General features: G+C 33.3%; 64 protein-coding genes, 4 tRNA genes and 1 pseudogene (1 of these 69 running past the window's edge). 8 read left to right on the top strand and 61 right to left on the bottom strand.

Features of this window, described 5'->3' with window-relative positions; translation table 11 throughout:
• The 50 genes and pseudogenes from rpoC to rpsL all read right to left on the bottom strand — a co-directional run.
• On the bottom strand, positions 1-1380 hold the 5' portion of the coding sequence (rpoC, locus tag RMN92_RS01470; protein ID WP_309607686.1) for a DNA-directed RNA polymerase subunit beta'. The gene continues 2949 nt to the left of window position 1, outside the view; only the first 1380 of its 4329 coding nucleotides appear in the window; it begins with the start codon at positions 1378-1380; the stop codon falls past the left edge of the window.
• A gap of 415 nt (positions 1381-1795) precedes the next feature.
• A complete protein-coding gene (gene rpoB, locus RMN92_RS01465) occupies positions 1796-5608 on the bottom strand; it encodes a DNA-directed RNA polymerase subunit beta (protein WP_309607685.1) in 3813 nt (1270 codons plus the stop codon).
• A 241-nt stretch (positions 5609-5849) separates the two neighbouring features.
• Entirely contained in the window at positions 5850-6221 is a 372-nt protein-coding gene (rplL, locus tag RMN92_RS01460; protein ID WP_309607684.1) for a 50S ribosomal protein L7/L12, read from the bottom strand.
• A gap of 55 nt (positions 6222-6276) precedes the next feature.
• The gene (gene rplJ / locus RMN92_RS01455; protein ID WP_309607683.1) at positions 6277-6777 is read right to left on the bottom strand and encodes a 50S ribosomal protein L10; all 501 of its coding nucleotides are present in this window, start codon (positions 6775-6777) and stop codon (positions 6277-6279) included.
• Positions 6778-6782: 5 nt separating this feature from the next.
• A complete protein-coding gene (rplA, locus tag RMN92_RS01450; protein WP_309607682.1) occupies positions 6783-7472 on the bottom strand; it encodes a 50S ribosomal protein L1 in 690 nt (229 codons plus the stop codon).
• Positions 7473-7474: 2 nt separating this feature from the next.
• Positions 7475-7918: a 50S ribosomal protein L11 gene (gene rplK / locus RMN92_RS01445; protein ID WP_309607681.1), complete on the bottom strand. Its 444-nt coding sequence runs from the start codon at positions 7916-7918 to the stop codon at positions 7475-7477.
• A 116-nt stretch (positions 7919-8034) separates the two neighbouring features.
• Complete coding sequence (gene nusG / locus RMN92_RS01440) at positions 8035-8586, bottom strand: transcription termination/antitermination protein NusG (RefSeq protein WP_309607680.1); 552 nt, start codon at positions 8584-8586, stop codon at positions 8035-8037.
• A 10-nt stretch (positions 8587-8596) separates the two neighbouring features.
• Positions 8597-8794, bottom strand: a complete 198-nt coding sequence (gene secE, locus RMN92_RS01435; protein ID WP_309607679.1) for a preprotein translocase subunit SecE — start codon at positions 8792-8794, stop codon at positions 8597-8599.
• 15 nt (positions 8795-8809) lie between these two features.
• Positions 8810-8880: transfer RNA gene (locus RMN92_RS01430), tRNA-Trp, on the bottom strand.
• Positions 8881-8940: 60 nt separating this feature from the next.
• Positions 8941-10128 carry an elongation factor Tu gene (gene tuf, locus RMN92_RS01425; RefSeq protein ID WP_309607678.1) on the bottom strand — a complete coding sequence of 396 codons (1188 nt, stop codon included), beginning with the start codon at positions 10126-10128 and terminating at the stop codon, positions 8941-8943.
• A 54-nt stretch (positions 10129-10182) separates the two neighbouring features.
• Positions 10183-10254, bottom strand: a tRNA-Thr gene (locus RMN92_RS01420).
• A gap of 75 nt (positions 10255-10329) precedes the next feature.
• Positions 10330-10410 (bottom strand) — tRNA-Tyr (locus RMN92_RS01415).
• Positions 10411-10537: 127 nt separating this feature from the next.
• A tRNA-Thr gene (locus tag RMN92_RS01410) sits at positions 10538-10611 on the bottom strand.
• An 88-nt stretch (positions 10612-10699) separates the two neighbouring features.
• Entirely contained in the window at positions 10700-11002 is a 303-nt protein-coding gene (gene hpf, locus RMN92_RS01405) for a ribosome hibernation-promoting factor, HPF/YfiA family (protein WP_309607677.1), read from the bottom strand.
• Positions 11003-11036: 34 nt separating this feature from the next.
• Positions 11037-11927 (bottom strand): tyrosine-type recombinase/integrase, encoded by an 891-nt coding sequence (locus RMN92_RS01400; RefSeq protein ID WP_309607676.1) that lies wholly within the window; start codon positions 11925-11927, stop codon positions 11037-11039.
• A gap of 116 nt (positions 11928-12043) precedes the next feature.
• Positions 12044-12238 carry a 30S ribosomal protein S21 gene (gene rpsU / locus RMN92_RS01395; RefSeq protein WP_309607675.1) on the bottom strand — a complete coding sequence of 65 codons (195 nt, stop codon included), beginning with the start codon at positions 12236-12238 and terminating at the stop codon, positions 12044-12046.
• Between the two features lie 305 nt (positions 12239-12543).
• Positions 12544-13836: a phosphopyruvate hydratase gene (eno, locus tag RMN92_RS01390; RefSeq protein ID WP_309607674.1), complete on the bottom strand. Its 1293-nt coding sequence runs from the start codon at positions 13834-13836 to the stop codon at positions 12544-12546.
• A gap of 102 nt (positions 13837-13938) precedes the next feature.
• On the bottom strand, positions 13939-15048 hold the full coding sequence (gene carA, locus RMN92_RS01385; RefSeq protein ID WP_309607673.1) for a glutamine-hydrolyzing carbamoyl-phosphate synthase small subunit: 1110 nt from the start codon (positions 15046-15048) through the stop codon (positions 13939-13941).
• A 289-nt stretch (positions 15049-15337) separates the two neighbouring features.
• Positions 15338-15847 (bottom strand): 50S ribosomal protein L17, encoded by a 510-nt coding sequence (gene rplQ, locus RMN92_RS01380; RefSeq protein ID WP_309607672.1) that lies wholly within the window; start codon positions 15845-15847, stop codon positions 15338-15340.
• A 63-nt stretch (positions 15848-15910) separates the two neighbouring features.
• Positions 15911-16903, bottom strand: a complete 993-nt coding sequence (locus tag RMN92_RS01375) for a DNA-directed RNA polymerase subunit alpha (RefSeq protein WP_309607671.1) — start codon at positions 16901-16903, stop codon at positions 15911-15913.
• A gap of 24 nt (positions 16904-16927) precedes the next feature.
• On the bottom strand, positions 16928-17533 hold the full coding sequence (rpsD, locus tag RMN92_RS01370) for a 30S ribosomal protein S4 (RefSeq protein ID WP_309607670.1): 606 nt from the start codon (positions 17531-17533) through the stop codon (positions 16928-16930).
• A 91-nt stretch (positions 17534-17624) separates the two neighbouring features.
• Positions 17625-18008: a 30S ribosomal protein S11 gene (gene rpsK / locus RMN92_RS01365; protein WP_091476829.1), complete on the bottom strand. Its 384-nt coding sequence runs from the start codon at positions 18006-18008 to the stop codon at positions 17625-17627.
• Positions 18009-18016: 8 nt separating this feature from the next.
• Positions 18017-18391, bottom strand: a complete 375-nt coding sequence (gene rpsM, locus RMN92_RS01360) for a 30S ribosomal protein S13 (RefSeq protein ID WP_309607669.1) — start codon at positions 18389-18391, stop codon at positions 18017-18019.
• A 2-nt stretch (positions 18392-18393) separates the two neighbouring features.
• Positions 18394-18510 (bottom strand): type B 50S ribosomal protein L36, encoded by a 117-nt coding sequence (gene ykgO / locus RMN92_RS01355; protein WP_002987490.1) that lies wholly within the window; start codon positions 18508-18510, stop codon positions 18394-18396.
• A 4-nt stretch (positions 18511-18514) separates the two neighbouring features.
• Positions 18515-18730: a translation initiation factor IF-1 gene (gene infA / locus RMN92_RS01350; RefSeq protein ID WP_007136545.1), complete on the bottom strand. Its 216-nt coding sequence runs from the start codon at positions 18728-18730 to the stop codon at positions 18515-18517.
• 1 nt (position 18731) lies between these two features.
• A complete protein-coding gene (secY, locus tag RMN92_RS01345; protein ID WP_309607665.1) occupies positions 18732-20078 on the bottom strand; it encodes a preprotein translocase subunit SecY in 1347 nt (448 codons plus the stop codon).
• 11 nt (positions 20079-20089) lie between these two features.
• On the bottom strand, positions 20090-20542 hold the full coding sequence (gene rplO / locus RMN92_RS01340; protein WP_309607664.1) for a 50S ribosomal protein L15: 453 nt from the start codon (positions 20540-20542) through the stop codon (positions 20090-20092).
• A 12-nt stretch (positions 20543-20554) separates the two neighbouring features.
• Positions 20555-20737: a 50S ribosomal protein L30 gene (rpmD, locus tag RMN92_RS01335; protein ID WP_309607663.1), complete on the bottom strand. Its 183-nt coding sequence runs from the start codon at positions 20735-20737 to the stop codon at positions 20555-20557.
• A 12-nt stretch (positions 20738-20749) separates the two neighbouring features.
• A complete protein-coding gene (gene rpsE / locus RMN92_RS01330) occupies positions 20750-21274 on the bottom strand; it encodes a 30S ribosomal protein S5 (protein ID WP_309607662.1) in 525 nt (174 codons plus the stop codon).
• A 6-nt stretch (positions 21275-21280) separates the two neighbouring features.
• Positions 21281-21631, bottom strand: coding sequence for a 50S ribosomal protein L18 (gene rplR / locus RMN92_RS01325; protein WP_309607661.1), 351 nt, complete (start codon positions 21629-21631; stop codon positions 21281-21283).
• Positions 21632-21642: 11 nt separating this feature from the next.
• On the bottom strand, positions 21643-22188 hold the full coding sequence (gene rplF / locus RMN92_RS01320; RefSeq protein WP_309607660.1) for a 50S ribosomal protein L6: 546 nt from the start codon (positions 22186-22188) through the stop codon (positions 21643-21645).
• A 17-nt stretch (positions 22189-22205) separates the two neighbouring features.
• Complete coding sequence (rpsH, locus tag RMN92_RS01315; protein WP_309607658.1) at positions 22206-22604, bottom strand: 30S ribosomal protein S8; 399 nt, start codon at positions 22602-22604, stop codon at positions 22206-22208.
• A gap of 102 nt (positions 22605-22706) precedes the next feature.
• Positions 22707-22976: a 30S ribosomal protein S14 gene (gene rpsN, locus RMN92_RS01310; protein WP_309607656.1), complete on the bottom strand. Its 270-nt coding sequence runs from the start codon at positions 22974-22976 to the stop codon at positions 22707-22709.
• A gap of 3 nt (positions 22977-22979) precedes the next feature.
• The gene (gene rplE, locus RMN92_RS01305; protein WP_309607655.1) at positions 22980-23531 is read right to left on the bottom strand and encodes a 50S ribosomal protein L5; all 552 of its coding nucleotides are present in this window, start codon (positions 23529-23531) and stop codon (positions 22980-22982) included.
• A gap of 2 nt (positions 23532-23533) precedes the next feature.
• Complete coding sequence (rplX, locus tag RMN92_RS01300; RefSeq protein WP_309607654.1) at positions 23534-23848, bottom strand: 50S ribosomal protein L24; 315 nt, start codon at positions 23846-23848, stop codon at positions 23534-23536.
• 12 nt (positions 23849-23860) lie between these two features.
• The gene (gene rplN, locus RMN92_RS01295; protein ID WP_309607653.1) at positions 23861-24229 is read right to left on the bottom strand and encodes a 50S ribosomal protein L14; all 369 of its coding nucleotides are present in this window, start codon (positions 24227-24229) and stop codon (positions 23861-23863) included.
• 2 nt (positions 24230-24231) lie between these two features.
• Entirely contained in the window at positions 24232-24492 is a 261-nt protein-coding gene (rpsQ, locus tag RMN92_RS01290) for a 30S ribosomal protein S17 (RefSeq protein ID WP_309607652.1), read from the bottom strand.
• Positions 24493-24509: 17 nt separating this feature from the next.
• A complete protein-coding gene (gene rpmC, locus RMN92_RS01285) occupies positions 24510-24701 on the bottom strand; it encodes a 50S ribosomal protein L29 (RefSeq protein WP_309607651.1) in 192 nt (63 codons plus the stop codon).
• Between the two features lie 11 nt (positions 24702-24712).
• Positions 24713-25138: a 50S ribosomal protein L16 gene (gene rplP, locus RMN92_RS01280; RefSeq protein ID WP_309607650.1), complete on the bottom strand. Its 426-nt coding sequence runs from the start codon at positions 25136-25138 to the stop codon at positions 24713-24715.
• A gap of 21 nt (positions 25139-25159) precedes the next feature.
• Positions 25160-25921: a 30S ribosomal protein S3 gene (rpsC, locus tag RMN92_RS01275; RefSeq protein WP_116725063.1), complete on the bottom strand. Its 762-nt coding sequence runs from the start codon at positions 25919-25921 to the stop codon at positions 25160-25162.
• A gap of 5 nt (positions 25922-25926) precedes the next feature.
• On the bottom strand, positions 25927-26340 hold the full coding sequence (gene rplV, locus RMN92_RS01270; RefSeq protein ID WP_151107575.1) for a 50S ribosomal protein L22: 414 nt from the start codon (positions 26338-26340) through the stop codon (positions 25927-25929).
• 6 nt (positions 26341-26346) lie between these two features.
• Positions 26347-26625 (bottom strand): 30S ribosomal protein S19, encoded by a 279-nt coding sequence (gene rpsS / locus RMN92_RS01265; protein WP_007136562.1) that lies wholly within the window; start codon positions 26623-26625, stop codon positions 26347-26349.
• Between the two features lie 6 nt (positions 26626-26631).
• Complete coding sequence (gene rplB / locus RMN92_RS01260) at positions 26632-27456, bottom strand: 50S ribosomal protein L2 (RefSeq protein ID WP_309607649.1); 825 nt, start codon at positions 27454-27456, stop codon at positions 26632-26634.
• Between the two features lie 9 nt (positions 27457-27465).
• Positions 27466-27756: a 50S ribosomal protein L23 gene (rplW, locus tag RMN92_RS01255; protein ID WP_309607648.1), complete on the bottom strand. Its 291-nt coding sequence runs from the start codon at positions 27754-27756 to the stop codon at positions 27466-27468.
• A 6-nt stretch (positions 27757-27762) separates the two neighbouring features.
• Positions 27763-28392, bottom strand: coding sequence for a 50S ribosomal protein L4 (rplD, locus tag RMN92_RS01250; RefSeq protein WP_309607647.1), 630 nt, complete (start codon positions 28390-28392; stop codon positions 27763-27765).
• Complete coding sequence (gene rplC / locus RMN92_RS01245) at positions 28392-29009, bottom strand: 50S ribosomal protein L3 (RefSeq protein ID WP_309607646.1); 618 nt, start codon at positions 29007-29009, stop codon at positions 28392-28394. The genes rplD and rplC overlap by 1 nt, the downstream gene beginning before the upstream one ends.
• 105 nt (positions 29010-29114) lie before the next feature.
• Positions 29115-29420: a 30S ribosomal protein S10 gene (rpsJ, locus tag RMN92_RS01240; RefSeq protein ID WP_040473603.1), complete on the bottom strand. Its 306-nt coding sequence runs from the start codon at positions 29418-29420 to the stop codon at positions 29115-29117.
• Between the two features lie 11 nt (positions 29421-29431).
• A pseudogene (gene fusA, locus RMN92_RS01235) lies at positions 29432-31588 on the bottom strand (elongation factor G).
• A gap of 10 nt (positions 31589-31598) precedes the next feature.
• Positions 31599-32075 (bottom strand): 30S ribosomal protein S7, encoded by a 477-nt coding sequence (rpsG, locus tag RMN92_RS01230; protein ID WP_309607645.1) that lies wholly within the window; start codon positions 32073-32075, stop codon positions 31599-31601.
• Positions 32076-32172: 97 nt separating this feature from the next.
• Entirely contained in the window at positions 32173-32556 is a 384-nt protein-coding gene (gene rpsL / locus RMN92_RS01225; protein WP_011963473.1) for a 30S ribosomal protein S12, read from the bottom strand.
• Positions 32557-33081: 525 nt separating this feature from the next.
• Here rpsL and RMN92_RS01220 point away from each other — a divergent pair.
• From RMN92_RS01220 to rlmB, 7 genes are all read left to right on the top strand, one after another.
• A complete protein-coding gene (locus RMN92_RS01220; RefSeq protein WP_309607641.1) occupies positions 33082-34683 on the top strand; it encodes a hypothetical protein in 1602 nt (533 codons plus the stop codon).
• 369 nt (positions 34684-35052) lie between these two features.
• Positions 35053-38202, top strand: a complete 3150-nt coding sequence (locus tag RMN92_RS01215) for a SusC/RagA family TonB-linked outer membrane protein (protein ID WP_309607640.1) — start codon at positions 35053-35055, stop codon at positions 38200-38202.
• A 10-nt stretch (positions 38203-38212) separates the two neighbouring features.
• Entirely contained in the window at positions 38213-39943 is a 1731-nt protein-coding gene (locus RMN92_RS01210) for a SusD/RagB family nutrient-binding outer membrane lipoprotein (RefSeq protein WP_309607639.1), read from the top strand.
• 15 nt (positions 39944-39958) lie between these two features.
• Positions 39959-40870, top strand: a complete 912-nt coding sequence (locus RMN92_RS01205) for a hypothetical protein (RefSeq protein WP_309607638.1) — start codon at positions 39959-39961, stop codon at positions 40868-40870.
• Positions 40871-41381: 511 nt separating this feature from the next.
• Positions 41382-44582: a SusC/RagA family TonB-linked outer membrane protein gene (locus RMN92_RS01200; RefSeq protein WP_309607637.1), complete on the top strand. Its 3201-nt coding sequence runs from the start codon at positions 41382-41384 to the stop codon at positions 44580-44582.
• 10 nt (positions 44583-44592) lie between these two features.
• Entirely contained in the window at positions 44593-46191 is a 1599-nt protein-coding gene (locus tag RMN92_RS01195; protein WP_309607636.1) for a SusD/RagB family nutrient-binding outer membrane lipoprotein, read from the top strand.
• Between the two features lie 67 nt (positions 46192-46258).
• On the top strand, positions 46259-46993 hold the full coding sequence (gene rlmB, locus RMN92_RS01190; RefSeq protein ID WP_309607635.1) for a 23S rRNA (guanosine(2251)-2'-O)-methyltransferase RlmB: 735 nt from the start codon (positions 46259-46261) through the stop codon (positions 46991-46993).
• A 317-nt stretch (positions 46994-47310) separates the two neighbouring features.
• Here rlmB and RMN92_RS01185 read toward each other — a convergent pair whose 3' ends face one another.
• Positions 47311-48126 carry a rhomboid family intramembrane serine protease gene (locus tag RMN92_RS01185; RefSeq protein ID WP_409024841.1) on the bottom strand — a complete coding sequence of 272 codons (816 nt, stop codon included), beginning with the start codon at positions 48124-48126 and terminating at the stop codon, positions 47311-47313.
• A gap of 112 nt (positions 48127-48238) precedes the next feature.
• Between RMN92_RS01185 and RMN92_RS01180 the strand changes: the two genes are divergently transcribed.
• Positions 48239-49516, top strand: a complete 1278-nt coding sequence (locus RMN92_RS01180; protein ID WP_309607634.1) for a replication-associated recombination protein A — start codon at positions 48239-48241, stop codon at positions 49514-49516.
• A gap of 68 nt (positions 49517-49584) precedes the next feature.
• Here RMN92_RS01180 and RMN92_RS01175 read toward each other — a convergent pair whose 3' ends face one another.
• The 10 genes from RMN92_RS01175 to RMN92_RS01130 all read right to left on the bottom strand — a co-directional run.
• Entirely contained in the window at positions 49585-50298 is a 714-nt protein-coding gene (locus tag RMN92_RS01175) for a hypothetical protein (protein WP_309607633.1), read from the bottom strand.
• 1 nt (position 50299) lies between these two features.
• Positions 50300-50986 carry a YjjG family noncanonical pyrimidine nucleotidase gene (locus tag RMN92_RS01170; protein WP_309607632.1) on the bottom strand — a complete coding sequence of 229 codons (687 nt, stop codon included), beginning with the start codon at positions 50984-50986 and terminating at the stop codon, positions 50300-50302.
• Between the two features lies 1 nt (position 50987).
• Positions 50988-51470 carry a hypothetical protein gene (locus RMN92_RS01165; RefSeq protein ID WP_309607631.1) on the bottom strand — a complete coding sequence of 161 codons (483 nt, stop codon included), beginning with the start codon at positions 51468-51470 and terminating at the stop codon, positions 50988-50990.
• Entirely contained in the window at positions 51463-52659 is a 1197-nt protein-coding gene (locus tag RMN92_RS01160) for an FtsX-like permease family protein (RefSeq protein WP_309607630.1), read from the bottom strand. The genes RMN92_RS01165 and RMN92_RS01160 overlap by 8 nt, the downstream gene beginning before the upstream one ends.
• A 5-nt stretch (positions 52660-52664) precedes the next feature.
• Positions 52665-53294 (bottom strand): ATP-binding cassette domain-containing protein, encoded by a 630-nt coding sequence (locus RMN92_RS01155; RefSeq protein WP_309607629.1) that lies wholly within the window; start codon positions 53292-53294, stop codon positions 52665-52667.
• Between the two features lie 237 nt (positions 53295-53531).
• The gene (locus RMN92_RS01150; protein ID WP_309607628.1) at positions 53532-53990 is read right to left on the bottom strand and encodes an RES family NAD+ phosphorylase; all 459 of its coding nucleotides are present in this window, start codon (positions 53988-53990) and stop codon (positions 53532-53534) included.
• Positions 53990-54493, bottom strand: coding sequence for an antitoxin Xre-like helix-turn-helix domain-containing protein (locus RMN92_RS01145; RefSeq protein ID WP_309607627.1), 504 nt, complete (start codon positions 54491-54493; stop codon positions 53990-53992). Before RMN92_RS01145 ends, RMN92_RS01150 begins: the two co-directional genes overlap by 1 nt.
• A gap of 54 nt (positions 54494-54547) precedes the next feature.
• Positions 54548-55237 carry a RadC family protein gene (gene radC / locus RMN92_RS01140; RefSeq protein ID WP_309607626.1) on the bottom strand — a complete coding sequence of 230 codons (690 nt, stop codon included), beginning with the start codon at positions 55235-55237 and terminating at the stop codon, positions 54548-54550.
• Between the two features lie 4 nt (positions 55238-55241).
• Positions 55242-56912: a hypothetical protein gene (locus tag RMN92_RS01135; protein WP_309607625.1), complete on the bottom strand. Its 1671-nt coding sequence runs from the start codon at positions 56910-56912 to the stop codon at positions 55242-55244.
• Positions 56913-56922: 10 nt separating this feature from the next.
• Positions 56923-57671: glutamate ligase domain-containing protein (locus RMN92_RS01130; protein ID WP_309607624.1), on the bottom strand; the 749-nt coding region annotated here is incomplete at its 5' end.

Genomic DNA, 57671 nt, shown 5'->3' with positions numbered 1-57671 from the left:
TCCTAATCTGTGTAATGTAGGCGCACGATTCAGTAATACAGGGTGACCTTTAATTACATTTTCAAGAATATCCCAAACAACTGGTTCTTTTTTATCTATAATTTTCTTTGCAGATTTTACAGTTTTTACAATTCCACGTTCTATCAATTTACGGATAACGAATGGTTTGTAAAGTTCGGCTGCCATATCTTTTGGGATACCACATTCGAATAATTTCAATTCAGGTCCAACAACAATAACCGAACGAGCAGAATAATCTACACGTTTTCCAAGTAAATTTTGACGGAAACGTCCTTGTTTTCCTTTTAATGAATCAGATAAAGATTTTAATGGTCTGTTTGATTCAGTTTTAACTGCAGAAGCTTTTCTTGTATTATCGAAAAGTGAATCTACAGACTCTTGTAACATACGTTTTTCGTTTCTTAAGATAACTTCTGGAGCTTTAATTTCCATTAATCTCTTCAAACGATTGTTACGGATGATTACACGACGGTATAAGTCATTTAAATCTGAAGTTGCAAAACGACCTCCATCAAGCGGCACAAGGGGACGCAATTCTGGTGGGATAACTGGAACCACTTTCATGATCATCCATTCCGGACGATTTTCGCGGTTCAAGTTAGATTCACGGAAAGACTCAACAACTTGAAGTCTTTTTAAAGCTTCCGTTTTACGTTGTTTTGATGTTTCGTTGTTTGCATTGTGACGCAGTTCGTAAGAAAGTGCATCAAGGTCAATACGAGCCAATAAGTCCATAATACACTCTGCTCCCATTTTGGCAACAAATTTATTAGGATCAAAATCATCCAAATATTGGTTGTCTGCTGGTAAAGTATCAAGAATATTTAAGTATTCTTCTTCGGTCAAGAAGTCTAATCTTTTTACGGATTCACCTTCAGGATTTTGAGCAATACCTGCTTGAATTACTACATAACGTTCGTAGTAAATAATCATATCTAATTTCTTAGATGGCAAACCTAATATATAACCAATTTTGTTTGGCAATGAACGGAAATACCAGATATGAGCAATAGGCACAACCAAGTTGATATGTCCAACTCTGTCTCTACGTACTTTTTTCTCTGTAACTTCTACACCACAACGGTCACAAACGATTCCTTTGTATCGGATTCTTTTGTATTTTCCACAAGCACATTCAAAATCTTTTACTGGTCCGAAAATTCGTTCGCAGAAAAGACCATCACGTTCTGGTTTGTGTGTTCTGTAGTTGATAGTTTCTGGTTTCAAAACTTCGCCTCTTGACTCTGCCAAGATAGATTCTGGTGAAGCTAAACCTATCGAGATTTTGTTGAATCTTTTTACAGGATTCTTATCTCTATTATTGTTATTATTGCTGTTATTATTTCTATTATTCATCATAGTTTTTACTATTGATTTATGTACAATTAAAAAAAATTCAGATGGAAGATTACTAATTTAATTTCAGAAATATAATACTGAATTAAAATGTTGGTCTTTTTAGCCCCGATAGTAGCGGAAATCCTTTTTTAATGAGCCTTTTCGGCGAATGAAAAAAGATTGAAGCGGATAGCGGGATTGGCTCCTGAAAAAACATTATTTTAAATTATTTACCTCGGGTTACTTCTCTAAACTTCAAATCAAATACTTGAAGTGCTAATTACGTAAAGACGTTACACTGTAACGTGTTTGATTGTAAAAAATCGGAACGTTTTACGGGTCTAAATCTTAAAAACTTTATAAAAAAATATTTGCAAAACCGTTGTAAAAAAATATTTGCAAAACCGTTGCAGTGCAACGGTTCTACAGATAATAATTATTCTTCTAAACGAATGTCTAAACCTAAACCTTTCAATTCGTGCATTAATACGTTGAACGATTCTGGCAATCCAGGTTCTGGCATTGATTCACCTTTTACGATTGCTTCGTAAGTTTTGGCTCTACCAATAACATCATCAGATTTTACTGTTAAAATTTCTCTCAAAGTAGAAGATGCTCCATAAGCTTCCAGTGCCCAAACTTCCATCTCTCCAAAACGTTGACCTCCAAATTGTGCTTTACCACCCAATGGTTGTTGCGTAATTAATGAGTACGGACCGATTGAACGTGCGTGCATTTTATCATCGACCATATGCCCAAGTTTCAACATGTAGATTACTCCAACAGTTGCTGCTTGGTGGAAACGTTCTCCTGTACCACCATCATAAAGATAGGTGTGACCGAAACGTGGTACTCCAGCTTCATCGGTAATTTCGTTGATTTGATCTAATGATGCTCCGTCAAAAATTGGTGTTGCATATTTGCGTCCCAAGTTTTGTCCAGCCCATCCAAGAACAGTTTCATAAATTTGACCAATGTTCATACGGGAAGGTACTCCAAGTGGATTCAATACGATATCTACAGGTGTTCCGTCTTCAAGGAAAGGCATGTCTTCGTGACGTACAATACGTGCAACGATTCCTTTGTTTCCGTGACGTCCCGCCATTTTATCACCCACTTTTAACTTACGTTTTTTGGCAATATATACTTTGGCAAGTTTCAAAATTCCAGCTGGTAACTCATCACCAACAGTAATTGTAAATTTCTCACGACGTAATGATCCTTGAAGATCGTTTAACTTAATTTTATAGTTGTGAATTAAATCATTCACCATATTATTAGTTTCATCGTCTGCAACCCATTGTCCTTTAGACAAGTGTGCAAAATCTTCAACAGCATACAACATTTTTTGAGTATACTTTTTACCTTTTGGCAACACTTCTTCACCCAAATCGTTCATAACACCTTGCGATGTTTTCCCGTTTACAATGGCGAATAATTTTTCAACCAATTTGTCTTTCAATTCAACAAATTTAGTTTCAAATTCAGTTTCCAATTCAGTTAAAGCATCTTTATCTTGCGTACGTTTTCGCTTATCTTTTACTGCTCTTGCGAACAATTTTTTATCTAAAACAACACCGTGAAGTGATGGTGATGCCTTTAATGAAGCATCTTTCACATCACCAGCTTTATCTCCAAAGATTGCACGTAAAAGTTTCTCTTCAGGAGTTGGATCTGATTCTCCTTTTGGTGTAATTTTTCCGATTAGAATATCGCCAGGTTTAACTTCGGCACCAATTCTAATCATTCCGTTTTCATCCAAATCTTTGGTAGCTTCTTCAGAAACGTTCGGAATATCATTAGTCAACTCTTCGTTTCCTAATTTTGTATCTCTCACTTCCAATGAATAATCATCTACGTGAATAGAGGTGAAAATATCATCACGAACTACTTTTTCAGAAATTACAATTGCATCCTCGAAGTTATACCCTTTCCAAGGCATAAAAGCTACTTTTAGGTTACGACCTAATGCTAACTCTCCGTTTTGCGTTGCATATCCTTCACAAAGTACTTGTCCTTTTATTACTTTGTCACCTTTTCTTACGATAGGTTTTAAGTTGATAGACGTACTTTGATTCGTTTTTCTAAATTTAATTAATTGGTATGATTTCTCATCAGATTCAAAACTTACCGCTCTTTCGGCATCAGTTCTGTCGTATTTAATGGTAATCATATTGGCATCAACATATTCTACCACTCCAGTTCCTTCCGCATTAATCAATACTCTAGAATCTGAAGCTACTTGGCGCTCCAATCCTGTACCAACAATTGGTGCTTCTGGACGTAATAATGGAACGGCTTGACGCATCATGTTGGATCCCATCAACGCTCTATTCGCATCATCATGTTCCAAGAAAGGAATAAGTGAAGCAGAAATTGAAGCAATTTGATTTGGAGCGACATCAGTATAATGAACAGCTGATGGATCAACTACTGGGAAATCGCCTTCTTGACGGGCAATAACATTTTCAGCAGTAATTTTTCCAGAAGCATCCATTTTAATGTTTGCTTGTGCAATTAATTGACCTTCTTCCTCTTCTGCGCTTAAATAAACTGGAGTAGAAGTTAAATCTACAACACCATTGGTTACTTTTCGGTAAGGAGTTTCGATGAAACCCATTCCGTTTACTTTTGCGTAAACACCAAGAGATGAAATCAATCCAATATTTGGTCCTTCAGGAGTTTCAATCGGACAAAGTCTTCCGTAGTGTGTATAGTGAACGTCACGCACCTCAAAACCGGCTCTTTCACGAGAAAGACCACCTGGCCCTAGAGCTGATAACCTACGCTTGTGTGTTATTTCAGCCAATGGATTGGTTTGATCCATAAATTGAGACAACTGGTTCGTACCAAAGAAAGAGTTGATAACCGATGATAATGTTTTTGCATTAATCAAATCGATTGGTGTAAACACCTCGTTGTCTCTAACGTTCATTCTCTCACGAATAGTTCTGGCCATACGTGCCAAACCTACACCAAATTGTTGCGACAATTGTTCTCCAACTGTACGAACACGACGATTTGATAAGTGATCAATATCATCAATCTCAGCTTTTGAGTTGATTAATTCAATCAAATATTTAACGATGGTAATAATATCTTCTTTGGAAAGCACTTGCTTTTCCATTGGGATATCCAAACCAAGTTTTTTGTTCATTCTATAACGACCAACTTCACCTAAGTTATAACGTTGGTCAGAAAAGAATAATTTATCTATAATACCACGAGCAGTTTCTTCATCAGGCGGTTCTGCATTACGCAATTGTCTGTAGATATGCTCAACGGCTTCTTTTTCAGAGTTAGTTGGATCTTTTTGTAATGTATTGTGAATGATTGAATAATCTACAACATTATTATCTTCCTTGTGTAATAAGATAGATTTTACGTTAGATTCTACAATTTCTTCTACATTATCTTTATCTAAAATCGTATCACGATCTAAAATAATTTCGTTTCTTTCGATAGAAACTACTTCGCCAGTATCTTCATCAACGAAGTCTTCATGCCAAGTATTTAATACACGTGCCGCTAATTTTCTACCTACGTATTTTTTTAGTCCAGATTTCGACACTTTAATTTCTTCGGCAAGATCGAAAATTTCAAGGATATCCTTGTCTCTTTCGAATCCAATAGCACGGAATAAAGTGGTAACTGGTAGTTTTTTCTTTCTATCGATATAAGCGTACATTACGCTATTGATATCAGTAGCAAATTCTATCCATGATCCTTTAAAAGGAATTACACGGGCAGAATATAATTTGGTTCCATTCGCATGGAATGATTGTCCGAAGAAAACACCTGGTGATCTGTGTAATTGAGAAACAACCACACGTTCGGCACCATTGATAACGAAAGTTCCGCTTGGTGTCATGTATGGAATAGTTCCAAGATATACATCTTGTACTATAGTTTCAAAATCTTCATGTTCTGGGTCTGTACAATATAGTTTTAGACGTGCTTTTAATGGCACACTATATGTTAAACCTCTCTCTATACATTCTTGAATTGTATAACGTGGCGGATCTACAAAATAGTCAAGGAATTCCAGTACGAAATTATTTCTAGTATCGGTAATTGGAAAATTTTCCATGAAGGTATTGTAAAGCCCTTCGTTGCCTCTCTCATCAGATTTGGTTTCCAATTGGAAAAAATCTTGAAAAGATTTAACCTGAACATCCAGAAAATCTGGGTAATTCGGGATATTTTTTGTTGAGGCAAAATTCAATCTATCAGTCTGATTTGTTATCATCAATGGACAAAATTTTGATTAAAAAAAAGTAATTTTTGTGTATAAAACACTGTATAATTTGTACTTTTCCTTTTTAAAACAATACATCTTTAAAAATAAACCAGGAAAATTTAGTTGATTTTTTTCTTCGTACTGATTAAAATTTTTTCGTAAATTAAATATAATTTTATTATACGAAAAATGGTTTAGGTCATTGGACATAATACCCAAGACCTAAACCTGTTTCAAAAACTATGTTGGACTATTTAAGCTCAACAACAGCTCCTGCTTCTTCTAAAGATTTTTTAAGACCTTCAGCCTCATCTTTAGAAACACCTTCTTTAATGTTAGATGGTGCAGCATCAACTAAATCTTTAGCTTCTTTAAGACCTAAACCTGTTAGTTCTTTAACCGCTTTTACTACAGCCAATTTAGAAGCACCAGCTTCTTTTAATACAACTGTAAATTCTGTTTGCTCTTCAACAGCAGCGGCGTCTCCACCACCAGATGACATTACAACAGCTGCAGCTGCTGGTTCGATACCGTATTCATCTTTTAATATTGTAGCTAAATCATTAACTTCTTTAACTGTCAAGTTAACTAATTGTTCTGCGAATTGTTTCAAATCTGCCATTTTTTCTATCTTTTTAAAATGATTTGTAATTTATTATAATTTATTGTGCGCTTGATTATTCTGCTGTTTCGCCTTTTGATTCTGCATGGTTTAATAATGCAGCAATCACGCGTTTGGCAGGAGATTGAAGTAATCCAATGATTTCTCCAATAACTTCGTCTCTAGATTTAAGGTTTACTAATGAATCAAGTAAATTGTCACCAATATAAACTTCATCATTAATGTAAGCTCCTTTTAAAAGAGGTTTGTCTGATTTTTTACGGAAATCTTTGATAATTTTTGCAGGACCATTGGCCACATCTGCAATAAATATTGAAGAATTTCCTTTTAAAGTCAATGGTAGATCACCAAAGTTTTTATCAGATGCTTCCATTGCTTTAACAAGCAATGTATTTTTTACAACTTCTAATTTGATACCTGCTTTAAAACAAGCTCTTCTTAGGTTTGAAGTAGTTTCTGCATTTAATCCAGAAATATCTGCTACATATAAAATGTTTGTACCAGCTAACTGTGCAGTTAAATCTCCAATAGCGATTGATTTTTCTTCTCTTGTCATATCAATTATACAGCTTTAGGATCTAAAGCAATAGCTGGACTCATGGTGCTTGTCAAGTGAATAGACTTGATGTAAGTACCTTTTGCAGCAGTTGGCTTTAATTTAATTAATGTTTGAATGATTTCGTGTGCGTTTTCAGTAATTTTATCAGCATCGAAAGATACTTTTCCAATTCCTGCGTGAACGATACCAGTTTTATCTACTTTAAAGTCGATTTTACCCGCTTTAATTTCTGCTACAGCTTTACCAATTTCCATAGTAACAGTACCAGTTTTAGGGTTTGGCATTAAACCACGTGGTCCCAATATACGACCTAATGGACCTAATTTACCCATAACAGCAGGCATAGTAACGATAACGTCAACATCTGTCCAACCATCTTTTATTTTTTGTAAATAATCGTCTAATCCAACATGATCTGCTCCCGCTTCTTTAGCTTCAGCTTCCTTATCTGGAGTAACTAATGCTAAAACTCTCATGTTTTTACCTGTTCCGTGTGGCAATGCAACCACACCTCTAACCATTTGATTTGCTTTTCTTGGATCTACTCCTAGTTTTACAGCGATATCAACTGATTCATCAAACTTTGCAGAAGCAATTTGTTTGATTAATATTGAAGCATCTTTTAAAGAATATAATTTATTCTTTTCAATTTTCGAGACAGCTTCTTTTTGCTTTTTTGTCAATTTTGCCATATCTAATTTTTTAGAGGAGAATCTCCAGTTACAGTTATACCCATAGATCTAGCCGTTCCTGCGATCATACTCATTGCAGATTCCATTGTGAATGCGTTCAAATCAGCCATCTTATCTTCAGCAATTGCCTTAATCACATCCCAAGTAACCGAAGCTACTTTTTTACGATTAGGCTCACCTGAACCAGATTTCAATTTTGCAGCTTCCATTAATTGGACTGCAGCTGGTGGAGTTTTTACGACAAAATCAAATGATTTGTCTTTATATACAGTGATTTGCACTGGACATATTTTGCCGGATTTATCTTGGGTTCTAGCATTAAACTGCTTACAGAATTCCATGATGTTAACTCCAGCAGCTCCCAAAGCAGGTCCAACCGGTGGCGACGGATTCGCAGCACCTCCCTTAACTTGTAGTTTAACTACTTTACTAACTTCTTTAGCCATTTTTTAAAATTTTGCTTTAATCGTGGAAGCGATTAATGCGGGTTTATATATGTAACAAAAATTATACTTTTTTTTAATGTCAAATATCTTGATGTCGAATGTCAACGTCAGAAAATTTAAACCTTTTCCACTTGCATGAAACTTAATTCTAATGGAGTTTTTCTTCCGAAAATCTTCACCATTACTTCAAGCTTACGTTTTTCTTCATTGATTTTTTCAACAGTTCCGTTAAAACCATTAAATGGACCATCAGTCACTTTAATAGTTTCTCCGATTGTAAAAGGAATCGAACCATGATCTGTAGTTACTGCCAACTCATCCACTTTTCCGAGCATTCTGTTAACTTCAGACATTCTCAAAGGTACAGGATCTCCACCTTTAACTTCACCTAAAAAACCAATTACACTTGTTATTGATTTAATGATGTGGGGAATTTCTCCAGCCAAATTGGCTTCAATCATCACGTATCCAGAAAAGTAAACCTTATCTTTTACGATTTTTTTTCCATCACGAACTGTTACAACTTTCTCAGTAGGAACAAGCACTTGAGAAACATAATCAGATAGACCTAATCTAGCAATTTCAGTTTCTATATAAGCTTTTACCTTGTTTTCCTGTCCACTAACAGCTCTCACAACGTACCATTTTTTTACATTTACATCTGCCATGATAAAATATTTAAGATTTTATCCAGTTGAAAAATCCGCCAATTGATTTGGCAAAAAGTGTATCGACACCCCACGTAGCAAGGGCAAATATTACAGAAAATATAGCAACAACTATAGTAAGTTTTTGCACTTCTTCCCATGCTGGCCATGAAACGTTTGATTTTAATTCCTCGAAAGCTTCTGATATGTAATTAACAACTTTAGTCATTCTAATTTATTTTTGCACGGGCGGAGGGATTCGAACCCCCATCAACGGTTTTGGAGACCGCTATTCTACCCTTGAACTACGCCCGTTTGTTAAAAAAACCAGTTCCGAAAATTATCGGAACTGGGTTTTATTTATTTGAAATATATTTATTCAGTTATTTCAGTAACTTGACCAGCACCTACTGTTCTACCACCCTCACGGATAGCGAAACGTAATCCAACGCTCATTGCGATTGGGCTTAACAAAGTTACATCGATAGTTAAGTTGTCACCTGGCATAACCATTTCAACTCCTGTAGGCAACATGATTACTCCTGTTACGTCAGTTGTACGTACGTAGAACTGTGGACGATAGTTGTTATGGAATGGTGTGTGACGACCACCTTCTTCTTTTTTCAAGATATAAACTTCAGCTTTAAATTTAGCGTGTGGTTTTACCGATCCTGGCTTAATAATAACCATACCTCTTTTGATATCAGCTTTATCAATACCTCTTAACAACAAACCTACGTTGTCTCCTGCTTCACCTCTATCCAAGATTTTACGGAACATTTCAACTCCTGTAATAGTAGAAGTTAATTTTTCAGCTCCCATACCAATGATTTCAACAGCGTCTCCAGTATTTGCAATTCCTGTTTCGATACGACCTGTAGCAACAGTTCCACGACCAGTAATTGTAAATGAATCTTCAACTGGCATCAAGAATGGTTTTGCAATATCACGAACTGGCTCTTCAATCCAAGAGTCTACCGCTTCCATCAATTCAAGAATTTTTGGAGTCCAAGCTGGATCATTATTTAATCCACCAAGAGCAGAACCTTGAATAACTGGTCCATTATCTCCATCATATTCGTAGAAAGATAATAAGTCTCTGATTTCCATCTCAACTAATTCTAACAATTCTTCGTCATCAACCATATCCACTTTGTTCATGAATACTACCATTCTAGGAATACCTACTTGGCGGCCTAAAAGGATGTGCTCACGAGTTTGTGGCATTGGTCCATCTGTAGCAGCTACAACTAATATTGCACCGTCCATTTGAGCCGCACCTGTAACCATGTTTTTTACGTAATCCGCGTGACCAGGACAGTCAACGTGTGCGTAGTGACGGTTAGCAGTTTCATACTCAACGTGAGATGTATTAATAGTAATACCTCTTTCTTTCTCTTCTGGAGCGTTGTCAATTTGATCAAACGATTTTGCTTGACAGTAACCAGCATCAGATAATACTTTTGTGATTGCTGCAGTCAAAGTAGTTTTTCCGTGATCCACGTGCCCAATTGTTCCTATGTTTAAGTGGGGTTTGTTACGGTTAAATGTTTCTTTTGCCATTTTACTTAGTTTTTAATCTTAATTATATATTAGTGTTCAAATTTTACAATTTTGAGCCAACTACGGGAATTGAACCCGTGACCTCTTCCTTACCAAGGAAGCACTCTACCCCTGAGCTAAGTCGGCAGAGATTTGATTTTAGATTTCTGATTTAAGAATTTAGATTTAAAATCTAAACTCTAAAACCTAATATCATTCTTGTGGGGAGAGCAGGATTCGAACCTGCGAAGTTCACACAGCAGATTTACAGTCTGCCCTCGTTGGCCGCTTGAGTATCTCCCCATTTTATTTTAGATTTTTGAATTTAGGATTTAGATTTCTCTAAAATAAAATTCAAAAACTAAAACACCATTTTATTAATGAACGTATCGAAATCTAAAATCTAAATTCAGAAATCTCCAATTTTTTGAGCCGGCGGAGGGACTCGAACCCACGACCTGCTGATTACAAATCAGCTGCTCTAGCCAACTGAGCTACGCTGGCAATTCAATAAAAAAAGCCCGCTATTTCTAACGGACTGCAAATGTATGTAATTTATTTATTAATCAAAACTTTTTTAATAAAAAATTATTTAAATATGAGTTCTGAGTTTTTCTTTCCTTTTTAACAATAATCTTTCTAATGATTCTGCGGACAATTCTATGCCTTCTTCAAATGTTTTGCATTGTTTTTTTACAATAAACTCATCTCCAGGTACTATTATTTTTGCTTCCACAATTTTGTTTTCCTTATCGCTTGTTTTTTCGACTTTTAAAAAAACATCTGATGAAACTACTTTATCATAATATTTTTCTAATTTTTTCATTTTCTCTTCTACAAAATCTACCAGTTTTTTGTCTACATTAAAGTTGACTGCGTGAACATTTACCTTCATAATTTGAAATTTTGGTTAAACATGGTTTTAAGAATTATCTTTGGTTTCTAGGATGCGAATTTTTATATACATTTTTAAGTTCAGCTAAACTTGAATGAGTATAAACTTGAGTTGACGCAAGACTTGAATGACCTAATAACTCTTTAATGGAATTTAAATCTGCACCGTGATTGAGCATGTGAGTTGCAAATGTATGTCTAAGCATATGTGGACTCTTTTTTACTTTCTCGGAAACATTACTAAAGTAGTCATTAATTAATCGATAGACAAATGTTTCGTTTAGTTTATTTCCGTTTTGCAATAAAAAAAAGAAATCTTGCTGCAAAAGTACTGGAAGCGCTTTTCTTTCAAACAAATAGGATTTTATTTGAATTTGAATTATGGGCAATATTGGAATAATTCTTTCTTTATTTCTTTTTCCGATGACTTTTATTGTTCCATTTGAGACATCTACATTGAAAATTTGGAGTGCAATAAGTTCAGATCTTCTAATTCCTGTTGTGTAAAATAAGTCTATTATGAGTTTATCTCGAAGTCCTTCGAATCCTTCTTTATAATGTAATTGATTTAGAACCTTATTTATTTCATCTTCAGAGAAGGGAATTTGAATTTTTTTGGGAGATTTTAATGCTTTGTGTTTACTAAGTGGATTTACTTCTATTTGTTTTGTTTTTAATAGAAATTTGTAAAACGCTTTTAATGAAGCTACTTTTCGGTTTACAGATGTGTTTGATATGTTTGAATCGATCATAGAAACTATCCAACTTCTTATTAAAGTATAAGAAACCTCTTCAAGTGTGGCATTAGCAAAATGTTCTTCTATGAAATTTTTGAAAAAATCCAAATCTTTACCATAAGCTAATGCTGTAAGCTTAGAATAGTTTTTTTCGAGAAGTAAATAATCTTGGAATTTTTGTTGATTCATTAAGGATTAGATTGCTTTGCTTGGTTTCTCGCAACTCCTCGCAAAAACAAGAAATCGTTAGCATAAAAGTACGAAACTTAAATAACTAACGATTTATATTTACAGAAAATTAAAATTTAACTTTCTAAATTCTCTCTCATGTTTTGAACGTAAGCAGCTTTTTGAATTTTAGCTCTGTGGGTTACAGATGGCTTAATGAAAGCTTGACGTGCTCTTAGTTGACGAACAACTCCAGTTTTGTCAAATTTTCTTTTATAGCGCTTTAATGCTCTATCGATATTTTCTCCGTCTTTAATTGGTATAATTAACATAATATAGACACCTCCTCTCGTTAAGGGTGCAAACTTAAAAAAAAAATATGAATTATGAATTATAAATTATAAATTATTTTGAGAACTGAAAAATTATCCCGAATTATATATTTTGGTTTATTTTTATTTCAATTTTTAGCCCCGAGTGAAGCGAAAAGCTACAAAATGAAAAAAGCCAGTTTTTCTAGCAAAAACAGAGCGACCAAAGGAAGCTCCTGTTGTTGAGTAGAAAAACAGCTTTTTGAATGTCCCGATAGCTATCGGGATGAAGCGAAAGGCGGGAATTGCTCCAAATTATTTTATTGTTATTTTATTTTAAAAGCATTCAATCCTGGAAAATAAGCAATATCGCCCAATTCTTCCTCTATTCTTAATAGTTGATTGTATTTTGCCATACGATCTGAACGAGAAGCCGAACCTGTTTTTATTTGACCGCAATTTAAAGCAACTGCCAAATCGGCAATTGTATTGTCTTCTGTTTCGCCTGAACGGTGGGACATTACTGAGGTGTAGCCAGCTCTATGCGCCATATTTACTGCTGCTATAGTTTCGGTCAATGTACCAATTTGGTTTACTTTTACCAAAATCGAATTCGCAATTCCTTCTTGAATTCCACGACCCAAACGTTCTACATTGGTTACAAATAAATCGTCACCAACAAGTTGGGTTTTATGTCCGATTTTTTCTGTTAGGTATTTCCAGCCTTTCCAATCGTCTTCATACATACCATCTTCGATAGAAATAATTGGATATTTTGATGCCAATTCTGCTAAATAATCTGCTTGTTCTTCTGAAGTTCTTATTTTTCCACCAGCGCCTTCAAATTTAGTGTAATCGTATTTTCCATTTACATAAAACTCAGATGCAGCGCAATCTAAAGCAACCATTACTTCATCACCAAATTTATATCCTGCATTTTCAACAGCTAATTTTATAGTATCCAATGCATCTTCGGTTCCACCAGCTAGATTTGGTGCAAATCCGCCTTCATCGCCAACAGCAGTTGATAATCCGCGGTCGTGTAAAACTTTCTTTAAGTTGTGAAAAATTTCTGTACCAATTTGCATGGCATGTGTAAAAGAAGTTGCTTTTACAGGCATAATCATAAATTCTTGAAACGCAATTGGCGCATCAGAATGTGAACCACCGTTGATGATATTCATCATAGGAACTGGCAAAGTGTTGGCAGAAACACCACCAATATATCGATATAATGGAAGACCTAATTCATTTGCTGCTGCTTTTGCTACTGCTAAAGAAACTCCCAAAATAGCATTTGCTCCTAGATTTGATTTATTGGGCGTTCCATCTAAATCGATCATGGATTGATCGATTAGATTTTGCTCAAAAATAGAAATTCCAAGCAATTCTTCGGCAATTTTTGTATTTACATTTTCTACCGCTTTTAAAACTCCTTTTCCAAGGTAAGCTTTTCCGCCGTCTCGCAATTCCATAGCTTCATGTTCTCCTGTTGATGCTCCTGAAGGAACAGCAGCACGACCAAGAACTCCGTTATCTGTAACTACATCGACTTCGATAGTTGGATTTCCTCTTGAATCAAAGATTTGGCGGGCGTGAATTTTGATAATTATGCTCATTATATTTATTTTAAATGTTGAATTATAAATTTTGAATTACAAATATATTCAAAGTTTCAGCATGATTTTTAATAAAATATGAATCTTGTTAACGATAACGTTTTAGCTACTTGAAAGTTTTATATTTTCGATAAACTCATCAAATAAATAGCTCGAATCATGAGGGCCTGGACTTGCTTCTGGATGGTATTGCACTGAGAAACAGTTTTTAGATTTCATTCGCATTCCTGCAACGGTGTTGTCATTAAGATGAAAATGGGTGATTTTCATATTTTGATTCTTTTCAAGTTCTTCTCGATTCACAGCAAAACCATGGTTTTGAGAAGTGATTTCCCCTTTTCCTTTCAAGATATTCATCACTGGATGATTGATACCTCGGTGTCCATTGAACATTTTGTAGGTTGAAATTCCGTTGGCTAATGCTATCACTTGATGACCTAGACAAATTCCGAAAAGTGGTTTATTATTTTCGATGATGTTTTTTGCTACTTCTATGGCAGAAAATAAAGGATCCGGATCGCCTGGACCGTTGGAAAGAAAATAACCATCCGGATTAAATTCTGATAGGTCATGGAAACTTGAATCGAATGGAAAAACTTTAATGTAGCAATCTCTTTTGGCCAAATTGCGAAGAATATTGGTTTTGATTCCTAAATCTAAAGCTGAGATTTTATATTTTGCATTTTCATCTCCGTAAAAATACGGTTCTTTTGTTGATACTTTTGAGGCTAGTTCTAATCCTTTCATGTCTGGAACTTTTGCTAGCGCCATTTTCAAATCTTCTAATGAAGTTTTGTCTGTACAAATAACAGCGTTCATGGCTCCATTGTCACGAATGTAACTCACCAACGCTCGCGTATCGACATCGGAAATGCAAACTAGGTTTTGTTTCTCGAAATAATCGAATAAGTTACTTTCAGAATGTGGTCGTGAATGAAAATTGGAGAAATTTTTACAAACTAATCCTGCAATTTTTATAGTATCGGATTCGATTTCATTTTTGTTTACGCCATAATTCCCGATGTGTGGATTGGTAGCAACCATGATTTGTCCGAAATAGGAAGGGTCGGTAAATATTTCTTGATAGCCTGTCATTCCTGTGTTGAAACATACTTCTCCAAAAGTTGTTCCAGAAATTCCTATTGATTTTCCGTGGAAAATGGTGCCGTCTGATAAAAGCAGTATGGCTTTTTGTTTTGTTGTGTAGTTCATTGTAGTTGTGTGTTATGCAAATTTAATTTTTTACTGGAAAGAACACAAAGTTTTTGTCAAAGTTTTTAAAAGATTACAAGTAATCCTAAAATTTATTTATTAGCCCTGATGTAAGTGGAAATCCTTTTTATTACACCTGACAGGTTTTAAAAACCTGTCAGTTGTAAAAAAAAGATTGCAACGACAGCAGGAATATGGTTTGCGGATAAAGCCCAAGCGATTCGCTCCTAAAAAAAAAGGATAAACTATTGCTAGTTTACCCTTTTGATTTATAGAATATTGAAATTCATTATTCTGCATTATCTGTAGTTGGTTCTGAAGTGTCAGCTGCTGGAGCTTCAGGAGCAACATCTGCCACTGGAGCTGAATCTGCTTTTTTAGCTTTTCCACCACGACGGCTTTTAGTTTTTACTTCTTCTTTCTTACCACCGTTGTATAGTTCGTTGAAATCTACTAATTCGATCATTGCCATATCAGCATTATCTCCTAAACGATTTCCTAGTTTGATGATACGTGTGTATCCTCCTGGACGATCACCTACTTTTGCTGCTACGTCTCTGAACAAGTCAGTTACTGCATATTTGCTACGTAAGTAAGCGAAACAAATACGACGGTTGTGTGTTGTATCGTCTTTTGATTTTGTGATAAGCGGCTCAACGAATTGTTTTAGCGCTTTTGCTTTAGCAACAGTTGTGTTAATACGTTTGTGCTCTATAAGAGAACAAGCCATATTGGCTAACATAGCTTTTCTATGTCCAGTCTGTCTGCTTAAGTGGTTGAATTTTTTTCCGTGTCTCATGACTATTTTTTTTAACCTTCATCTTGCTTCAATCCGTTTCCAGAGCGCAAAATATGAAGTAATTTATTCTTTATCTAATTTGTATTTGGCTAAATCCATTCCGAAAGTAAGATTTTTTACGGCAACCAATTCGTCAAGTTCTGTTAACGATTTTTTACCAAAATTACGGAATTTCATTAAGTCATTTTTGTTGAATGACACTAAGTCTCCTAATGTATCCACTTCAGCTGCTTTAAGGCAATTTAATGCTCTTACAGAAAGATCCATATCAACAAGCTTAGTTTTAAGCAATTGTCTCATGTGCAATGACTCTTCGTCGTAGGATTCTGTTTGGGCTATTTCATCAGCTTCAAGTGTAATTCTTTCGTCAGAAAACAACATGAAATGGTGGATAAGTACTTTTGCAGCTTCTGTAAGGGCATCTTTTGGATTAATAGAACCATCAGTTTTTATTTCAAAAACTAATTTCTCATAATCTGTTTTTTGCTCAACACGGAAGTTTTCAATAGCATACTTCACATTCTTTACCGGAGTAAAGATTGAATCGGTAAAAATGGTACCAATTGCAGCATTTTGTTTTTTGTTTTCCTCAGCTGGAACATATCCTCTACCTTTTTCGATAGTCATTTCCATGTTAAGGTTCACTTTACTGTCCAAGTTACAAATTACCAATTCTGGATTTAATACTTGAAATCCAGAAATATATTTTTGGAAATCGCCAGCAGTAATTTGATTTTTTCCTGAGATTGCAAGTGTAACAGATTCATTATCGATATCTTCAATTTGACGTTTGAAACGTACTTGTTTAAGATTAAGGATAATTTCTGTAACATCTTCAACAACTCCAGAAATAGTTGAGAATTCGTGATCAACACCTTCTATACGGATAGATGTGATTGCGTAACCTTCTAATGCAGAAAGTAAAACTCTTCTAAGTGCGTTACCAACTGTCAATCCGTAACCAGGTTCTAAAGGTCTGAATTCAAACTTACCTTCAAAATCGGTTGAATCGATCATGATAACTTTATCGGGCTTCTGAAAATTAAATAATGCCATAGATTATTAGACTGATGTCAATTATTATTTGTTGTACAATTCGACGATTAGTTGCTCTTTAATGTTTTCTGGAATTTGCAATCTAGCAGGAACAGAAACAAAAGTTCCTTCCATTTGTGCAGTATTCCAAGTAATCCACTCATAAACATGACTTGAATTTGATAAAGAACGATCGATAGCTTCTAATGATTTAGATTTTTCACGAACAGCCACTTTGTCACCAGGTTTTAAATGGTATGAAGGTACATTTACAAGTTCACCATTTACAGTCACGTGTCTGTGAGAAACAATTTGTCTTGCAGCTCTTCTAGTTGGAGCAATACCCATTCTGAAAACTACGTTGTCTAAACGAGCTTCACACAATTGTAAAAGAATCTCACCAGTTACACCTTTTGAAGCTGCAGCTTTTTTAAATAAACCTCTGAATTGCTTTTCTAAAATTCCATAAGAATATTTAGCTTTTTGTTTCTCCATTAATTGGATAGCAAATTCAGATTTTTTTCCTCTTTTTTTAGCCATCCCGTGTTGTCCGGGTGGATAATTTCTTTTTTCGAATGATTTATCATCTCCGAAAATAGCTTCGCCAAATTTACGAGCTATTCTAGTACTTGGACCAGTATATCTTGCCATTTCTAAAAAATTATTAAGGTAGAGATTATGAATTCAGGTCTAAATCCTTCGATAACCTATGTTCTACCTAGTTATACTTATTGTTATAAAATTATACTCTACGTCTTTTTGGAGGACGACATCCATTGTGAGGAAGAGGAGTAACATCGATAATTTCTGTTACTTCAATTCCAGCATTGTGCAAAGAACGGATGGCAGACTCACGTCCGTTTCCTGGTCCCTTAACATATACTTTCACTTTTTTCATACCAGCTTCCATTGCTACTTTTGAGCAATCTTCAGCGGCCATTTGAGCTGCATATGGAGTATTCTTTTTAGAACCTCTAAAGCCCATTTTACCAGCTGACGACCAAGAAACTACTTCACCTTTCTTGTTTGTCAAAGAAATGATGATGTTGTTAAAAGTGGCACTAATATGAGCTTCGCCTGTTGACTCTACTATAACTTTACGTTTTTTTGTACTTGCCTTAGCCATACTACTTATTATTTAGTTGCTTTTTTCTTGTTCGCAACAGTTTTTCTTTTACCTTTTCTAGTTCTAGAATTGTTTTTAGTTCTTTGACCTCTTAATGGAAGTCCAGATCTGTGACGAATTCCTCTATAACATCCAATATCCATTAAACGTTTAATGTTTAATGAAACTTCTGAACGCAGTTCTCCTTCAATTTTGAAAAAAGATACTGCTTCACGGATACCACCGATTTCGTCATCATTCCAATCTTGTACTTTTTTGTCTTGACTAACTTGAGCTTTTTCTAAAACCTCAATAGCTCTGCTTTTACCAATTCCGAAGATATAGGTTAATGCAATGACACCTCTCTTGTTTTTTGGGATATCTACCCCTGCTATTCTTGCCATAATTATCCTTGTCTTTGTTTAAATCTAGGATTCTTTTTGTTGATTACGTATAATCTTCCTTTTCTACGAACGATAATGCACTCGGCACTTCTCTTCTTAACTGATGCTCTTACTTTCATTTTATTAATATCTATAAGTAATTCTTGCTTTTGACAAATCGTAAGGACTCATTTCAAGTTTCACTTTATCACCAGGTAATAATTTGATGTAATGCATTCGCATTTTTCCTGAAATGTGAGCAATCACGATGTGCCCATTTTCTAATTCAACACGGAACATTGCATTTGACAATGCTTCAATGATTGATCCGTCTTGTTCTATTGCTGATTGTTTTGCCATATTAAGCTACTGCTTTTCTATTTTTTCCAGTTTTCATTAAACCATCATAATGTTTGTTTAACAAGTATGAATTGATTTGTTGAACCGTATCGATTGCAACTCCAACCAAAATTAATAAAGATGTGCCTCCAAAAAATAATGCCCATTGTGATTGAACACCCATTACACTGACAACAATAGCTGGGAACACAGCAAGAAGTGCTAGAAATAATGAACCTGGAAAAGTAATTAAAGACATTACATGATCTAAAAAATCAGCTGTTTCAACTCCTGGTTTTACACCTGGAATAAAGCCACCGCTTCTTTTTAAATCATCTGCCATTTTATTAGTAGGAACCGTAATTGCGGTGTAAAAATACGTAAAAATTACGATTAATAATGCAAATAATAAATTATACTCCCAACCAAATATATTTTGAAATCTTGTGCTTATTGACTGTGCTACTTCAGATTTTGATAATCCAGCAACAGCAGCAGGTATAAACATAATAGCTTGTGCAAAAATGATTGGCATTACACCAGATGCATTTAATTTCAAAGGAATAAATTGTCTGTTTCCACCCATCAAATCTTGCTCTAAATCACCAGAAACTGAACGACGTGCGTATTGTACCGGTATTTTTCTAACTGCCATTACCATTAAAATACAAGCTACAATAATTAATAGCCAAACAATAATTTCAAGTGTAATTAACATTAATCCACCATTTCCACCTTTCATAACAGAACCAAATTCTTGTATAAATGCTTGTGGCATTCTAGCGACAATTCCAACCAAAATTAATAGTGATATACCATTTCCAATACCTTTATCTGTAATTTTTTCTCCCAACCACATAGCAAAAACTGTTCCTGTAGTTAAAATAATTACTGAAGAGAATAAGAATTCAAATGAATTAAATCCTAATAAAAAGGCATCTGCAGGCAATGTTCTGTATAAGTTATAAATATAACCTGGTCCTTGAAGTAAGGTAATACCAATGGTTAACCATCTCGTAATCTGATTCATCTTTTTTCTACCACTTTCACCTTCTTTTTGTAATTTCTGAAGATAAGGAATAGCAATTCCCATTAACTGAACAACAATAGAAGCAGAAATGTAAGGCATAATTCCTAAAGCAAAAATTGATGCTTTCGAAAAAGATCCACCTGTAAAAACATCGATTAACCAACCAATACCTTTTTCAGTTTGATTTGAAAGATTAGCCAATTTAGACCCATCAATTCCAGGTAATGGAATTTGTGCACCAAAACGATAAACCAACAGAAATCCTAATGTGATTAGGATTCTGTTTTTTAGTTCCTCAATTTTCCAAACGTTTACAAACGATTCAATAAATTTTTTCATCGTTTGGTAAATTATAATTCTATAGCTTCTCCTCCAGCAGCTTCGATAGCAGCTTTTGCAGTAGCAGTAAATTTATGTGCACTCACTTTTAATTTTGCTTTAAGCTCACCTCTACCCAAAATTTTAACAACTTCGGTTTTAGTAGCCAAACGGGTTGTAATAAATACTGTCATATCAACAGTGTCAGTTACAATACCATTATCAACTAGTAGTTGTAAATTATCAAGATTTACACCTTGATATTCAACTCTATTGATATTTGTGAAACCAAACTTAGGCACACGTCTTTGAAGTGGCATTTGCCCACCTTCAAAACCAATCTTTTTAGAATAACCAGAACGAGATTTTGCTCCTTTGTGACCTCTTGCGGAAGTACCACCTTTTCCAGAACCTTCTCCTCTACCTAATCTTTTATTTTGATTATGTGTTGAACCTTCAGCTGGTTGTAAATTACTTAAATTCATAACAGTGTTTGGTTATTTAGCTTCTACTACAGAAACTAAGTGTTTAACTTTGTTTATCATCCCAAGGATAGTTGGATTTGAATCATGCTCTACAACTTGACCCATTTTACGTAGACCCAAAGCTTCCAAACCTCTTTTTTGAGTAAGAGGACAGTTGATTTTGCTTCTAACTTGTTTTACTAATAATTTAGCCATAATTTCCTTGAATTAACCTTTAAATACTTTCTCTAATGAAATTCCTCTTTGTCTAGACACTGTGTAAGCACTTCTCATTTGCAATAATGCATCGAAAGTTGCTTTTACCACATTGTGTGGATTAGAAGATCCTTGAGATTTTGATAATACATCGTGAATACCTACAGATTCTAAAACCGAACGAACGGCTCCACCTGCAATTACTCCAGTACCATGGGAAGCTGGCATTAAAAATACTCTTGCTCCACCAAATTTACCCTTTTGTTCGTGAGGAACAGATTGTCCACTTAAAGGAATTTTTACTAAATTTTTCTTAGCATCTTCTACTGCTTTCGCAATTGCTTCAGAAACATCTTTAGATTTTCCTAGTCCGTGACCAACTACTCCATCTTCGTTACCTACAACTACAATAGCAGAAAAACCAAATGCTCTACCACCTTTTGTAACTTTCGTAACACGATTTACACTTACCAAACGATCTTTTAATTCAAGACCACTTGGTTTTACTAACTCTACGTTTTTGTATTTATGATACATAATTTCTTAGAATTTTAATCCGGCTGCTCTCGCACCTTCTGCTAATGATTTGACACGACCGTGGTATAAATAACCACCTCTATCGAAAGTAACAGTATCAATACCTGCTTTTAAAGAAATTTCTCCAATTAGTTTCCCAACTGCAGTGGCAACTTCAATTTTAGTACCTGCATTTACACCTTTTTCTCTTGATGATGCTGTAGCCAGTGTTACACCGTTTACATCGTCAATTAATTGAGCATATATTTCTTTGTTACTTCTGAATACAGATAAACGAGGTCTTGCTGCGGTTCCGCTAACAGTCTTTCTAATTCTGTACTGTATTCTCTGTCTTCTATCAGATTTTGTTAATGACATAATCTTAAATTTTAAGCTGATTTACCTGCTTTTCTTCTTAATACTTCACCTACGAATTTAACACCTTTTCCTTTGTAAGGTTCTGGTTTACGGAAGCCTCTAATTTTAGCGGCAACTTGACCTAAAAGTTGTTTATCGAATGACGTTAATTTTACAATTGGGTTTTTACCTTTTTCAGATATTGTTTCTAAAGTAACTTCAGATGCAATTTCTAAAACGATATTGTGAGAAAAACCTAAAGCTAAATCAAGTTTTTGACCTTGATTTGATGCTCTATATCCTACTCCAACAAGTTCTAACTCTTTTGTAAAACCATTAGATACACCAGCAATCATGTTATTGATTAAAGCTCTAAACAAACCATGTTGAGCTCTTTCTTGTTTGCTATCAGCAGCTCTTTCAACAATAACCTGACCTTCTTCAACCTTAACGGTTACATTGTTGGTGTAGTTTTGTGTCAGTTGCCCTAATTTTCCTTTTACGGTTACTATAGAATTATTAACTTCTATAGTTACGCCAGCAGGAATTGCAATTGGATTTTTACCTATTCTTGACATTTTATTGGTCTTTTAAATTAGTATACGTAACAAATTACTTCACCACCAACATTCAATTGCTTTGCTTGTTTCCCAGTCATAAGACCTTTGGAAGTTGAAACAATTGCAATTCCTAATCCGTTAAGGATTCTTGGGATTGATGAAGAACCTGAATACTTACGTAAACCTGGTTTACTAATTCTTTGGATATCTTTAATTACTGACTCTTTAGTTTCTTTATCATACTTTAGAGCGATTTTGATTGAACCCTGAACGGCGTTGTCTTCAAATTTGTAACTTAAGATATATCCTTGATCGAATAAAATCTTTGTGATTTCTTTTTTCATGTTAGAAGCAGGAATCTCAACCACTTTGTGGTTTGCTTTCGTTGCATTTCTAACTCTCGTAAGATAATCTGCAATTGGATCTGTATACATTATGTATTAATTTGCGGCTATGGTTTTTAGTTAATACTCATTAACTAAACCTTTAACCAATTTATAAATGCTTATATAGTACCGACGTAATATAATACGTCTCTACCAAGATGCCTTCTTAACTCCAGGTATCAATCCATTGTTGGCCATTTCACGAAATGTAACACGTGAAAGTCCAAATTGACGCATATACCCTCTAGGTCTTCCAGTTAATTTACAACGATTGTGCAAACGAACAGGAGAAGCGTTTTTTGGTAATTTTTGCAAAGATAAGTAATCTTTAGCTTCTAACAAAGCTTTTCTTTTCTCAGCATATTTAGCAACAGTTTTTTCTCTTTTAACCTCACGGGCTTTCATTGATTCTTTTGCCATATCTTAATTCTTTTTAAATGGTAAACCCAATTCAGTTAGTAATGACTTGGCTTCTTTGTCTGTAGCAGCAGATGTTACAAAAGTAATATCCATACCTGAGATTTTATTTACTTTATCAATATCAATTTCTGGAAAGATAATTTGTTCAAGAACTCCTAAATTGTAATTTCCTCTACCGTCGAAACCTGTAGCTTTAATTCCACTAAAATCTCTTACACGTGGTAAAGATGAAGTTACCAATCTATCTAAAAATTCATACATTTTTTCTCCACGAAGTGTTACTTTAACTCCAATTGGCATACCTTTTCTCAATTTGAAAGACGCAACGTCTTTTTTAGAGATAGTAGCTACCGCTTTTTGTCCAGTAATTTTCGATAATTCTTCTACAGCATAATCGATCAATTTCTTGTCTGATACTGCTGCACCAACTCCTTTACTAATCACGATTTTTTCAAGTTTTGGAACTTGCATTACGTTTTTGTAACCGAATTCTTCCGTAAGAGCAGAGATTACTCTACTCTTATATTCTTCTTTTAGTCTAGGTATATAAGCCATTACTATAGTACTTGATTAGATTTTTTTGAAAATCTTACTTTCTTATCTCCTTCAACTCTAATTCCTACTCTTGTAGTTTCCTTAGTTTTAGGATCTATAAGAGAAATGTTAGATATTTGAATAGGAGCTTCTTTCTTAACGATACCACCTTGAGGGCTTTTTGCACTTGGTTTAGTATGTTTCGAAACCATGTTTACACCTTCAACTATCGCCTTATTTTTCTCACGATCAACCTTTACAACTTTACCTTCGGCACCTTTGTGGTCTCCAGCAATAACTCTAACGATATCTCCTGATTTTATTTTTAACTTTATCATCTTAATAAATAATTAAAGCACCTCTGGCGCTAATGATACAATTTTCATGAATTGTTTTTCACGAAGTTCTCTTGCTACAGGACCAAAAACACGAGTTCCTCTCATTTCTCCAGCAGCATTTAACAATACGCAAGCGTTATCGTCGAATCTGATGTAAGAACCGTCGGCTCTTCTCACTTCTTTTTTGGTTCTTACAACAACTGCAGTAGATACTGTTCCCTTTTTAACGTTTCCGTTAGGTGTTGCATCTTTGATTGAAACTACAATTTTATCTCCAACAGAAGCATACCTTCTTTTGGTACCTCCTAATACACGGATAGTCAAAACTTCTTTTGCTCCTGTGTTATCTGCGACTCTAAGTCTTGATTCTTGTTGTACCATAATTATTTAGCTCTTTCAATGATTTCAACTAGTCTCCAACATTTAGATTTTGATAAAGGTCTTGTTTCCATGATCCTTACAGTATCTCCAATGTTACAGTCGTTTGTTTCGTCGTGTGCTACAAATTTCTTTGTTTTCAACACGAACTTACCGTATAATGGGTGTTTTACTTTAGTTACTTGCGCTACAACAATAGATTTATCCATTTTGTCGCTAGTTACCACACCAACTCTTTCTTTTCTTAAATTTCTTTTATCTTCCATCTTTCAGCAGAATACAATTATAGTAGCTCTCTTTTGCTAATTTCAGTCGCAATTCTTGCTACTGAACGTCTTAAACTTCTTATTTGAAGTGGGTTTTCAATTGGAGAAATTGAATGAGACATTTTCATGTCGCCATACGTTTTCTTTAACTGAACTAACTTAGCTTGTAAATCAGCGGCAGATAGATCTTTAATTTCTGATTGTTTCATAATTATATTTATTATGCTTCGAAATCTCTAGCAACGATGAATTTAGTTTTACATGGTAGTTTTTGTGCTGCAAGACGCAATGCTTCTTTTGCAACTGACAATGGAACTCCTCCAACTTCAAACATAATTCTTCCTGGTTTAACAACAGCAGCCCAATATTCAACTGCACCTTTACCTTTACCCATACGTACTTCAAGAGGTTTCTTTGTTATTGGTTTGTCTGGGAATATTTTGATCCATAATTGACCTTCTCTTTTCATGAAACGAGTTGCAGCAATACGTGCAGCTTCGATTTGACGTGATGTTAAAAACATTCCATCTTCATGAACAGATTTAATTCCAAACATTCCATTTGAAAGTTCGTGCCCTCTTTGAGAGTTTCCTTTCATTTTACCTTTTTGTACCTTACGGTATTTTGTTCTTTTAGGCTGTAACATTTTTCTTTAATTTAAATAAAATTACTTTCTTTTACGAGCGTCTGGTTTTCCACCTTTATTAAAAGGCTTTCTGTCTCCTCTTGGAGCATCGCCACCTTTACCACCACCAGTACCGGATTGTTTTTTATCCATACCTACAAGTGGAGAAAGATCTCTCTTTCCATAAACTTCACCTTTCATGATCCATACTTTGATACCCATTCTACCATAAGTAGTATGTGCTTCAGCCAAAGCATAGTCGATATCGGCTCTGAAAGTTGATAGAGGAATTCTTCCTTCTTTGAAACCTTCTGAACGTGCCATTTCAGCTCCATTCAAACGACCAGAAATTAATACTTTAATTCCTTCTGCATTCATTCTCATAGATGCAGCGATTGCCATTTTGATAGCTCTTCTGTATGAAATACGGCTTTCAATTTGACGACAGATGCTAGTCGCAACTAGATAAGCATCCAATTCAGGTCTTTTAATTTCAAAGATGTTGATTTGAACCTCTTTGTCAGTAACTTTCTTAAGTTCTTCTTTCAACTTGTCTACCTCTTGTCCACCTTTTCCGATAATAATACCAGGTCTAGCAGTAGTGATAGTAACGGTTACAAGTTTTAAAGTTCTCTCGATAATTACTTTTGATACACTAGCTTTTGATAAACGAGCATGGATATACTTTCTGATTTTGTAGTCTTCAGCGATTTTATCACCGTAGTCATTTCCACCATACCAGTTAGAGTCCCATCCTCTGATGATACCAAGTCTATTTCCAATTGGATTTGTCTTTTGTCCCATCTTTATTAATTTGCTTGTGTGTTATCGTTAATAGCCCCTAACACGATTGTTACGTGGTTTGAACGTTTTCTAATTCTGTGTGCTCTACCTTGTGGCGCTGGACGAAGTCTTTTCAACATCATTCCACCATCTACAGTGATAGTTTTTACAAATAAGCCTGCTTCTTCCATATTAGCATCTGGATTTTTTGCTTGCCAGTTGGCAATAACAGATAAAACCAATTTTTCTAATTTTCTTGAAGCTTCTTTGGAGCTAAATCTTAATATATTAAGTGCTCTTTCCACTTTCTGACCTCTTACCAAGTCCGCAACTAAGCGCATTTTTCTAGGTGAAGTAGGGCAGTTATTTAACTTTGCGAAGGCTAGAGACTTATTGGCCTCTTTTCTTGCGTCTGCTGTTTCTCTTTTACGAACTCCCATTGCTTCTTATTTTTTACCTTTATTTTTTGCTCCAGCGTGACCTCTAAATGATCTTGTTGGTGAAAATTCTCCCAATTTGTGACCTACCATATTTTCAGTAACATAAACAGGTACGAATTGACGACCGTTGTGAACTGCAATAGTTTGACCTACAAAATCTGGAGTAATCATAGATGCGCGAGACCAAGTCTTTACAACACCTTTGTTTCCACCTGCAATATTTTCTTGAACTTTCTTGTCTAATTTATAGTGTACGAAAGGTCCTTTTTTTAATGAACGTGCCATATCTTATTATTTCTTTCTACGTTCTACAATATACTTGTTACTTGGGTTTTTCTTAGAACGAGTTCTATAACCTTTAGCTGGGATACCATTTCTTGAACGTGGGTGACCACCTGAAGAACGTCCTTCACCACCACCCATTGGGTGATCGACAGGGTTCATGGCAACTGGTCTTGTTCTTGGTCTTCTACCTAACCATCTTGTTCTACCTGCTTTACCAGATACAATTAATTGATGATCAGAATTTGATACGGCTCCAATAGTTGCTGAACAAGTAAGCAAGATCAATCTTGTTTCACCTGAAGGCATTTTGATTGTTGCGTATTTCCCGTCTCTTGCCATTAACTGAGCAAATGTTCCAGCTGAACGAGCAATAGTTGCTCCTTGACCTGGACGTAACTCAATACAAGATATTACAGTTCCTAAAGGAATTTTGCTAAGTGGTAAAGTATTTCCAATTTCTGGTGCAGCACCTTCTCCTGAAACTACTTTTTGACCTACTTGCAATCCGTTTTGAGCAATAATATACGTTTTCTCACCATCAGCATAAGCTAATAAAGCGATGAATGCAGTTCTGTTTGGATCGTATTCGATAGATTTAACTGAAGCTGGAATTCCGTCTTTAGTTCTTTTAAAATCGATAATACGATACCTTTGTTTGTGACCACCGCCTGTGTAACGCATGGTCATTTTTCCTTGACTATTTCTACCGCCTGAGTTTTTTATCGGTGCGATCAATGAACGCTCCGGCTTATCAGTTGTAATGGCGTCAAAACCATTCACAACTCTAAATCGCTGACCCGGGGTAATAGGTTTTAATTTTCTTACTGACATCTTTAAATATTAGATATTGTTGTAAAAATCTATTGTTTCTCCTTCTTGTACTTGTACAATTGCTTTTTTGTAAGCATTTGTCTTTCCAGTGATTAACCCACTTTTAGTGTATTTTGTAGATCTGTCTGGTCTAACGTTCATTGTATTTACACTTACAATATTTACTCCATAAGCAGCTTCTATAGCTTTCTTAATTTGTACTTTGTTAGCTTTCTTCTCTACAACAAAACCAAAACGATTCAAAAGTTCACTTTGTTTGGTTACTTTTTCTGTTACTATAGGTTTAATAATGATATTCATGGCCTATTAATTGCTTAAATTTTCTTCAATTACTTCTATTGAACCTTCTAAAAGCACTAAAGTATTAGCGTTTAAAATGGTGTAAGTGCTTAATTCTGAGCTACTTACTACGTTAGAAGCTTTTAAATTGCGTGACGACAAATATACATTTTTATTTGAATCACCCAACACAAATAAAGATTTTTTATTTTCTAACCCTAAAGCCTTCAAAACATTGATGAAATTTTTAGTATTTGGTGTTTCAAAATTAAAATCTTCAAGAACAATAATATTTGATTCTTTTGCTTTAATTGAGAAAGCTGATTTTCTTGCCAGACGTTTTACAGTTTTATTCAATTTGAATGAATAACTTCTTGGTCTAGGTCCGAAAACAGTTCCACCACCTTTAAACAATGGATTCTTTGCACTACCCGCACGAGCAGTACCAGTTCCTTTTTGTTTTTTTATTTTTCGAGTACTTCCCGCAACTTCAGCTCTTTCTTTTGCTTTGTGCGTTCCTTGTCTTTGATTAGCAAGATATTGCTTTACATCAAGATATACTGCGTGATTGTTTGGTTCAATTGCGAATACTGAATCAGAAAGTTGAACTTTTCTTCCAGTATCTTTTCCGTTGAAATTTAATACTTTTACTTCCATTACTTCTGAATGATTACATAAGAGTTGTTACATCCAGGAATACATCCTTTTATAACAAGTAGGTTCTTTTCAGCTACTACTTTTAAAACTCTAAGGTTTTGAACTTTTACATTGTCTCCTCCCATTCTTCCAGCCATACGCATTCCTTTGAATACTCTAGATGGATAAGAAGAAGCTCCTACAGAACCTGGCGCTCTTAAACGGTTGTGTTGACCGTGAGTTGCTTGTCCAACACCACCAAAACCGTGACGTTTAACAACTCCTTGAAAACCTTTACCTTTCGACACACCTTGTACATCTACAAATTCTCCTTCAACAAAAATAGACACATCGATAAGATCTCCTAATTTTTGTTCTGTTGCAAAATCTTGAAATTCAACGACTTTTTTCTTAGCTACAGTTCCAGCTTTTTTAAAGTGACCTAAATCAGCTTTAGTGGAATGTTTCTCGTTTTTGTCATCGAAACCAAGTTGCAAGGCTTCATACCCGTCAACACCAATGGTTCTGACTTGGGTAACTACGCATGGTCCTGCTTCTATAACGGTACAAGGAATATTCTTCCCGTTTTCGTCAAAGATGCTAGTCATGCCAATTTTTCTTCCGATTAACCCAGACATATTTAATTAATTATAAATTACTACTTATTTTTTTGAGTGTGCAAAAGTAGGGATTAAGTTTTGATATTCAAAACTTAATCCCCAAATACTTTTTATATTAGATAATTATACTTTTATCTCAACTTCTACTCCACTAGGCAACTCTAATTTCATTAGAGCATCAATGGTTTTTGAAGAGGAAGAATAAATATCAATTAATCTCTTATATGACATCACTTCAAATTGTTCTCTCGCTTTTTTGTTAACGTGCGGAGAACGCAATACAGTGAAAAGTTTTTTGTGTGTTGGTAACGGAATTGGACCAGTTACAACAGCACCTGTACTTTTTACAGTTTTTACAATCTTTTCAGCAGACTTGTCTACTAACATATAATCGTAAGATTTCAATTTTATTCTGATTTTTTGACTCATTTTCTTAAGAATTATGCGTTACCTTTTGCTTTTTTAATTACTGCTTCTGATATGTTAGAAGGCGTTTCTGCATAGTGTGAAAACTCCATAGTTGAAGTTGCTCTACCAGATGACAATGTTCTTAATGTAGTTACATATCCGAACATTTCTGATAAAGGCACATCAGCCTTGATAGTTTTAGCTCCGTTTCTGTCACCCATGTCATTCACTTGACCTCTACGACGGTTGATATCACCAACGATATCTCCCATGTTTTCTTCAGGTGTAATCACTTCCATTTTCATGATTGGTTCCAAAACGATTGCTCCAGCAGCTTTAGCTACTTCTCTATAACCCATTCTAGCTGCAAGTTCAAAAGAAAGTGCATCAGAATCGACTGGGTGAAAAGATCCGTCTGTTAAAGTTACTTACAAACTATCTACTTGATATCCTGCAAGAGGACCCGTTTTCATAGCTTCACGGAAACCTTTTTCTACAGATGGAATATATTCTTTAGGAACGTTACCACCTTTTACAGCATTTACAAACTGTAATCCGACAGGAGCTTTACCATCAACCAAATCAGCTGGCTCAAGCGTAAATACGATATCACCGAATTTACCACGACCTCCGGATTGTTTCTTGTAAGTTTCCCTGTGTGTTGCAGATCTTGTAAATGCTTCTTTGTATTCAACTTGAGGTTCACCTTGATTCACTTCAACTTTGAATTCACGTCTCATTCTATCCACCAAGATATCTAAGTGAAGTTCACCCATACCTGATATAATAGTTTGACCTGAAGCTTCATCCGTTCTTACTGTAAATGTTGGATCTTCTTCAGCTAATTTAGCCAAAGCCATACCCATTTTATCTACGTCTGCTTTTGTTTTTGGTTCGATAGCAATACCAATTACTGGTGCAGGAAATTTCATTGACTCAAGAATTATTGGGTGTTTTTCATCACACAATGTATCTCCAGTTTTAATATCTTTAAATCCAACTGCCGCTCCAATATCTCCCGCCTCGATGTACTCGATTGGGTTTTGCTTATTGGCGTGCATTTGGTAGATACGAGAAATTCTTTCTTTGTTACCAGAACGTGTATTTAAAACATATGATCCAGCATCCAATCTTCCTGAATAAGCACGGAAGAAAGCCAAACGACCTACGAATGGGTCAGTAGCAATCTTAAATGCTAAAGCAGCGAAAGGCTCTTTTACATCTGGTTTACGTAATATTTTGGTCTGATCTTCTTCTAATAAATCTTGGTCATCTGGGTCAATTCCCCAAATTCCTTCTTTATCCATTGGAGATGGCAAGTATTTACATACTGCATCCAACATGAATTGAACTCCTTTATTTTTGAAAGAAGAACCAGCAATCATTGGAATAATCGCCATATCCATCACGGCAGCTCTTAAAGCTGTATTGATTTCTTCCTCCGTAATAGAGTTTTCATCTTCCATGAATTTTTCAAGCAAATTCTCATCGTAAGAAGCTACTGCTTCGATAAGAATTCCTCTGTATTCTTTAACTTCGTCAAGCATATCAGCAGGAATAGGCACAATCTCGTAAGTTGCTCCCATACCTTCTTCATCCCATACTATCGCTTGGTTTTTTACTAAATCTACCACACCTTTGAAATCATTTTCTTCACCAATTGGCAAAGTGATTGCAACTGCATTCGATTTTAGCATATCTCTTACTTGTTGACATACCATCAAAAAGTTAGAACCTTGTCTGTCCATTTTATTAACAAAACCGATACGTGGTACACGATATTGATCAGCAAGTCTCCAGTTAGTTTCTGATTGTGGCTCAACACCATCAACAGCAGAAAATAAGAAAACCAGTCCATCAAGTACACGCAAAGAACGATTCACTTCAACTGTAAAGTCAACGTGTCCTGGGGTATCGATAATATTAAAATGGTAAGGCAATGTTTCAGGTAAAGGTTTACCTTGAGTTGTTGGAAAATTCCATTCACAAGTGGTAGCAGCAGAAGTAATAGTAATACCTCTTTCTTGCTCTTGTGCCATCCAGTCCATTGTTGCAGCACCATCGTGCACTTCACCAATTTTGTGTGATTTTCCTGTGTAGAATAATATACGCTCTGTTGTTGTTGTTTTACCAGCATCTATATGAGCAGCAATTCCTATGTTTCGTGTATATTTAAGTTCTCTTGCCATTTCTTAAGAATTAAAATCTAAAGTGAGAGAATGCTTTGTTAGCCTCTGCCATTTTGTGAGTATCCATTCTTTTCTTAACAGCCGCTCCTTCTTCTTTAGCCGCAGCTAAGCATTCTGAAGCCAAACGTTGCGCCATAGACTTTTCATTTCTTTTTCTTGAATAAAGTATTAACCACTTCATTGCCATGGAAATTTTTCTGTCTGGACGTATTTGCATTGGAATTTGGAATGTAGCTCCACCTACTCTACGACTACGTACTTCTACGTGAGGCATAACATTGGTTAAGGCATCTTTCCAGATATCTAATGATAATTTTTCTGCATCTTGCTTTTTTGATTCGATGATGTCAATAGCATCATAAAATACTTTGAAAGCTGTTGATTTTTTACCATCCCACATTAAGTTGTTTACAAAACGTGTTACCAATTGGTCATTGAACCTTGGATCTGGTAAAAGTGGTCTTTTCTTTGCCGCTCTTTTTCTCATGTCTTTTTGTTTTAAAAAAGTTTTAAAGTTTCAAAGTTTAAAGCCTTATAAAAATAACGGCTTTTCACTTTTCACTTTTTAACTTTTCACTAATTAATTACTTTTTTGCTTCCTTTGGGCGTTTTGCTCCGTACTTAGATCTTCTTTGTGTTCTTCCTGCTACACCTGATGTATCAAGCGCACCACGAACAATGTGATACCTAACTCCTGGCAAATCTTTTACCCTCCCACCTCTAACTAATACTATCGAGTGCTCTTGTAGATTGTGTCCTTCTCCAGGTATGTAGGCATTTACTTCGTTTCCATTTGTCAAACGTACACGCGCTACTTTACGCATGGCTGAGTTTGGTTTTTTTGGAGTCGTAGTGTAAACACGCGTACAAACACCTCTTCTTTGAGGACAAGAATCTAGCGCCACCGATTTAGACTTCTTAGTCATTTTGGTTCTTCCTATTCTTACTAATTGTTGAATTGTTGGCATAATTAAATACTAAAAATTACTTGTTTATAAATATCCCGCTTTTTACGGGGTTGCAAATGTATAAAATATTTTTAAGGAAACAAATGTTAATCTATTAATTTTTGTCTGAATTAAATATTTGTTGTTCAATTGAATATACAATGGCTTTGAAAAAATATTTTGCATTTAATACAATACAATAAACAGCTAACATTTTATTAAATTTAAAAGCTTTAAGAATTTGAAAAGTTGAATTTTAGCCCCGACAGCAGTGGAAATCCTGTGATTGCGAGGAATGGGTGCCATAAAATCGCAAGATTGCTTCGTTCCTCGCAATGACAGATTGCAACGAATGGCGGGAATAATGTTGAAATTTAATTAAATGTTGTGCTTCAAATCGTAATTTGATTAAGGTTGATTTCTCCTATATATTATTATACATTTGAATTCTGATAAGAAATGGGGCTTTTGTTCGTTATGAATCTAAAAAAATCTACTTTGAAATTTATTTTCTGTTTATTTATATTTTTATGCTGTCAAATTAATTTGGCACAGAACTCGTATTTGCAAATTAAAAGCGATGACGCAATTGATAAAAAAATTATTGATTCATTGGGATATTCAAAGAAGCATTTGAATACAAAATCTGTTCTTGACGAACTTAATTTGTTTTCTGAAAAATTATTGAAAAACGGTTTTTTGGAATATGAGAAGAGTGAACCTTTAAAAATTAATGATTCTACATTTTCTATTCGTTTTGATTTGGGGAAAAAATTGAAATTTATATACCTATATATAGGTGAAAATTCTAAACTTTTAAATATTGAAAAAGATACTTTGAAAATATTGATAAGTGAAACTGAAAATTTTATGAATTTGACTCTTCTACAATTAGAAAGAAACGGATATTCATTGGCGCAACTGAAGCTTATTAACCATAGAAAAGAAAAAAATATATTATTTGCAGAACTAAATATTGTTGCGGAAAAAATAAGAACACTTGACGATATTGTGATTAACGGATATGATAAATTTCCAGAAGGTCATAAAAAAAATATTAAACGATTGTATCGAAATAAAGTGTTTAACCAAGAAAATTTAAAGAAAATACATGATGACTTTGCAAAATTGAGATTTGTGAGTCAGCCCAAATATCCTGAAATTCTATTTACTAAAGATTCTACAAAAGTGTATGTTTACTTAGAAAAGTCGAAACCAAATACTTTCGATGGTTTTATAGGATTTAATAATAATGAAAAGAAGAAATTGGAAATCAATGGTTACTTGGATCTTCAATTGCAAAACATTTTGAATGGTGGCGAAAAATTTTCTATTTTATGGAGAAGTGATGGTAAAAATCAAAAAACTTTCAATGGCGCTATTGAAATACCTTATTTGTTCAAAAGTCCGTTGGGTTTAAAATCGCAATTGAATATATTTAAGCAAGATAGTATTTTTCAAAATACTCAAACTTCAATTGACCTAGGCTATTATTTCAATTATAATACTAAAGTTTTTCTAGGATACCAGAGCACAGAATCTAGCGATATTCAAAACATTAATAGTTCAAATTTGAGCGATTTCAAAAATTCGTTTATTACCTCGCATTTAGATTATATAAATTTAAATCAGGACGATTTTTTATTTCCAGAAAAGACAATTGTTTATTTTAAAATTGGAACTGGGAAAAGACAATTAAAAACCTCAAGTAGTAACCAGTTTTTCTCGTTGGTGAATTTGAGTCAGAATATATATTTGAATAAAAAAAATATTTTTAATGTAAGAAGTCAAAATTATTTTTTGAATAGTGATGTTTATATTATTAATGAGTTATATCGCTTTGGCGGTATTAATTCAATTCGGGGTTTCGGTGAAAACAGCCTTCAGGCAAATGTATTTTCTTCTTTATTGACAGAATATAGGTATGTCGCAAATCCTAGTTTGTATTTTCATACAATTGTAGATGTAGGATATTATCAAGACAAAACCTCAAATATTAAGAATAATTTATTGGGGCTTGGTTTTGGTTTCGGATTAATTACCAAAAACGGACTTTTTAATTTGATTTATGCCAATGGAAGTACTAAAAATCAAAATATAAAACTAGGAAATTCAATAGTGCATTTAAGTTTTAAGGCAAGATTTTGATAATATTATTTAACACAACATTCTGCAAAGCAAATAAATATTTTACCGTAAATTCCACGGATTTAAACAGATTAATTAAATACACAATCAATCTAGTTAATTAAATTAATCAAATTAGCTACAAAAATAATGATTGTTATAAGTTAATGATAGTTAAATAATTAAAATATGTTAAAGTTATTGGTAATGATAAAAACTTAACACTCAATAAATTTAATTCGAGTATTACTACTTTTTTAAGCATAAACAGAAGTTAAATTCATGTAAATAAATTTTTAACTAAAATAAAACCCTAATTAACCTACTTATTATTTGGTAAATTGAAAATTATTTATGAGTTTTGCGCTATAACTAATTCAATATAATAATATGAGATCAAAGTACAAATGGATTTATACGCTTTTAACAGCGTTGATTATGCAGTTTTCTTTCGCTCAGGAGAAAACAATTACTGGTACTGTGTCAGATTCTAGTGGCCCAATGCCTGGTGTAAACGTTGTGGTTAAGGGCACAACACGGGGAGTTTCAACTGGTTTTGACGGTAAATATTCTATTAAAGCCAAAGAAGGTGAATCATTAATTTACTCATTTATGGGATTGAGCGATGTCACTAAAGTTGTAGGAACAACATCTGTTGTAAATGTTACAATGAAAGAGGATTCTAAAATATTAGATGCAGTTGTAGTAACAGCATTTGGTATTAAAAGAAAGCCTAGAGATTTAGGTTATTCTGTAAGCTCTGTGAAGGCTGAAGATTTAACCGAAAGTTCAGAACCTGATTTGTCACGTGCTTTGTCTGGAAAAGTAGCGGGTGTAAATGTAAATTTTTCCACTGGAGTCGCTGGTGCGTCGAATCAAATTACCATAAGAGGTATAAATACATTTAATGGTAATTCGCAGCCTTTATTTATTGTTGATGGAATCGCTTATGATAATTCACAGGTTACATCATCAAGCCAGGTAACTGGTGGTGGTGGTTATCAATCTGGTTTAGCAAGTTTAGATCCTAATGACATTGCTACAGTTAACGTATTAAAGAGTTCTGCTGCAGCTGCATTGTACGGTTCAAGAGCAGTTAATGGAGTAATTGTAGTTACTACAAAATCTGGATCTGCAGGCAAAACAAGTAAAAATAAACTGACTGTAAATGTTGGAATGGGTACATATTTTGAAAATATTGCAAATTTACCAGAATATCAAAATACCTACGGAGCTGGTTCCAATTTTAATTATGCAAATGCAAATGGTTCATGGGGACCACGATTTGATTCTTTGGCAACCATCCCGACATGGCCAACATTATTATCAGCTTTTCCTCAATTTGGACCTACAGTAAAATACGAAGCTAAACCAAATAACGTTAAAGATTTATTTAGAACTGGTTTAATTACAGATCAAACATTTGGTTTTAATTATGCAGGTCAAGATGGTGGTTTTGGACTAACCGTATCAAAATTGAATCAAGAAGGATATATTCCTTTCAATTCTTTTGGGAGAATATCTGTGGCTGCTGGTGGTAACTTTAAATTAGGGGAGAAATTCTCATTTGGTGCCAATTTAAGCTACTCAAACACTGATCAAATTGGTGGTTTCTTTGGAGAAAATCAATTTAATGGCTCTTCATCTTCATTTGCAAGAACACTTTTTATAGCTAGAAACTGGGATTTAAATTTACCTTATGAAGACCCAAGAACTGGGGCCTCCATTACACCCAATGGAACTCAGTTTGATCATCCATTGTGGTCATGGGAACATGACAGAATAATAACAGATACCAACAGAACAGTATTGGGGTTAAATTTTAGCTACAATTTTAATAAAAATGTATCCGCATCATATAGAGTCGGTTATAATAGATATAATTTAGATAGAGATGAAATTAGAGATTTAAGATCTAGGGCAGGAAATGGGTTAGGAAGCTTGAGAAGAGAACAGTTTACTAATGAAGATTTAGAATCTACACTTTTATTGACTTTAAATTATAAGTTAAATGAAGATTTTGGCTTAACAACAATTTTAGGTAATAACGTTTTACAAAATAAAACATTCAATAACCAAAATACCGGAACTGAATTCACAATACCAAAAATTTTTACATTAAACAATACAAAAAACCTAGTTAACAATTTTGATCTTAGAGATCAAAAGAGAAATATAGGATTGTTTGCAGATGTTACTTTCTCATTTAAAGATTATTTATTTTTAAATGCTACTGGAAGAAATGATTGGAGTTCAACTTTACCTAAAGATAATAATTCTTATTTTTATCCAGGTGTAAATGCATCTTTTATAATAACTGATGCTTTTAAAATGAATAGTACAGTATTACCTTATGCAAAATTAAGAGGTGGTTATGCTAAAGTAGGAAGAGATGCTTCTGCAGAATTTTTAAGTTCAACTTACCTTCTTGGCATACCATACAATTCAAATCCAATAATCGGAAATCAAGCTTTTCTTTCAGATACAAAACTGACTCCTGAATTTACAACTGAGCTAGAAGTTGGAGCTGACCTTGAAATATTTAATAGAAGAACAATTATAGATTTCACATATTACAATAAAAAATCTACTAATGTTATAACACCTGTAGCAGTTGCCAATTCAACCGGATATCCAACATATAACACTAATGTTGGTGAGTTAGAAAATAAAGGTATCGAGGTAGGTTTAACTTTAATACCATTAAAAACTGAGAATTTCAAATGGACTTTATTTACAGCTTTTACACAAAATAAAAATAAGGTAATTAAAATTTCGGAAGGAGTTGATAAATTTAATCTTTTAGCAAATACTCCTGCTTTTGCTATAGTTGGAGAGTCTTTTGGGACATTTTATGGAACAAGATTTGCAAGAGATGCAAATGGAAACTTTTTAATTAATCAAAATGGAGGTGGTATCATACAAGCACCTGAACCAGGAATAATTGGAGATCCAAATCCTGACTTTAAAGTTAGCTTTACTAATACTCTAGCCTACAAAGGATTTAGTTTAAGAGGACAGTTCGATTGGAAACAAGGGGGAGATATTCAATCAAGTACTATTGAATCTTTGTTGGGTAGAGGTGTAACAAGAGATACTGAGGATAGAGAAAAAACATTTATCATCCCTGGTTTTTATGGGAATAATGATGGTACTCCAGTATTAGATGCAAATGGAAATCAAGTTCCTAACACTGTCCAATTAAGTGCAAATGAATTATACTTCTCTCCAGCTGGTGGAAATACTTTTGCTATTAATAGTGTGGACGAAGCGACTGTTTATGACGGAACCGTATTTAGGATTAGGGAACTCAGTTTAACTTATGATTTTCCTTCTAAACTATTAAATAAATTACCGTTTTCAAATGTAAGTTTAAGCTTTGTTGGGAATAATTTGTGGTATTTTGCACCTAATGTTCCAAAATATACTAATTTCGATCCAGAAGTAACTAGTTTAGGGATATCTAGAGCTCAAGGTATTGAAATAAGTTCTGCCCCAACAGCTAAAAGATATGGTTTTAAAATTAATCTAACATTTTAAAAATTACAATATGAAATTTTTTAAAAAAATAAATAATAATAAAAAAACATTTTTTTTATTGTTTGCAACATCATCTCTTCTAGTGGGATGTACAGAATATCTCGATGTTGATACTGATACAGATAATTCTACAAAAGCACCTTTGAATTTTCTTTTATCTAATATAGAAATAAGCACCTCTCAAATTGGAGATTATAATGTGAATTCAGGGCAAATTTTCGGAGTTTATACTCATCAAATGTGCGCCAGAGATGAAGAAGACCAATATGGAGTAAAAGTTGATAATATACCAATGCAAAATGATTGGAATGGAATATATACAACATTGACTGATATTGAGGATTTAATCAAGTTTGGCACTGAAAGTCAAAATAGAGTGTATGTTGGAGTTGGACAACTACACAAAGCCTATCTGATGTCAGTCGCAGTTGACCTTTGGGGAGATGTACCTTTTACAGAAGCTACTAAATTGAGGGAAGGCATCAGAAACCCTAAATTTGATAATCAAAAAGCAATATACGCTGCAATATTTAACCTTATATCTGAAGGCAAAGCGAATATTGCTAGTAATTCAGGATTACAAAAACCCGGTGCAGATGATTTCTTTTATGGTGGAAGTGTAACTAAATGGGTTAAATTTGCTAATACTTTTAAATTAAAGCTATACAATCAAACAAGGTTAACTACAGATTTTGATCAAGTTGGTTTAGATGCTCTAATTGCTGAAAACAATTTCTTTACATCAAATGCCGATGATTTTGAGTTTACTCATTACAATAATATAGCTAAATCAAATGAAAGAAATAGATTGTATAGAGAATCATATGAAAGCACACAATTTGGTTCATATCAAAGCCCTTGGTTTTATGAAATATTAAAAGGCGTAAATACAAATATTCATACAGGTAATCCAGACCCAAGAATGAAATATTATTTTTATACGCAGTTAGAAAATGGAGTTTTTCCACCAGACCAAGGAAATGCGGCTACAGGTAATCCTAGAGCAGATTATTGGGATAAATCTACAGGTTTTTTTAGTATAAGATTTGGAAGTACAGGACCTGATAGAGATGCCAGTGCAGAAAATTCATATACATATCCGGGCATTTTTCTTTGTGGTGGTAGATATGATGATGACCTAAGATATAGAAACGCTGCAGGGACAGTGATTACTGTGGATGCTAGCGCTGGGACAGGAGCTGCACCACGTAGAATTCTCACTTATGATGAAATGTTATACATTCAAGCTGAACTAATTCAAGTTGGAAAATTAACTGGAAATGCTGGAACGAAACTTCAGAGTGCAATCGTAGCAAGTTTTGCTAAAGTTGATAAAGTAGTAGCAAATGCTAAAACATCATCTCAAGTAATTCCAATATTATCAAGTTCTGCATCAGTTACAACATTTTTATCTAAAATTTCAACTGAATTTAATGCGGCAACTACGGCAAAAAAATTAGAAATAATTATGACCCAAAAATGGGTTGGAACTGCTGGAGATCCTCTAGATCAATATACAGACTACAGAAGAACAAATTATCCTACATTGGTTGATCCAAACGGAACAGCACCTGAATACCAGTTGAACAATGCTGATGGATTTCCTATTAATGACTCACAAACTGTGGTAAACAATCCATATCAAGTTTCACTTTTTTGGCCTCAAAGTGAATTAAATTCAAATAATAAGGCACCTGGACAAAAAAATCCAGGAACTTATAAAATCTTTTGGGATAATTAATAAAAAAATAAAATTATGAAAAAAATAAGATTAATATTAACATCCATCGCTATTATAGTTTTAGCATTAGGTTGTGAAAAAGATGGTGGTGAATCTAAAATTGATTTTGCGGAAGGTGGCGCTCCTAATATTAAAAAAATAGCAACCACTGATACATCAATAAACTTAGTAGCAATAAATAATAATGTACCAATCAATTTAGGATTGACATTTAATGTTGCTAGAGGGAACGTTTCATCAATGGATGTTATTGGCATATATAGAAAAGGAACTGTTGTTGAAAAAGCAATTATCAAAGCTAATGTAAGCGGTTTTCCAGCAACGGTTAACATAAATCAAACCGATTTAATTAATGCTTTTAATATATTAAATACTAAAGCTGATTTTGCAATTACTGATAAACTTACAATTTCAGCTGATGTTATTCTAAGTGATGGAAGAAGATTAAATATGTTTAATAAAGATGGAAGTAAAGGTTTCGCAGCAGACATAAACAATTCTTTACAATTTTCTGTATCACAAGATTATAGTGTTTCATGCCCTTTAAACGATGCTTCTTTGTTTAATGGAAACTATAAAATAACTGTAGATGATTGGCAGGATTATTCTATTGGTGCAACTGTACCGGTAGTTTATAATTCAGCAAATGGTTTATTAAAATTTAGAATTTTAAATACTAATAATCCAAGTAGTTTACCTGCATCTAGTGCTTCCTACTTTGATGTGACAATTAATCCTGCAAATTCGACAGTTTCTTTAGTTTCTAATGGAACTTTTGTATATGGAGCTGGACCTGGAAACAGTTTTACAGCTACTGGTACTGGAAATGTGGCATCTTGTACAGGAGATATAAACTTAAAAGTATCATGGAAAAATGGTTTAAATTCGGATTTTGGAATATTTAATTTTAACCTAACTAAAATATAGATACGTAATAATTAATTTATAGAAAACCAATAAAATTTAGACTTAGCATAAAAGTTTAGATAAGTTTATAAATAATTTTAATAATAATAATGAGCTCGATATTGTATCGGGCTCATTTTGTTTATTATCATATCCTAAAATAAATTGACGTTTTTTTTAGGGATAATATATATTTTAAATTTAAACTTTATCTCGTAGATAAATTAGTATATTCAGTTTCATATTTTGTTAGTTGATTAACAATATTTAAAATCTACACTATTGATGGCTTTAAGATAAATAAAAAACATTAGAATTCTAAAAAACTTATAATGATAATCCAACATCAAAAATAAAGTTTTTATATGTCTACAAATCAAAAATAATTTAATAGGTTTTTCATACATAATTACATTAAAAGGAAGAATTAATTACAAGATTAATAAATATTAAAGAAAATGTTTCGTAAATGTTAGGAATAAACAAAGATTATATTCAAATTTGCATAATAACTAAATCAAATAAAATTAATATGAGAAGCAAGTTCAAATGGATTTATACGCTATTAGTAGCGTTGACTATGCAGTTTTCTTTCGCTCAAGAGAAAACTATTACGGGTACAGTGTCTGACGCTAATGGTTCAATTCCTGGAGTAAATGTTGTAGTTAAAGGTACAACACGTGGGGTATCGACTGGTTTTGATGGTAAATATAGTATCAAAGCCAAAGAAGGTGAAACATTGGTGTTTTCATTTATGGGATTAAATGATATGACAAGAGTTGTAGCAGCATCAAGTGTAATTAATGTTGTAATGCAAGAAGTTGTTCAAAAATTAGGTGATGTTATAATAACAGGTTCTGTAGGTATAAAAAAACGTCAGGACGCAGTAACATCTTCAAATCAAGTTGTCGCAGCTAAAGAAATAACTCAAGCTGCAAATCCAAACGTAGTAAGAAGTTTAACAGGAAAAGTTTCTGGTTTACAAATTGACAATTCAAATAGTGGCGTGAATGGAGCAACTAGAATTGTTTTAAGAGGACCTAGATCTATTTCTGGGAACACAGAAGCATTAGTTGTTATAGACAACTCGATATCAACTGCTACAATTTTACAGCAATTACCCCCAGAAGTAGTTGAAAGTGTAAACGTTATCAAAGGAGCTCAAGGAGCTGCACTTTATGGCGAACAAGGAGCAAATGGAGTTATAATTGTAACTACTAAGAAAGGTTCACGTAATGAAAAATTATCTATTTCATTTAATTCATCTTTAGATTTTGAAGAAATCTCTTTTTTACCAAAAAAACAATCTAAATACGGTCAAGGCTGGGATGGTGGATATGTTCCCTACGAAAATGGTGGATGGGGAGAACCTTTAGATGGTTCCATAAGAGAAGTTGGTTTATTACAACCAGATGGGACTAGATTGACCGCACCATATTCATTTGTAGAGGACAATGCAAAAGCATATTACACAACTGGTTTGACTAGTCAAAATGGATTAACTTTTAATTATGGAGGTGCAGATTCATTTGCATTATTTTCTGCAAACAGACAAGTGACTGATTTTATTGTTCCTGGTGATCAATTAAAAAGAAATTCATTCATATTCAAAGCAGGTAAGAAATTAGGTAAATGGAATGTTGAAGGAAATGTACAATATACTAATTCAATTACATCTCAAGCAGATGCTGATGATACTTTAGAAAATCTTTTACAAGGAGCATCAAGCATTCCCTACGAACTTTTTGTTAATTCTGGACCGGGAAATGGTTTCAATGCATATTTTAGAAATCCTTTTTGGGAAAGAAAAAATTCCAGATTAGATAGAGTATCTGACATATTTAACGTTTCTGGTACAATTGGATATGAATTTAATAAAAACATATCTGTTTCATATCTAGCTAACATCCAAACTTCAGCAATTAGACAAGATACACATAAAAATGCTTTTATTGATTTGGTTGGTGATGGCGGTGGCGATTTATCATTAACTTCTGAATACTACCAAAGTAGAACTAATGTTCGTAATTTTTATGGTGATTTATTATTAAATTTTAATTATATGTTAGCTGATGATTTATCATTTAAAATGAATCTTGGTAACAACATACAAGACAGAATTTCGTCAACAATTTCTCAAGGTGGTTTGGATTTACAAATTCCTGGATTTTACAATATAACTAATGTAAAACAACCTAGAATACCAAATTTATTGACAAACAATTTAATCCAAACTAGAAGAGTTGCATTCTTTGATAATATAGATTTAGGTTATAAAGAATTTTTGTATTTAAACTTAACAGGAAGATATGAAATAGTGTCAACTTTAAATCCTCAAAATAATGGCTATTTTTACCCTTCTGCTGGTTTGTCATTCATACCAACTAAAGCTTTTGCATCATTAAGAGATAAAAATACATTAAGTTATTTAAAATTATTTGCTAATATTTCGCGTGTAGGAAACACAAATCCTATTAATGCATATGATATTGAAAATTTATCAACTTTAGGTACTGGATATCCATTTAATGGAAGCTCGTCTTATACAGCTTTTACAAGAGTTACAAATCCTGATATCCAACCAGAATTTGTAAATACTCAAGAATTTGGTGTTAATTTTGGATTCTTTAATAATAGATTGACTATCGACGGTACAGTCTATCAATCTGATATCAGCAAATTAATCTCTAGCTCAACAGTTTCAAGAACTAGTGGTTATCAAGAATTTAAAGACAATATTGGTCAATTAGAAAATAAAGGTGTAGAATTTGACCTAGGCTTCACGCCAGTAAAAGGCGCGTTTACTTGGGAAGGTAGAGTAAGCTATACTAGCTATGACACAAAAGTTACTGACTTAGGTGGTACAAATGAATTAAATTTGTACAATATTAGAAATGACATTCAAACCAATGCTGGAATATTTGCTCAAGTTGGAGAGTCGTTTCCTTTGATAAAAGGAACTAAATATGAAAGAGATCCTTCTGGTAGAGTAATTATTGGATCGAATGGAATCGCATTACAAACTTCAACTCAAGAAATCTTAGGCAAAGTTACTCCTGATTATATATTAGGTTTAAACAACAGTTTTTCTTACAAAGGTATTAAATTGACTACAGTTATGGATTTTAGAACAGGTCATTCTATCATTTCAGGAACAAGATATAACCAAACTTGGACTGGACATGCAGAAGAAACTGCTGATTTTGATAGAGATTTAGGATTTGTTTTTGAAAATTCTGTCGTTAATGTAGGAACAACTGCCAATCCACAATATGTACCAAATGCTACTAATGCTGCCTACCCAGCACTTCCTTACCGTTCTGCAGCTGGATACGGAGCAGGAAATGGAGTAATTGATTATTTTGGTAATTTGTCTAACTTAGGCGAAGCCATGTTGATTGATGCCACAGCGTTCAGAGTAAGAGAACTTGCTTTAAGCTATTCATTGCCAGCAAAAATTCTTGAAAGATTAAAGGTTTCAGGAATTAAAGTTGGAGTAAACGCAAGAAATCCATTCATATTGTTAGGTAATCCTTTTAAAGGGAAATCATCATACAACAACAAAGGATATACAGATCCTGAAGCATCAAATGGATACTCTGCTTCATCTGCTAATGGCGCCTTAAGACAACTAACAACTGACAACACTGCTTCAAACGGACAAGGTTATTCACAAACAGGACAATATCCTTCAACAAGAACTTACGGATTCAGTGTTAACGTAACTTTTTAAAAATTTTATTATGAAAAAAATATTTTTATTACTTTTTGCATCAACTACGATGCTTATATCCTGTAATGATTATTTAGATGTAAATTCTTCAACTAATAATCCACATACAGATGATATTGCTCCTTCTGCATTTCTTGCGTCAGCTTTGTCTACCACATATAGAACTCAAGCTGTAGCTATGAATGAATATGGTAGTGTAATGACCAATAGTTGGGCTGGAAATGTAAATGCATTTACTGGAGGATACAGAACTGAATTTACCTTGAATTTCAATACAAATACTCGTTCTGTTATATGGGATAATTTATATACTGGCATATTCAATTATAATAACATTTTAGTGTATCCAGATCCTTCAAATGAATATGGCAATCATAAAGCTATAGCTAGAATCATGAAAGCATTTTACATGCAGTATATTGTTGACTTATACGGCAATGCCCCTTACAAGGAAGCATCGTTGGGTTTAGGAAACTTAAGACCAAAATATGATGATGACAAGGATATATATAAAGATTTGTTATTACAACTTGATAGAGCAAGAACAGATATTGCTGCAAGTACGGCTTCTCTAATTCCTGCTGGAAACGAAGATATTGTATTTAGAGGTGATATGACTGAGTGGGCTGCATTTGCTAATACTTTAGAATTAAAAATTTTACTTAGAATGTCTCAATCAACTGAAGCTGACGTGGTAGCATTAAGAACTTCAAGAATTGCAGCATTGTCAGGCAAACCATTTCTTACAACTGATGCGGCTATAAATCCTGGATATAACGGCGATTCTAGTCAAGGTCAAAACCCACTTTACCAAAATTGGGGAGCAAATAAAGACGGATCTTCTGCAGGAACAAATAGAAATTTTACGGTGGCTTCACAATATATTGCTAAAGTTTTAATGGGAACAGAATCAAATACTCATGTAAATTCTACTGGTATTTTAGATCCTAGAAGAACTCGAATGTTTGCTTCCCTTGCTACTGGCATTGTAGGTATAAATCAAGGCGATGTTACTTTGGTTGCGGGTGGAACAGCTCCAGCAGCTGCTTCTAGACTTGGAGGCGGCGTAACAGGTTATCTTGGAGTTGACGCTACAGATAGATACAATAATGGATCTGGAAAAAATGGTTATATAATGCTTGCATCTGAAAGTTACTTTTTGCAGTCTGAGGCATCATTTAGATATCCTTCATTTGGAGGAAACGCTAAAACTCTTTTTCAATCAGGTATTTCAGCTTCATTTAATCTTTATAATGCGCCAATTGGAACATATACATTTCCAACTCTTATTGTAGCTGCTCCATATATTACAGCGACAAATAATGTTTTAGGTTTAGGTTGGGATGGAACTCCTAACAAATTGGAAGCAATTATGACTCAAAAATGGCTAGCTGTTACTGGAATTAATGGTATTGAGCCATTTTTAGATCAAGTAAGAACAGGCTTTCCAGCTAATCCATTTGCAATCACCGCACCAGCTGGTGCAGTTAAACCAAAAAGATTATTATATCCTGCGTCAGAATACACTGCGAATTCAGCAAATGTACCTAATGTAGTATTATCACAAATTTTTGTAGTTAACCAATTTACACCATTTTGGGTAAATTAAATTGATTATACATTTTATTTCAAAAACCACCAGTCAAAAACTGGTGGTTTTTTTATACCTTTGCCCCATGGAAAAAGAAAACCAAATATTTGGAATACGTGCTATTATTGAAGCCATAAATGCTAAAAAAGAAATTGATAAAGTTTTTATTCAAAGTGATGCACAAAGCGAATTGATGCAAGAACTATTGAAGTTAATGAAAAAAAATAGCATCAATTTTTCTTATGTTCCAGTTGAAAAATTAAACCGATTAACACCGAATAACCATCAAGGTGCGGTGGCAACAATTGCTCCAATCGTATTTCAAGATTTAGAAAAATTGATTGATAAAGTTGTAGAAAGTGGTAAAAAACCTTTGTTTCTTATATTGGACCAATTGTCTGACGCTAGAAATTTTGGTGCTATTATTCGTACTGCAGAGTGCACAGGTGTGGATGGTATTATTGTACAAAAACAAGGTTCTGCCCCTGTAAATGGTGATACTGTAAAAACATCTGCAGGTGCAGTTTTTAATGTGCCAATTTGCAAAGTAGACCACATCAAAGACGCCATTTTTTTGCTACAAGCCTCGGGTATAAAAACTGTTGCTGCCACAGAAAAGACAGAAAGTAACATTTATGACATTTCTCTAAATGAAGGTGTTGCTATTGTTATGGGAAGTGAAGACCGGGGTGTAAATCCATCGGTTTTAAAAATTGTAGATGAAAAAGCGAAACTACCTATGTTCGGAACTATTGGTTCACTGAATGTATCGGTGGCTTGCGGTGCATTTTTGTATGAAACAGTTCGTCAGCGTTCTTAGCTTTTAAAGAAATAAAAATTAAATCTCAATTAATTCAAGTTGCTGGTTAATCTTTTTGTACAAATCATAATCAATGACTTGATAATAGTGGTGAAAATTATTGTAGGCTAGATTCATAATATTCATTTTTTTGAGACAGATTTTAGAAATTTCTAAAATCTGTCTCAAAAAAAAATATTCCGCTTCTATAGTTGATTTAAATTATAGCTTAATTAAACAGCAACTTAAATTAATTATTATAGGGTTGAACTTAGTATTTAACGATAATAAATTTGTATCAATATTCTAATCAAAAAATATTTTTTTACCATCTTAACTTATTTCTCTTTAAAAAAATAATTAATTTTAAAAAAAGAATCTTCTTCTTCTTCAGTTTCAGGTTCTTTCTTGATTGGTGCAAAGTTTCCATTTTCGTCAAAGTGTTTCATGAATTCATCTTGCGATGGATCAAAATTTGGATGTTCCCAGTCATACCTTATTGGTTTTTGGTATTCGTGCGTTTTGGTATAAAGAGCTAGAAAATAGCCAGCAATAAATCCTGACAAATGACCTTCCCAAGAAATATCTTGTTCGGCTGATGGGAAAATATACCAAATCATGCCGCCATAAACTATAACAATAGCAAGTGACAAGGCAACCAATCGAAAATATTTTGACTTAATTCCTTTAAAGAAAATAAAACTGACCAAAACATATATTAATCCGCTTGCACCAATATGGTAGCTTTCTCTTCCAATAAACCAAGTTCCTAATCCAGAAAGTACAATTCCAAAAAACAAAACTTGAAACGATTGGTCTCTGTAAAAAAACCGCAATGCAGCCAACAGAAAAAATAATGGTATCGAATTGTTGAACAAATGCTTAATATCGCCATGCAAAAACGGACTGAATACAATTCCTTTTAATCCAGATACGGTTCTTGGCAATATTCCAAAATGTGAGAAATCGCCTGGAAAAATGATTTCCAAAACAAATACCAACCAAAGAGTCAGCAATGCATAAAGTGGCCAAGCTAATACTGATGTTGAAAATTTAAAATCGGTTTCCTTCATAGTAGATAATAGATGATAGACTAAAAGATAATAGATATTCTCAAAAATGCAGCCAAAATTAATTTTGTGATATTTTGTCATAATTGTTTATTTGGTTATTGGATTATTTGTTGATTTAAAAACTGAAATGTCATAAATTTGTAAATTCTTATATCGAATAACCAAAATAACAAATAACCGAATCAACAATCAATTGGAAGCACCTTTGGCAGAGCGAATTCGTCCGCAACATTTACAAGATTATATTAGTCAGTCGCATTTGGTAGGCGAAAATGGTTCGTTGACGCATCAAATCTCCAAAGGAATTATTCCATCATTAATTTTTTGGGGTCCGCCAGGTACTGGAAAAACTACGTTGGCACAAATTATTGCACAAGAATCCAAACGCCCATTTTACATTTTAAGTGCCATAAATTCTGGCGTAAAAGACATTCGTGATGTCATTGATAAAGCAAAGCAAAGTGGCGGATTATTCACCGCCAAAAATCCAATTTTATTTATTGATGAGATTCATCGATTTAGCAAATCGCAGCAAGATTCGTTGTTGGCTGCAGTGGAAAAAGGCATCATCACTTTGATTGGCGCCACAACAGAAAATCCGAGTTTTGAGGTTATTCCTGCATTATTGTCAAGATGTCAGGTGTATGTTTTGAATGCATTTTCTAAAGAAGATTTAGAAGCACTTTTAAATCGCGCTATGACTACTGATGCATTTTTGAAAACTAAAAATATTCAATTGGTTGAAACGGAAGCCTTGCTGCGGCTTTCAGGTGGCGATGGCAGAAAACTATTAAACATTTTTGAATTGGTTGTCAATGCTACCGATAGCGATTCGGTTGAAATTACCAATGAAAAAGTAATGCAACTGGTTCAAAAAAATACTGTTTTATATGATAAAACAGGAGAACAACATTATGATATTGTTTCAGCATTTATAAAATCTATTCGTGGGAGCGACCCAAATGGCGCAGTATATTGGCTGGCTAGAATGATTGAAGGTGGCGAAGATGTTAAGTTTATTGCAAGAAGAATGCTTATTTTATCCAGTGAAGATATTGGCAATGCCAATCCGACAGCTTTTATTATGGCGAACAATACTTTTCAGGCCGTAACAACAATTGGTTATCCTGAAAGCCGAATTATTTTAAGTCAATGTGCAGTTTATTTGGCTACTTCTCCCAAAAGTAATGCGAGTTATTTGGCCATTGGCGAAGCTCAAAAAATAGTGAAACAAACTGGCGATTTGCCTGTTCCTATTCATTTGCGAAATGCGCCAACAAAATTAATGAAGGAATTGGGTTATGGCGATGAGTACAAATATTCTCATGATTTTAGCAATAATTTTACTGAACAAGAGTTTTTACCTGATGAAATTTCAAAAACTGTTTTTTATAATCCTGGTAATAATTCCCGAGAAAATGGAACCCGAGAATTTTTAAAAAACCGATGGAAAGATAAATATGGATATTGAGAGAATTTCGAATTACGAATTACGAATTAAAAATTTAATCAATTCCCCTGTAAACTGACCACTGACTACTAAAACTTAAGTTCAATTTGTTCAGAAATTAATTTTTGGTTTATATAATATTCAAAAAACCAGCCTTGATCCTTTTGAAAAACTATACCCATTTTATTATCAGATTTTGCAATAAAATAATTTGGATTTGTAGTTTTCATTAAATTTAAAACAGCTTTGGTTTTACTGTGCAAAAAATTAAATCCATTACTGGAAGTCTGCATTTCAGAGTAAGCTTGAATTGAATTATCTGTTTTAGCTTCAGCTTTTGAAGTAGTAATTATCGCTGAATTTGGCTGTTCTGTTTTGGCTTTATATTGGTAAATAAAATCCTGAATAGATTTCAAAGCTATCTGCAAAGCTTCATTATAAGCTGGGGCATATTCTTTTATTCTACTACTTCCTTCTTTTGAAGTTAACAAAGCATTATTTTGACAATCTATTACACTAACTATTAATTTGGTGGTGAACATATTATTATTTTCATCAATATTAATGTACACTTTACTGCAATTATTGTTTGCTAAATCTTGTGTCAAAGCTTCATCATCATAAAAAACCTTCAACCCTTTTTGTTCAAAAAAAGCTTTGGTAGTTGCATTTATTCTGTATTGGTTTTTCTCTTTTTGAAATTTAAATTTTGATGGAAGAATAGCGTATTTATAATTATTTAACGATGCTTGAGCAAATGTTACACTTGAAACCAACAATAATATAAAAGTATATATTTTCATTTTAAAATATTTTTTTGAGTTCGATTAATGTATTTATTTGATGAATATTTGGATTGATTTCTATTTTATTTGAATTAAAAAAAAGCGCCTTGATTCCAAAATTTAATGCGCCATTTACATCTGCTTCCAAACAATCGCCAATCATGATGCTTTCTTCTTTTTTGGCAACTGCTTTTTGCAAAGCATGTTCAAAAATAATAGGATTTGGTTTTTTTACACCAGCCATTTCAGAATTGGTAATGGTTTTAAAATAATGTTTGATATTTGAATTGCCCATTTTTTTATCCTGAACATCATGAAAACCATTGGTTATAATATGCAAGTTGTATTTCGAACTTAAATAATCCAACGTTTCAATGGCTCCGTCAAATAATTCAGTAAACTTTGGCAAGTATTCAATATATTGATGCGAAAAAAAATCTATAGTTGATTGATCCGTTTTATAATCTATCAAATCGAAAGTTTCTTTTAAGCGTCCATAACGAAGTTCAGACTGTGTAATTTCATCTTTACGATACATTTCCCAATATTTCACATTGGTCGGAATGTAATAATGCAAAAAATCTTTCAGATTGATGTCGATTTTATTTTCATTGAAAATTCTTTCAAAAGCGAATCCAGAATTTTTATCAAAATCCCAAAGTGTGTGGTCTAAATCGAAGAAAATATGCTTAATATTCGAATACATTTTAATTTCCTTTTACAATTACTGCATCTTCAATATGGTAAATCCAGTCTTCCACATTGTTTTCATTCACTCTAAAATTGCCTTCTAGTGTGACGTATTGATCGGTTTTGAGTTTCATTTTTCCAGCTTTAAACTTGATTCCCATAATAGTTTCTGGCCCAGCTTTTCCACAAAAAAAACATGAAGCAAATACATTTTTACTCAGCGCATAATTCACATTGTCTATTGGAACAATAAAACCTGACATTAAGATTTTTTTGCCACTTTTTTTCTTCAAAATTTCATTTATCACAGGGAAATCAATTTCTCCGTAGTCTTTGTGTTTCTTTTTGATGAATTTAATTTGACCCAAAATTTTCCAATTTAAGGAATCTGAGATCATTTTGTTTTGTTTCTCGATTATCGTTTTATTTTCAATTTTTTTAGATTGAAAAGACAATAATCCTAAAAATATAAATATTACAATATATTTTAAATTATGCATTGGCTAATGTTTTTGAAATATTCATTGTATACGCTTTTAAGGCAGGAATTAATGCTGCCAAAACGCCTACAAATATAGTGACTAATACTAAAATTCCTTCCAGATTCCACACAAACTCTAATGGATTGAATGTCATTTTAAATTCATTTTCTGATGATTTTGATATAAACACCAAAGCTATTCTACCAATAATTGTTCCAAAAATATATCCTATGAAACACAAAACCAAACTTTCTATAAGTACCAAGGTCAATAATTGAATTCTACTTGCACCATTCACGCGAAGTATGGCAAATTCATATTTTCTTTCTTTTAAACTGTTATACAAAGCCACAAAAATACTAATTCCTGAAATAAACATTATCCCAAAAGCCAAATATTGCAATGCCTGCAATCCAATTCCGAATAAACTAAACAATCTATTAATCTCTATGGCTGGCGAAGCCGCTTGCATTTGGGTGTTTTGTGCTATTAATCTTGGCCAAAGCACAATGCCCATTTTATTTCTAAATTTAAGTAAAACAGCCGTAATTTCTTTGTCTTCTTCATGATTTTCCGCTTCGTGTTCGTGATCATTTTCATTATGCATTGCCCAAACACTTTCTATATTGGAAAGAATTAAATTATCGATTACTTTTCCTGTTGCAGATGCAATTCCGACCACGATATATTTATTTTCTTCGTGCTTCTCGCCTTCTTTAGCATCGCCGTGAGAACCAAAAAAAGAGTCTCCAATCTTTATATTTAACTTTTTGGCAATTTCACTTCCTATAACTACTTCAAAATTTTTATCAAAAATTTTTCCTGATTGAATTTTTGAGTTAAACTGATTTAAATATGTTGGTGTTGTGCCAACAATCTTAAAACCTAAATAATTATCGCCAAAAGCAAGTGGAATTGCGGTTTTTACAAACGGATTTTTCATCCAAGTTTGCGCTTCTTTAAAATTTATATTTCCTGTTGGAGCATCTACTTGATAAACAGAAGATAAAACCAATTGCAACGGACTTCCTTTGGCTCCCAAAACCAAATCTATATTGTCTGCATTTTTAGAAAACTGGTCTTCAAATTGTTTTTGCAACAATATTAAAACCGTAATAATGGCTACACTCGAAGCCAATAAAATAATACTCAAAATAGTATTGAGTGGTTTGAACCAAATGTTGCGCCAAGCCAATTTTAAAATCATTTTGATTAAATTAAATTTATTTGGTTCGGGAATTTATTTTTTAATCGCAAATCATGTGTCACAATTACCAAGGCTGCGTTGTATTCTTTGGTCAGTTTTTCTAATAAATTGGCTACTTTAAAAGCATTTTCATCGTCTAAACTTGAAGTGGGTTCATCTGCCAAAAGCACCTTGGGTTCGTTGATTAATGCTCGAGCAATGGAAGCTCTTTGTTGCTGACCAACACTTAATTGAGAAGGTAATTTGTTTTGAAATTCTAATAAATCTAATTCTTGCAAAAGCTTTTTTGCTTTACTGGTATTTTTGTTTCCAAAAGCCAACCAACTTGCCATTTCTATATTTTCTAAAACGGAAAGTGATGCAATAAAATGGGATTTCTGAAAAACAATGCCAATATTTTGACCTCGAAATTGATCTTTACTTTTATTTGAAATCGAATTTATATTGACTTCATTGATAACAATTTCACCTGATTTTGATTTTAACAATCCTGCCAAAAGATGCAAATAAGTAGTTTTACCTTTGCCTGAATTTCCAGTAATTAAAACGGTATTTGACGCTTCACAGTGCAAATCAGGAAACTGAAAAGTTTCGCCATTTGGATAAGAAAATGCAATTTTTTTGGTGGTAATCATTTTTACTTTTAATCTTGAAGCAAGATAGTGATTCAAAAACAAATAAATTCTTAAAACCTCAACTCACTTAATAGTATATTTCTATTTTTTAATACATAGATTCATAGCGTATAGTGATAAAAAAGTCGCTTCGCTCGATTTTAGTTGACATAGCTATGTGAAAAATTTATTTTTTATGCTATGAAAGTCTTATTTTCTAAATTCTATGTGGTAAAAAAAAACTGTAAAGTTAAAGTATTACCCAAAAATTCTTTTATCGAAAGGAAAATCGACTTGATCTATAATTTTTATTTGTTTAAAATCTTCGTGATACGGATTGATTAGCAAATTATAATCGCCTTTTACCACAGCCGATGGCACTTTTAGTATGCAAGCTTCATTCCTTTTTATAAAATCTTCACCCAATAATTGTGTGGTGAAGCTATGCGGAAAAACATTCCAACCTTTTGGGAGTTTTTTTTCATCTAGAAATTCAATTGGAATGCTCTCTGGAACATCAACTGTTAGCATCACAAAGTCTTTTGGTAAAGTGGCAAGCGAAAGATGAACAACCACTTCCGCCATTGCCAATGCCCTACTTTGTGCTGTATAAATAATTTCGGTTCCTTTAAAATTCCATCTGGCACCAAACATGGAAGCGCCTTTTCCCGAAAGTTCGATTGGATATTTTTTTCTGGCCAATCTAAAAACTTCCATTATATAAAAATACCTTGATCAATTTTGTATAATTCGCCTAGAACCATTTCTTTCCCATAAGAATCTTTGAGTAGTTCCATAGGTTTTAAATTTCCCAAAGCAAATGACGGTGCGTTTAACCAAGAATAAAAAGAACTTTCATCATCAAAAACTTCATTTCCTAGATTGGTCACTTCTGCCAGTTCAAATATTTTTTCGGATTGGATTGGTTTGAAAACAAAACTTTCTTTGGCTTTATTTCTTTGTAAAGATTTTGTGGAAATTCCTAAAAAACCAGCCCAATCTTCGTCATTGAATGGGGTTTTTTCTTTAATCAAACTAAAAAAATCGAACGAAACACCTTCTCGAATGGCATGAACCAAAAGCATACGGTTTTTAAAAAAATCGTTGTAAGTAATGTTTTTATTGATTAATTTGTAACCACTTTCTTTTTCGACTTTAGTAACATAAACGCGAACAGCTTTGTCAAGTTGAACAGTCTGATTTAATTTGATTGCTTCCATAATAAAGACATTTGTCTACAAAAATAAGACATTTGTCTATTCAAACCAAATACTTTAGAATATATTTTCATCTTGGAAACTAAAATAGCCATTTTCAGTAATAATAATGTGATCCAAAACCGAAATAGAGAGCTGATTTCCAGCTAATTTTAATTCTCTAGTCAAAGTTTTATCGGCATCGCTGGCTTCCAATTTTCCTGACGGATGATTGTGTGTGAGTATAATTCCAACTGCATTTTGTTCGAATGCAATTTTAAAAACAATTCGAACATCGACTACAGTTCCAGTAATTCCACCTTTGCTGATTTGTGATTTATAAATAACTTTGTTGGCATTATTAAGGTATAAAACCCAAAATTCCTCGTGAGGCAATTCGCCAATAATAGGTTGCATTACATCAAAAACTGCTTTGGAAGAAGTGATTTTTTTAAGTTCGACCACTTCTTCATCTTTTCGGCGTCGTCCAAGTTCTGTAGCGGCAATAATCGAAATGGCTTTGGCTTCGCCTATTCCTTTGAAAGTCATTAACTGCTGAATGGACATTTTGCCTAAAACATTTAGGTTATTATCAACGCTGGCTAGAATTCGTTTGGATAATTCCACGGCACTTTCGTTTCGACTTCCAGAACCAATAAGAATGGCAATTAATTCGGCATCGCTCAAAACCTGTTTGCCTTTTAGCATTAGTTTTTCGCGAGGCTGGTCGTCTTCAGCCCAATTTTTTATAGTAAGGTTTTGTTCCATAATATTATTTAGCTTGAATAACTTTTACAAATTCTTCATAAAAAATACTATTGCCGTATCTTGTTTTTCCTTTCAAAAAGGTTTCAATAATAATTGTTTCGTATCGTTCTAAAATCCATAATATTAACTTTTCTCTGTATTCAACATTTATTGTTTTGGAACTATACCATTTACTTTCAATATCTGTTAAATTGATTAAAAAGGCTAGTTTATCTGTTAAGTACATTTCTTCTTTATACTCAAAAAGTAAATCATAATTTGTGTATGAACATATAGTTTCAATCATTTTGCTATATGCATTTTCAGAATTTAAGATTTGATAATAAAATAAAACCGCCTGTTTTGACTTACTAAATATTCGTTTTACTTTTCCTTGCAAATTAGACCTGAATTTGTTGTAATAAGGAGTTTCCTTATTTGCTTTGATCAGCATTAAACCTTCAAAATCAAAATCAAAAAAAACGGTGTTGGTCAATACTTCAACAAGTTTAGTTTGATTTTTTTGGATTGAGTAAATATTTTTTAGCCTTTTCCAATATTCAATGTTAAATTCAACATAACCATTTAGTCTAATCTGGTGAACGGAAAGAATTTCGGCTTCTTCCAATTTATTGATTTCTAGAAGAGCATCAATTAATTTTAGATTAAAACTATTTTCATACCTGAAAGATTTAAAATATTTAAAATTAGATTCAAAAAGTTTATTCTCAGATAAAACATCCAATATAAAATTACTAAATAATAAACTTGGGGTTTGATTGTTTTTTATCAAAAATAAAAAGAATGCTTCAAGCTTTTTTGCAAAATAAAATCTTCTATCATTATTATCAGATGTGTTTGTATAAATAGAAGTTACAAAATTAAATGTACTGATGGTCAATGAGAATTTTGAATCGTAAAAGATAGTTTCAAAAATTAAATCAACTATTTCTGTCCATTTATCATAATCTTTAAGCAAATAAATTTTTGAATTAACTTGATTTGAAATTTTTTCAACAAACCGCTCCACTTTTACACTAGTTAAATAATATCGATTATGAAAATCAGATAATTCGTCAATTATAAAAAATAATAAGTCTAATCCTTCTTTTTTTGAAATATTATCTTCACAAAAAACGACTACAGGTTTTAATGTAACATCCAATAAATCAATAATTTTTTTTAGCTCACTATTTTCAATACTTTTTTTGTTTTTAATGACTGATTTTATCGAATTGTCTATAAGGATTTTAACTTCTTTTGAGTTAAATTCCTTTTTATCATTAGAAAATTCGTTTACAAATAATAATTCTAAATCTTTGTTTTTATTTAGTAATTGAATAACCCAGTTCTTTAGAATATTTACATCAATACCAGAAATAATTTCTTCGGCTTGCGTTAATTTTTTCTTTCTAGCTATTTTATTACTAACATTTCCTTTTGCTGATAAATAGTTTAGAAAAACTATTTTATGAATACAAAGATTGGATTTCGATCCACAATCACACGCCGAACTAATAATTTCTTTGTTGATTGATAAAATTATTGAAACATCATAACTATTTCTATCTTCATCCACGTATGCAACAAATGAATTTGGTTTCAATTCATCAATGTCTCTAACAATTAGTTTTTGACTTTTTTTTAAGGTTGATGCGTTAATGTTTTTCGAATAATTTTGCAAAGTTATTTCCATAAAAAAACATTTATTCTATTAAAGTTTTAATCTCATCAAAATTCAATCCTCCATAATTTCCTGAACTCATTAACAATAAAGCAGAATTTTCTAAATTTAAATTAAACAAATAATTTTTAAAATCTGTTGGATTGGTATAAATAATTAAATCTTTACGATTGAAAGCCGTAGCAATTTGCTCATAAGTGACTTCTTCCAATTGTTTTATTTTTACAGCATCGGGCGAATAAAAAACTATAGCAACATCAGCAAATTCAAGTGCGCCTTCATATTCTTTCAAAAATTCAGCGTTCAAACTACTGTAAGTATGCAATTCCAAACAAGCCACTAATTTTCTATCTGGAAATTGTTCTTTTACTGCTTTGGTAGTTGCTGCAACTTTGCTTGGCGAATGCGCAAAATCTTTGTAAGCTACTTTTGTTTTGCTTTCAGATATTTTTTCCAAACGTTTGGAAGCACCTTTAAAACTGGCAATAGCTTCGTAAAAATCTGCTTGATCCACACCCATATTCTGGCAAATCCATTTGGCACCAGCCAGATTATTTAGATTGTGAGCTCCAAAAACTTCAATTGGCATATCGCCTTCTGGCGTTTCTAGAAGTGTAATTCCGTTTTCGACTTTATAATTTGGCGTTGCATAAGCCAACTTTCTTATTGGATTTGTAGCAGCTTGGGCAACACGTTTTACTTCCGAATCGTCTTCATTGTAAACTAAAATTCCGCCATTTGTAATTTTTTGAATGAAAATTTCGAATTGTT

This window comes from Flavobacterium sp., from assembly GCF_031363805.1.
GTDB lineage: Bacteria > Bacteroidota > Bacteroidia > Flavobacteriales > Flavobacteriaceae > Flavobacterium.
The sequence above is the reverse complement of the archived record's forward strand: the minus strand, read 5'-3'. Positions and strand labels throughout refer to the sequence as shown.

What these genes read in the sequence shown, in the direction of transcription:
- RMN92_RS01175 (WP_309607633.1), bottom strand. Translation starts at nt 50,298, where the DNA reads ATGAAAATATATACTTTTATATTATTGTTGGTTTCAAGTGTAACATTT.
- rpsQ (WP_309607652.1), bottom strand. Translation starts at nt 24,492, where the DNA reads ATGGAAGATAAAAGAAATTTAAGAAAAGAAAGAGTTGGTGTGGTAACT.
- hpf (WP_309607677.1), bottom strand. Translation starts at nt 11,002, where the DNA reads ATGAAGGTAAATGTTCACGCAGTCAACTTTAATGTAGACAAAAAACTG.
- rpmD (WP_309607663.1), bottom strand. Translation starts at nt 20,737, where the DNA reads ATGGCTAAATTATTAGTAAAACAAGTTAGAAGCAAAATCAACTGTCCT.
- RMN92_RS01170 (WP_309607632.1), bottom strand. Translation starts at nt 50,986, where the DNA reads ATGTATTCGAATATTAAGCATATTTTCTTCGATTTAGACCACACACTT.
- rplN (WP_309607653.1), bottom strand. Translation starts at nt 24,229, where the DNA reads ATGGTACAACAAGAATCAAGACTTAGAGTCGCAGATAACACAGGAGCA.
- rpoB (WP_309607685.1), bottom strand. Translation starts at nt 5,608, where the DNA reads ATGATAACAAATCAGACTGATAGATTGAATTTTGCCTCAACAAAAAAT.
- rpsE (WP_309607662.1), bottom strand. Translation starts at nt 21,274, where the DNA reads ATGTATCATAAATACAAAAACGTAGAGTTAGTAAAACCAAGTGGTCTT.
- rpsD (WP_309607670.1), bottom strand. Translation starts at nt 17,533, where the DNA reads ATGGCAAGATATACTGGTCCAAGTACTAGAATAGCTCGTAAATTTGGC.
- RMN92_RS01375 (WP_309607671.1), bottom strand. Translation starts at nt 16,903, where the DNA reads ATGGCATTATTTAATTTTCAGAAGCCCGATAAAGTTATCATGATCGAT.
- rlmB (WP_309607635.1), top strand. Translation starts at nt 46,259, where the DNA reads ATGGAAAAAGAAAACCAAATATTTGGAATACGTGCTATTATTGAAGCC.
- RMN92_RS01155 (WP_309607629.1), bottom strand. Translation starts at nt 53,294, where the DNA reads ATGATTACCACCAAAAAAATTGCATTTTCTTATCCAAATGGCGAAACT.
- RMN92_RS01135 (WP_309607625.1), bottom strand. Translation starts at nt 56,912, where the DNA reads ATGGAAATAACTTTGCAAAATTATTCGAAAAACATTAACGCATCAACC.
- rplA (WP_309607682.1), bottom strand. Translation starts at nt 7,472, where the DNA reads ATGGCAAAATTGACAAAAAAGCAAAAAGAAGCTGTCTCGAAAATTGAA.
- rplB (WP_309607649.1), bottom strand. Translation starts at nt 27,456, where the DNA reads ATGTCAGTAAGAAAATTAAAACCTATTACCCCGGGTCAGCGATTTAGA.
- RMN92_RS01210 (WP_309607639.1), top strand. Translation starts at nt 38,213, where the DNA reads ATGAAATTTTTTAAAAAAATAAATAATAATAAAAAAACATTTTTTTTA.
- rplF (WP_309607660.1), bottom strand. Translation starts at nt 22,188, where the DNA reads ATGTCAAGAATAGGTAAAAATCCAATTGCAATTCCTGCTGGCGTAACT.
- RMN92_RS01145 (WP_309607627.1), bottom strand. Translation starts at nt 54,493, where the DNA reads ATGGAAGCAATCAAATTAAATCAGACTGTTCAACTTGACAAAGCTGTT.
- secY (WP_309607665.1), bottom strand. Translation starts at nt 20,078, where the DNA reads ATGAAAAAATTTATTGAATCGTTTGTAAACGTTTGGAAAATTGAGGAA.
- rplW (WP_309607648.1), bottom strand. Translation starts at nt 27,756, where the DNA reads ATGAATATCATTATTAAACCTATAGTAACAGAAAAAGTAACCAAACAA.
- rplK (WP_309607681.1), bottom strand. Translation starts at nt 7,918, where the DNA reads ATGGCTAAAGAAGTTAGTAAAGTAGTTAAACTACAAGTTAAGGGAGGT.
- rpsK (WP_091476829.1), bottom strand. Translation starts at nt 18,008, where the DNA reads ATGGCTAAGGCAAGTACAAAAAAACGTAAAGTTATAGTAGAGTCAACA.
- eno (WP_309607674.1), bottom strand. Translation starts at nt 13,836, where the DNA reads ATGAGCATAATTATCAAAATTCACGCCCGCCAAATCTTTGATTCAAGA.
- rplR (WP_309607661.1), bottom strand. Translation starts at nt 21,631, where the DNA reads ATGTCATTAACAAAATCTGATAGAAGACAGAGAATACAGTACAGAATT.
- rplV (WP_151107575.1), bottom strand. Translation starts at nt 26,340, where the DNA reads ATGGGAGTTCGTAAAAGAGAAACAGCAGACGCAAGAAAAGAGGCCAAT.
- rpsN (WP_309607656.1), bottom strand. Translation starts at nt 22,976, where the DNA reads ATGGCAAAAGAATCAATGAAAGCCCGTGAGGTTAAAAGAGAAAAAACT.
- rpsM (WP_309607669.1), bottom strand. Translation starts at nt 18,391, where the DNA reads ATGGCAAGAATAGCAGGGGTAGATATCCCAAAAAACAAGAGAGGTGTC.
- rpsS (WP_007136562.1), bottom strand. Translation starts at nt 26,625, where the DNA reads ATGGCACGTTCATTAAAAAAAGGACCTTTCGTACACTATAAATTAGAC.
- rpsJ (WP_040473603.1), bottom strand. Translation starts at nt 29,420, where the DNA reads ATGAGTCAAAAAATCAGAATAAAATTGAAATCTTACGATTATATGTTA.
- nusG (WP_309607680.1), bottom strand. Translation starts at nt 8,586, where the DNA reads ATGGCAGATGTAAATGTAAAAAAATGGTACGTTGTGAGAGCTGTTAGT.
- RMN92_RS01160 (WP_309607630.1), bottom strand. Translation starts at nt 52,659, where the DNA reads ATGATTTTAAAATTGGCTTGGCGCAACATTTGGTTCAAACCACTCAAT.
- RMN92_RS01195 (WP_309607636.1), top strand. Translation starts at nt 44,593, where the DNA reads ATGAAAAAAATATTTTTATTACTTTTTGCATCAACTACGATGCTTATA.
- RMN92_RS01205 (WP_309607638.1), top strand. Translation starts at nt 39,959, where the DNA reads ATGAAAAAAATAAGATTAATATTAACATCCATCGCTATTATAGTTTTA.
- rpsU (WP_309607675.1), bottom strand. Translation starts at nt 12,238, where the DNA reads ATGTTAATTATACCAATTAAAGACGGAGAAAATATCGATAGAGCATTA.
- secE (WP_309607679.1), bottom strand. Translation starts at nt 8,794, where the DNA reads ATGACTAAAGTTGTTAATTACATATCAGAAGCTTTCGAGGAATTAAAA.
- radC (WP_309607626.1), bottom strand. Translation starts at nt 55,237, where the DNA reads ATGGAACAAAACCTTACTATAAAAAATTGGGCTGAAGACGACCAGCCT.
- tuf (WP_309607678.1), bottom strand. Translation starts at nt 10,128, where the DNA reads ATGGCAAAAGAAACATTTAACCGTAACAAACCCCACTTAAACATAGGA.
- infA (WP_007136545.1), bottom strand. Translation starts at nt 18,730, where the DNA reads ATGGCAAAACAATCAGCAATAGAACAAGACGGATCAATCATTGAAGCA.
- rplE (WP_309607655.1), bottom strand. Translation starts at nt 23,531, where the DNA reads ATGGCTTATATACCTAGACTAAAAGAAGAATATAAGAGTAGAGTAATC.
- rpmC (WP_309607651.1), bottom strand. Translation starts at nt 24,701, where the DNA reads ATGAAACAATCAGAAATTAAAGATCTATCTGCCGCTGATTTACAAGCT.
- rplL (WP_309607684.1), bottom strand. Translation starts at nt 6,221, where the DNA reads ATGGCAGATTTGAAACAATTCGCAGAACAATTAGTTAACTTGACAGTT.
- rplP (WP_309607650.1), bottom strand. Translation starts at nt 25,138, where the DNA reads ATGTTACAGCCTAAAAGAACAAAATACCGTAAGGTACAAAAAGGTAAA.
- RMN92_RS01400 (WP_309607676.1), bottom strand. Translation starts at nt 11,927, where the DNA reads ATGAATCAACAAAAATTCCAAGATTATTTACTTCTCGAAAAAAACTAT.
- rpsL (WP_011963473.1), bottom strand. Translation starts at nt 32,556, where the DNA reads ATGCCAACAATTCAACAATTAGTAAGAATAGGAAGAACCAAAATGACT.
- RMN92_RS01150 (WP_309607628.1), bottom strand. Translation starts at nt 53,990, where the DNA reads ATGGAAGTTTTTAGATTGGCCAGAAAAAAATATCCAATCGAACTTTCG.
- RMN92_RS01185 (WP_409024841.1), bottom strand. Translation starts at nt 48,126, where the DNA reads ATGACAAAATATCACAAAATTAATTTTGGCTGCATTTTTGAGAATATC.
- carA (WP_309607673.1), bottom strand. Translation starts at nt 15,048, where the DNA reads ATGAACTACACAACAAAACAAAAAGCCATACTGCTTTTATCAGACGGC.
- rplO (WP_309607664.1), bottom strand. Translation starts at nt 20,542, where the DNA reads ATGAATTTAAGTAATTTACAACCAGCTGAAGGTTCAACACATAATCAA.
- rpsH (WP_309607658.1), bottom strand. Translation starts at nt 22,604, where the DNA reads ATGTATACAGATCCAATTGCAGATTATCTTACGAGAGTTAGAAATGCA.
- rpsC (WP_116725063.1), bottom strand. Translation starts at nt 25,921, where the DNA reads ATGGGACAAAAGACAAATCCAATTGGAAATAGACTTGGTATCATCAGA.
- rplD (WP_309607647.1), bottom strand. Translation starts at nt 28,392, where the DNA reads ATGGAAGTAAAAGTATTAAATTTCAACGGAAAAGATACTGGAAGAAAA.
- ykgO (WP_002987490.1), bottom strand. Translation starts at nt 18,510, where the DNA reads ATGAAAGTAAGAGCATCAGTTAAGAAGAGAAGTGCCGAGTGCATTATC.
- RMN92_RS01215 (WP_309607640.1), top strand. Translation starts at nt 35,053, where the DNA reads ATGAGATCAAAGTACAAATGGATTTATACGCTTTTAACAGCGTTGATT.
- rplJ (WP_309607683.1), bottom strand. Translation starts at nt 6,777, where the DNA reads ATGACAAGAGAAGAAAAATCAATCGCTATTGGAGATTTAACTGCACAG.
- rplQ (WP_309607672.1), bottom strand. Translation starts at nt 15,847, where the DNA reads ATGAGACACGGAAAAAAATTCAACCACTTAAGCAGACAGACTGGACAT.
- rplC (WP_309607646.1), bottom strand. Translation starts at nt 29,009, where the DNA reads ATGTCTGGGTTAATCGGAAGAAAAATTGGCATGACTAGCATCTTTGAC.
- RMN92_RS01200 (WP_309607637.1), top strand. Translation starts at nt 41,382, where the DNA reads ATGAGAAGCAAGTTCAAATGGATTTATACGCTATTAGTAGCGTTGACT.
- rplX (WP_309607654.1), bottom strand. Translation starts at nt 23,848, where the DNA reads ATGATAAAGTTAAAAATAAAATCAGGAGATATCGTTAGAGTTATTGCT.
- RMN92_RS01165 (WP_309607631.1), bottom strand. Translation starts at nt 51,470, where the DNA reads ATGCATAATTTAAAATATATTGTAATATTTATATTTTTAGGATTATTG.
- rpsG (WP_309607645.1), bottom strand. Translation starts at nt 32,075, where the DNA reads ATGAGAAAAAGAGCGGCAAAGAAAAGACCACTTTTACCAGATCCAAGG.